This window comes from Demequina zhanjiangensis, from assembly GCF_030418315.1.
GTDB classification, from domain to species: Bacteria; Actinomycetota; Actinomycetes; order Actinomycetales; family Demequinaceae; genus Demequina; species Demequina zhanjiangensis.
In genome coordinates, this window is record NZ_JAUHPV010000012.1 from 1 (window position 1) to 55298 (window position 55298).

General features: G+C 69.9%; 56 protein-coding genes (1 of these 56 running past the window's edge). 20 read left to right on the top strand and 36 right to left on the bottom strand.

The window, feature by feature from the left end; genetic code table 11:
• Positions 1 to 400: 400 nt before the first annotated feature.
• From QQX04_RS14080 to QQX04_RS14105, 6 genes are all read right to left on the bottom strand, one after another.
• Entirely contained in the window at positions 401 to 1711 is a 1311-nt protein-coding gene (locus QQX04_RS14080; protein ID WP_301130287.1) for an aminotransferase family protein, read from the bottom strand.
• 114 nt (positions 1712 to 1825) lie between these two features.
• Positions 1826 to 2944, bottom strand: a complete 1119-nt coding sequence (gene proB, locus QQX04_RS14085; protein ID WP_301130289.1) for a glutamate 5-kinase — start codon at positions 2942 to 2944, stop codon at positions 1826 to 1828.
• 76 nt (positions 2945 to 3020) lie between these two features.
• Positions 3021 to 4553, bottom strand: a complete 1533-nt coding sequence (gene obgE / locus QQX04_RS14090; RefSeq protein ID WP_301130291.1) for a GTPase ObgE — start codon at positions 4551 to 4553, stop codon at positions 3021 to 3023.
• Positions 4554 to 4703: 150 nt separating this feature from the next.
• Positions 4704 to 4958, bottom strand: a complete 255-nt coding sequence (gene rpmA, locus QQX04_RS14095) for a 50S ribosomal protein L27 (RefSeq protein WP_301130292.1) — start codon at positions 4956 to 4958, stop codon at positions 4704 to 4706.
• A gap of 15 nt (positions 4959 to 4973) precedes the next feature.
• Positions 4974 to 5282 (bottom strand): 50S ribosomal protein L21, encoded by a 309-nt coding sequence (rplU, locus tag QQX04_RS14100; protein WP_084073647.1) that lies wholly within the window; start codon positions 5280 to 5282, stop codon positions 4974 to 4976.
• A 189-nt stretch (positions 5283 to 5471) separates the two neighbouring features.
• Positions 5472 to 7871, bottom strand: coding sequence for an Rne/Rng family ribonuclease (locus QQX04_RS14105; RefSeq protein ID WP_301130294.1), 2400 nt, complete (start codon positions 7869 to 7871; stop codon positions 5472 to 5474).
• A gap of 510 nt (positions 7872 to 8381) precedes the next feature.
• On the opposite strand from QQX04_RS14105, the gene QQX04_RS14110 reads away from it, so the two are divergent.
• The 5 genes from QQX04_RS14110 to QQX04_RS14130 are packed head-to-tail and all read left to right on the top strand — an operon-like array spanning position 8382 to position 15869.
• The gene (locus tag QQX04_RS14110; RefSeq protein ID WP_301130296.1) at positions 8382 to 9851 is read left to right on the top strand and encodes a cytochrome ubiquinol oxidase subunit I; all 1470 of its coding nucleotides are present in this window, start codon (positions 8382 to 8384) and stop codon (positions 9849 to 9851) included.
• A gap of 12 nt (positions 9852 to 9863) precedes the next feature.
• Entirely contained in the window at positions 9864 to 10895 is a 1032-nt protein-coding gene (gene cydB, locus QQX04_RS14115) for a cytochrome d ubiquinol oxidase subunit II (protein WP_301130298.1), read from the top strand.
• A gap of 9 nt (positions 10896 to 10904) precedes the next feature.
• Positions 10905 to 12533 (top strand): ABC transporter ATP-binding protein/permease, encoded by a 1629-nt coding sequence (locus QQX04_RS14120; protein ID WP_301130300.1) that lies wholly within the window; start codon positions 10905 to 10907, stop codon positions 12531 to 12533.
• On the top strand, positions 12530 to 14272 hold the full coding sequence (cydC, locus tag QQX04_RS14125) for a thiol reductant ABC exporter subunit CydC (protein ID WP_301130302.1): 1743 nt from the start codon (positions 12530 to 12532) through the stop codon (positions 14270 to 14272). The genes QQX04_RS14120 and cydC overlap by 4 nt, the downstream gene beginning before the upstream one ends.
• On the top strand, positions 14265 to 15869 hold the full coding sequence (locus QQX04_RS14130) for a GAF domain-containing sensor histidine kinase (protein WP_301130304.1): 1605 nt from the start codon (positions 14265 to 14267) through the stop codon (positions 15867 to 15869). Before cydC ends, QQX04_RS14130 begins: the two co-directional genes overlap by 8 nt.
• Here QQX04_RS14130 and QQX04_RS14135 read toward each other — a convergent pair.
• The 7 genes from QQX04_RS14135 to rsmD all read right to left on the bottom strand — a co-directional run bounded on the left by QQX04_RS14135 (position 15866) and on the right by rsmD (position 20234).
• Positions 15866 to 16483, bottom strand: coding sequence for a response regulator (locus QQX04_RS14135; RefSeq protein ID WP_301130305.1), 618 nt, complete (start codon positions 16481 to 16483; stop codon positions 15866 to 15868). The genes QQX04_RS14130 and QQX04_RS14135 overlap by 4 nt on opposite strands.
• Before the next feature lie 15 nt (positions 16484 to 16498).
• Positions 16499 to 17449: a bifunctional DNA-formamidopyrimidine glycosylase/DNA-(apurinic or apyrimidinic site) lyase gene (gene mutM / locus QQX04_RS14140; protein WP_301130307.1), complete on the bottom strand. Its 951-nt coding sequence runs from the start codon at positions 17447 to 17449 to the stop codon at positions 16499 to 16501.
• 33 nt (positions 17450 to 17482) lie between these two features.
• Positions 17483 to 18214 carry a ribonuclease III gene (gene rnc / locus QQX04_RS14145; protein WP_301130308.1) on the bottom strand — a complete coding sequence of 244 codons (732 nt, stop codon included), beginning with the start codon at positions 18212 to 18214 and terminating at the stop codon, positions 17483 to 17485.
• Positions 18215 to 18247: 33 nt separating this feature from the next.
• Positions 18248 to 18442 carry a 50S ribosomal protein L32 gene (rpmF, locus tag QQX04_RS14150; protein WP_301130310.1) on the bottom strand — a complete coding sequence of 65 codons (195 nt, stop codon included), beginning with the start codon at positions 18440 to 18442 and terminating at the stop codon, positions 18248 to 18250.
• Positions 18443 to 18444: 2 nt separating this feature from the next.
• On the bottom strand, positions 18445 to 19017 hold the full coding sequence (locus tag QQX04_RS14155) for a YceD family protein (RefSeq protein WP_301130312.1): 573 nt from the start codon (positions 19015 to 19017) through the stop codon (positions 18445 to 18447).
• 150 nt (positions 19018 to 19167) lie between these two features.
• Positions 19168 to 19650, bottom strand: a complete 483-nt coding sequence (gene coaD, locus QQX04_RS14160) for a pantetheine-phosphate adenylyltransferase (RefSeq protein WP_301130313.1) — start codon at positions 19648 to 19650, stop codon at positions 19168 to 19170.
• Complete coding sequence (rsmD, locus tag QQX04_RS14165; RefSeq protein WP_301130315.1) at positions 19647 to 20234, bottom strand: 16S rRNA (guanine(966)-N(2))-methyltransferase RsmD; 588 nt, start codon at positions 20232 to 20234, stop codon at positions 19647 to 19649. The genes coaD and rsmD overlap by 4 nt, the downstream gene beginning before the upstream one ends.
• A 61-nt stretch (positions 20235 to 20295) precedes the next feature.
• Here rsmD and QQX04_RS14170 point away from each other — a divergent pair, with 61 nt between their 5' ends.
• Together QQX04_RS14170 and QQX04_RS14175 are read left to right on the top strand one after the other, a co-directional pair.
• Positions 20296 to 20856 carry a cellulose binding domain-containing protein gene (locus QQX04_RS14170; protein ID WP_301130316.1) on the top strand — a complete coding sequence of 187 codons (561 nt, stop codon included), beginning with the start codon at positions 20296 to 20298 and terminating at the stop codon, positions 20854 to 20856.
• A 121-nt stretch (positions 20857 to 20977) separates the two neighbouring features.
• Entirely contained in the window at positions 20978 to 21796 is an 819-nt protein-coding gene (locus QQX04_RS14175) for a hypothetical protein (protein WP_301130318.1), read from the top strand.
• Positions 21797 to 21802: 6 nt separating this feature from the next.
• Here the strand turns inward: QQX04_RS14175 and QQX04_RS14180 are convergent, their stop codons facing one another.
• Positions 21803 to 24127, bottom strand: coding sequence for an ATP-dependent DNA helicase RecG (locus QQX04_RS14180; RefSeq protein ID WP_301130320.1), 2325 nt, complete (start codon positions 24125 to 24127; stop codon positions 21803 to 21805).
• A complete protein-coding gene (locus tag QQX04_RS14185) occupies positions 24124 to 25644 on the bottom strand; it encodes a DAK2 domain-containing protein (RefSeq protein WP_301130322.1) in 1521 nt (506 codons plus the stop codon). The genes QQX04_RS14180 and QQX04_RS14185 overlap by 4 nt, the downstream gene beginning before the upstream one ends.
• A 237-nt stretch (positions 25645 to 25881) precedes the next feature.
• Here QQX04_RS14185 and rpmB point away from each other — a divergent pair, with 237 nt between their 5' ends.
• Positions 25882 to 26073, top strand: coding sequence for a 50S ribosomal protein L28 (gene rpmB / locus QQX04_RS14190; RefSeq protein ID WP_084073692.1), 192 nt, complete (start codon positions 25882 to 25884; stop codon positions 26071 to 26073).
• A 99-nt stretch (positions 26074 to 26172) separates the two neighbouring features.
• Here rpmB and QQX04_RS14195 read toward each other — a convergent pair whose 3' ends face one another.
• Positions 26173 to 26871 (bottom strand): TetR/AcrR family transcriptional regulator, encoded by a 699-nt coding sequence (locus QQX04_RS14195; protein WP_301130324.1) that lies wholly within the window; start codon positions 26869 to 26871, stop codon positions 26173 to 26175.
• A 161-nt stretch (positions 26872 to 27032) separates the two neighbouring features.
• On the opposite strand from QQX04_RS14195, the gene QQX04_RS14200 reads away from it, so the two are divergent.
• The 7 genes from QQX04_RS14200 (at position 27033) to QQX04_RS14230 (ending at position 35205) form a co-directional block, all read left to right on the top strand.
• The gene (locus QQX04_RS14200; RefSeq protein ID WP_301130326.1) at positions 27033 to 27479 is read left to right on the top strand and encodes a DUF3237 family protein; all 447 of its coding nucleotides are present in this window, start codon (positions 27033 to 27035) and stop codon (positions 27477 to 27479) included.
• Positions 27480 to 27525: 46 nt separating this feature from the next.
• Positions 27526 to 29112, top strand: coding sequence for an ABC transporter substrate-binding protein (locus tag QQX04_RS14205; RefSeq protein WP_301130328.1), 1587 nt, complete (start codon positions 27526 to 27528; stop codon positions 29110 to 29112).
• A gap of 24 nt (positions 29113 to 29136) precedes the next feature.
• On the top strand, positions 29137 to 30552 hold the full coding sequence (locus tag QQX04_RS14210) for an amidase (protein WP_301130329.1): 1416 nt from the start codon (positions 29137 to 29139) through the stop codon (positions 30550 to 30552).
• Positions 30553 to 30556: 4 nt separating this feature from the next.
• Positions 30557 to 31558 (top strand): ABC transporter permease, encoded by a 1002-nt coding sequence (locus tag QQX04_RS14215; RefSeq protein WP_301130331.1) that lies wholly within the window; start codon positions 30557 to 30559, stop codon positions 31556 to 31558.
• Positions 31551 to 33221 (top strand): dipeptide/oligopeptide/nickel ABC transporter permease/ATP-binding protein, encoded by a 1671-nt coding sequence (locus QQX04_RS14220; protein WP_301130333.1) that lies wholly within the window; start codon positions 31551 to 31553, stop codon positions 33219 to 33221. Before QQX04_RS14215 ends, QQX04_RS14220 begins: the two co-directional genes overlap by 8 nt.
• The gene (locus QQX04_RS14225) at positions 33218 to 34015 is read left to right on the top strand and encodes an ABC transporter ATP-binding protein (RefSeq protein ID WP_301130335.1); all 798 of its coding nucleotides are present in this window, start codon (positions 33218 to 33220) and stop codon (positions 34013 to 34015) included. The genes QQX04_RS14220 and QQX04_RS14225 overlap by 4 nt, the downstream gene beginning before the upstream one ends.
• Before the next feature lie 83 nt (positions 34016 to 34098).
• A complete protein-coding gene (locus QQX04_RS14230) occupies positions 34099 to 35205 on the top strand; it encodes a zinc-binding dehydrogenase (RefSeq protein WP_301130337.1) in 1107 nt (368 codons plus the stop codon).
• Positions 35206 to 35254: 49 nt separating this feature from the next.
• Here QQX04_RS14230 and QQX04_RS14235 read toward each other — a convergent pair whose 3' ends face one another.
• The 6 genes from QQX04_RS14235 to QQX04_RS14260 all read right to left on the bottom strand — a co-directional run bounded on the left by QQX04_RS14235 (position 35255) and on the right by QQX04_RS14260 (position 39879).
• On the bottom strand, positions 35255 to 36196 hold the full coding sequence (locus QQX04_RS14235; RefSeq protein WP_301130338.1) for a thiamine-phosphate kinase: 942 nt from the start codon (positions 36194 to 36196) through the stop codon (positions 35255 to 35257).
• A gap of 57 nt (positions 36197 to 36253) precedes the next feature.
• On the bottom strand, positions 36254 to 37243 hold the full coding sequence (locus QQX04_RS14240) for an NAD(P)-dependent alcohol dehydrogenase (protein ID WP_301130340.1): 990 nt from the start codon (positions 37241 to 37243) through the stop codon (positions 36254 to 36256).
• A 1-nt stretch (position 37244) separates the two neighbouring features.
• Complete coding sequence (locus QQX04_RS14245) at positions 37245 to 37502, bottom strand: helix-turn-helix transcriptional regulator (RefSeq protein WP_301130342.1); 258 nt, start codon at positions 37500 to 37502, stop codon at positions 37245 to 37247.
• Positions 37502 to 37924, bottom strand: coding sequence for a hypothetical protein (locus tag QQX04_RS14250; protein WP_301130344.1), 423 nt, complete (start codon positions 37922 to 37924; stop codon positions 37502 to 37504). Before QQX04_RS14250 ends, QQX04_RS14245 begins: the two co-directional genes overlap by 1 nt.
• Before the next feature lie 91 nt (positions 37925 to 38015).
• Complete coding sequence (locus QQX04_RS14255) at positions 38016 to 39392, bottom strand: MATE family efflux transporter (protein ID WP_301130346.1); 1377 nt, start codon at positions 39390 to 39392, stop codon at positions 38016 to 38018.
• On the bottom strand, positions 39376 to 39879 hold the full coding sequence (locus QQX04_RS14260; RefSeq protein ID WP_301130348.1) for a hypothetical protein: 504 nt from the start codon (positions 39877 to 39879) through the stop codon (positions 39376 to 39378). The genes QQX04_RS14255 and QQX04_RS14260 overlap by 17 nt, the downstream gene beginning before the upstream one ends.
• Before the next feature lie 47 nt (positions 39880 to 39926).
• Here QQX04_RS14260 and QQX04_RS14265 point away from each other — a divergent pair, with 47 nt between their 5' ends.
• A complete protein-coding gene (locus QQX04_RS14265; RefSeq protein ID WP_301130349.1) occupies positions 39927 to 40394 on the top strand; it encodes a DUF3515 family protein in 468 nt (155 codons plus the stop codon).
• A 44-nt stretch (positions 40395 to 40438) separates the two neighbouring features.
• Here QQX04_RS14265 and QQX04_RS14270 read toward each other — a convergent pair whose 3' ends face one another.
• The 5 genes from QQX04_RS14270 to murA all read right to left on the bottom strand — a co-directional run bounded on the left by QQX04_RS14270 (position 40439) and on the right by murA (position 45360).
• A complete protein-coding gene (locus QQX04_RS14270; RefSeq protein ID WP_301130351.1) occupies positions 40439 to 41107 on the bottom strand; it encodes an SDR family NAD(P)-dependent oxidoreductase in 669 nt (222 codons plus the stop codon).
• Between the two features lie 97 nt (positions 41108 to 41204).
• Complete coding sequence (locus QQX04_RS14275) at positions 41205 to 42293, bottom strand: D-alanine--D-alanine ligase family protein (protein WP_301130353.1); 1089 nt, start codon at positions 42291 to 42293, stop codon at positions 41205 to 41207.
• 31 nt (positions 42294 to 42324) lie between these two features.
• Entirely contained in the window at positions 42325 to 43326 is a 1002-nt protein-coding gene (locus tag QQX04_RS14280) for an NAD(P)H-dependent glycerol-3-phosphate dehydrogenase (protein ID WP_301130355.1), read from the bottom strand.
• Positions 43323 to 44048 (bottom strand): lysophospholipid acyltransferase family protein, encoded by a 726-nt coding sequence (locus QQX04_RS14285; protein WP_301130357.1) that lies wholly within the window; start codon positions 44046 to 44048, stop codon positions 43323 to 43325. The genes QQX04_RS14280 and QQX04_RS14285 overlap by 4 nt, the downstream gene beginning before the upstream one ends.
• A gap of 1 nt (position 44049) precedes the next feature.
• A complete protein-coding gene (gene murA / locus QQX04_RS14290) occupies positions 44050 to 45360 on the bottom strand; it encodes a UDP-N-acetylglucosamine 1-carboxyvinyltransferase (protein ID WP_301130359.1) in 1311 nt (436 codons plus the stop codon).
• A 125-nt stretch (positions 45361 to 45485) separates the two neighbouring features.
• Here murA and QQX04_RS14295 point away from each other — a divergent pair, with 125 nt between their 5' ends.
• Positions 45486 to 46394 (top strand): PfkB family carbohydrate kinase, encoded by a 909-nt coding sequence (locus QQX04_RS14295; protein WP_301130360.1) that lies wholly within the window; start codon positions 45486 to 45488, stop codon positions 46392 to 46394.
• A gap of 15 nt (positions 46395 to 46409) precedes the next feature.
• Here QQX04_RS14295 and QQX04_RS14300 read toward each other — a convergent pair whose 3' ends face one another.
• The 5 genes from QQX04_RS14300 to leuC form a co-directional block, all read right to left on the bottom strand.
• Entirely contained in the window at positions 46410 to 47087 is a 678-nt protein-coding gene (locus tag QQX04_RS14300) for a nucleoside/nucleotide kinase family protein (protein WP_301130362.1), read from the bottom strand.
• Positions 47084 to 47917: a CPBP family intramembrane glutamic endopeptidase gene (locus QQX04_RS14305; RefSeq protein ID WP_301130364.1), complete on the bottom strand. Its 834-nt coding sequence runs from the start codon at positions 47915 to 47917 to the stop codon at positions 47084 to 47086. The genes QQX04_RS14300 and QQX04_RS14305 overlap by 4 nt, the downstream gene beginning before the upstream one ends.
• Before the next feature lie 5 nt (positions 47918 to 47922).
• Positions 47923 to 48522: a TetR/AcrR family transcriptional regulator gene (locus tag QQX04_RS14310; RefSeq protein ID WP_301130366.1), complete on the bottom strand. Its 600-nt coding sequence runs from the start codon at positions 48520 to 48522 to the stop codon at positions 47923 to 47925.
• Between the two features lie 126 nt (positions 48523 to 48648).
• Positions 48649 to 49287, bottom strand: coding sequence for a 3-isopropylmalate dehydratase small subunit (leuD, locus tag QQX04_RS14315; RefSeq protein ID WP_301130368.1), 639 nt, complete (start codon positions 49285 to 49287; stop codon positions 48649 to 48651).
• Positions 49288 to 49298: 11 nt separating this feature from the next.
• Positions 49299 to 50723 (bottom strand): 3-isopropylmalate dehydratase large subunit, encoded by a 1425-nt coding sequence (gene leuC / locus QQX04_RS14320; RefSeq protein ID WP_301130370.1) that lies wholly within the window; start codon positions 50721 to 50723, stop codon positions 49299 to 49301.
• 59 nt (positions 50724 to 50782) lie between these two features.
• Between leuC and QQX04_RS14325 the strand changes: the two genes are divergently transcribed.
• A complete protein-coding gene (locus QQX04_RS14325) occupies positions 50783 to 51502 on the top strand; it encodes an IclR family transcriptional regulator (protein WP_301130371.1) in 720 nt (239 codons plus the stop codon).
• Between the two features lie 21 nt (positions 51503 to 51523).
• Here QQX04_RS14325 and QQX04_RS14330 read toward each other — a convergent pair whose 3' ends face one another.
• The 4 genes from QQX04_RS14330 to QQX04_RS14345 form a co-directional block, all read right to left on the bottom strand.
• Entirely contained in the window at positions 51524 to 51901 is a 378-nt protein-coding gene (locus QQX04_RS14330) for a hypothetical protein (RefSeq protein WP_301130373.1), read from the bottom strand.
• On the bottom strand, positions 51898 to 52281 hold the full coding sequence (locus QQX04_RS14335; protein ID WP_301130375.1) for a roadblock/LC7 domain-containing protein: 384 nt from the start codon (positions 52279 to 52281) through the stop codon (positions 51898 to 51900). Before QQX04_RS14335 ends, QQX04_RS14330 begins: the two co-directional genes overlap by 4 nt.
• A 48-nt stretch (positions 52282 to 52329) precedes the next feature.
• Positions 52330 to 52854, bottom strand: a complete 525-nt coding sequence (locus QQX04_RS14340) for a GTP-binding protein (protein ID WP_301130377.1) — start codon at positions 52852 to 52854, stop codon at positions 52330 to 52332.
• A 61-nt stretch (positions 52855 to 52915) separates the two neighbouring features.
• Entirely contained in the window at positions 52916 to 53281 is a 366-nt protein-coding gene (locus QQX04_RS14345) for a hypothetical protein (RefSeq protein ID WP_301130378.1), read from the bottom strand.
• Between the two features lie 343 nt (positions 53282 to 53624).
• Between QQX04_RS14345 and add the strand changes: the two genes are divergently transcribed.
• Together add and QQX04_RS14355 are read left to right on the top strand one after the other, a co-directional pair.
• Positions 53625 to 54689, top strand: a complete 1065-nt coding sequence (add, locus tag QQX04_RS14350; protein ID WP_301130380.1) for an adenosine deaminase — start codon at positions 53625 to 53627, stop codon at positions 54687 to 54689.
• Between the two features lie 95 nt (positions 54690 to 54784).
• Positions 54785 to 55298, top strand: the 5' portion of a protein-coding gene (locus QQX04_RS14355) for a hypothetical protein (protein ID WP_301130382.1). 8 nt of this gene lie beyond the right edge of the window; only the first 514 of its 522 coding nucleotides appear in the window; its start codon is at positions 54785 to 54787; its stop codon lies beyond the right edge, outside the window.

A 55298-nucleotide genomic window follows, 5' to 3' on the forward strand; every position in this document is an offset into this window, starting at 1 on the left:
CTTCTTCAGGAAGTCAAATCCGCGTTTCCGCGGCTTCCTGATTGGAGGGTGGTCACCGCTCCCGTGATTCTTGCGAATCTCGTTTGGGGCAACCCTTCAATCTTAGCCATTCTCACCGGCTTGTCAACTCGCCTTTCGGCGTGTCTCCGGTTCGAGTGGAGGAACTCCATCGTACATCGTTCGGATCGTCTCAGCGACCGCATCGGACGACTTCGTTCCGGGGGAAAACACTACAGGAGCCATTCAGGTGCTCATGACCAATCGCGCCAGATTTCTCGCGCGTCTCAACGAAGTGCCTGGTAGATCCGCCGAAATTTGTCGGCTGCGCCGCGCGTGGCCCGTGAGCCACCGCTCGGCCCGGACTCAGACGTGACACTGCGCGTCAGTGAAGCCCCTGCTCTCAGGCGGGTGCCGGCTGCGGCTCCTCACGCGCACCCGCCAGCTCGATCAGCGCGGACCCGAGCATCTGCACCAGCTGGGCTATCTCCACGGAGGTGATCGTCAGCGGCGGGGACACGATCACGGCGTCGACGAACCCACCGGTCGCGGGATACAGGATCAATCCGTGCTTCATGCAGATGCTCGCGAACTCCCGCACCGCGTCACCCTGCGCACGCCCCTCAGCATCGAGCTCGAGCGCGAGGAGCATGCCACGGCCCCGCACCTCGAGGATCAGAGGGTGCTCGCGCGCGAGCGCCTCCAGCGCGTCACGGACCATGACGGCGGCTTCCCGCCCACGCTCGATCACGTTCTCCTCCGCGAGCACCTCAAGCACCGCCAGCGCGGTCGCTGCGGTCAGAGGGTTGCCCGCGTAGGTGTGGCCGCCGAGCACCACTCCCGTCCCCTCAGCGATCGCCGTCAACACCTTCTGCGAGACAAGGGTCGCCGCCACGGGCGCATATCCCGAACCGAGGCCCTTCCCCATCGCCACGATGTCGGGCGCGACGCTCTCCTGCTCGCATGCGAGGACCGTCCCCGTGCGGCCCATCCCACTCAGCACCTCGTCGGCGATGAAGAGCGCCCCCGCCTCTCGGCAGAGCTCTGTCAGGCCCGCGAGGTAGCCGGCCGGATGAGTGCTCGCCCCGAGCGTCGCGCCGCCGACGGGTTCGATCAGCACCGCGGCGAGCCGGTCCTCCTGCGCTGCGATGACAGCACGCGCCTCGTCGAGCATCGCCTGGGCGTACTCCTCCTCCGTCCGGTCGCCGTGGTCCCGGAGCGCGTCACCTGTGGGGAGCGCGGGAATCTCGAGCGCGATCCCCGACACCGCAGCGCGGCGGGCGTGCCCCGAGGCCGACAAGGCGCCGAGCGTGTTGCCGTGATAGCCCTTTCTCGCCGAGAGGAAGACGGTCCGTTCAGACTCGCCTCGCTCTTGGTGGTACTGGAGCGCGAACTGCATCGCGGCCTCGACGGCCTCAGATCCCGAGCCCACGAGCCACGCCCCCGCAAATCCGGTCAGCTCACACAGGCGAGCCGCGACCTCCTCCGCGGCGGCGTTCGTGAACGCGCCCCGATGGGCGTAGGTCACCCGCGCGGCCTGCGCTGCGATCGCGCGCACGACGTGAGGATGACTGTGGCCGATCGCCGACACGACGGCGCCGCTGCACCCGTCGAGGTAGCGGTTACCCTCGGCGTCCCAGAGCCAGACCCCCTCCGCGCGCACCACCTCAGGAGGCTGTGCCGCGAGGACGTTCTGGATCAACGGGCGTGTCATGGTGCTCTCCGCCGAGTGGAAGGGTGCGTACGGGTGGATGACCCGTGTCTACTCCCCCGAGGTTTCCCCGCGGTCGACACGATGTGTCGGGCCGATGAACACCCTGAGCGGCGGCTACAGCACCACGAGGTGATCGATATGGATCAGCTCGCGCGCATAGTGGTCGCCGAGCTGCTCACCGAGGGCGTCAGTGCTGAGGCCCTTCATGCGCTCAGCCTCCTCGGCGGAGAACCCTGCGAAACCGCGGGCGACGAGTGCGCCGTCGAGGGCGAGCAGGTCGACGGGCTCGCCCGCCTCGAACTGACCCCGCACCTCGACCACGCCTGCGGCGAGAAGAGACGCGCGTCGGCTCGTCACCGCCCTCACCGCGCCGTCGTCCAGGACGATCCCGCCCCGTGTGCGTGCCGCGTGCGCAAGCCATTGAAGCCGCGTCGTATCCCTCTTGCCCGTCGGGAGGAACAGCGTCCCGACGTCCTCCCCGACGATCGCGCGACCGGCGTCGGCCGCGCTGGCCAGGACCACGTTCACTCCGGACGTGGTGGCGATGGACGCGGCCTCGACCTTCGTGATCATGCCGCCCGTGCCCACCGACGACCCTCGCCGCGAGATGTCGATCCCGCCCAGGTCGTCGGGCCCGTGCACCACCGCGATCCGATGGGCGCCCGGCGATCCTGGCGCGGCCGTGTAGAGAGCGTCGACGTCTGTGAGGAGGACGAGCGCGTCCGCAGCGATCGCCGTCGCCACCAACGACGCGAGACGGTCGTTGTCTCCGAACCTGATCTCGTCGGTGGCGACCGTGTCGTTCTCGTTGATGATCGGCACCACGCCCAGCGACAGCAGCGATTCGAGGGCCCTGCGCGCATTGCCGTAGTGAGCGCGCCGCACCATGTCATCCGACGTCAGGAGCACCTGACCCACGTCCAGGCCATGACGCGCGAACGCCTGCGTGTAGGCGTGGATCAGCTTGCCTTGACCGACGCTCGCAGCAGCCTGCTGGAGATCGAGGTTCGTGGGACGAGCGGTGAGACCGAGCGGGCCGATGCCGGCGGCGATGGAACCCGACGTCACCAGCAGGACGTCACGACCGGCGAGGCGCTCCCGTGCCAGGACATCCACAAGCTCTCCGAGTCGGCCCTCGTCGAGGTGACCATGCGCGCCCGTCAGCGAGGAGGACCCCACCTTCACGACGATGCGCCGGGCATGAGCCACCGCGTGGCGCGCGTGCTCGGTCACTTGCCCTCCCGTTCGCTACCGGCGCGCCGACCGCGCCAGCGCCGACACGATGATGGCGTCGGCTGGCTCAATGGTGTCAGATCTCCCCGTCGTCCTTGGACGGGTCGGTCCAGTGGCCCGCGTCGCGCTCGGTCCACAGCTGCTCGCGGGCGGCGCTCTTCGCGTCCATCCGCTCCTTGTGCTCCCGACGCTTCTCCGCGCGCGTCGCGCGGTGCGCGCGGTCGTGCTCCTCGAGCCTGAGGTCCGATCCGCGCGAGCCGAGCAGCTCCGCACCGGAGGCCATCGTCGGCTCCCAGTCGAACACGACGCCACCTTCGCGTGCGCCGATCACGACCTCGCTGCCAGGCACCGCTCCTGCCTTGAAGAGCCCTTCCTCGACGCCAGCGCGGGCAAGACGGTCCGCGAGATAGCCGACGGCCTCGTCGTTCGCGAAGTTCGTCTGACGCACCCAGCGCTCGACCTTGGAGCCCCGCACCTGGAAGTAGTCCTCCGCACCATCGCGCACGTGCGTGATCGTGAAGCCCGAGTCGTCCACCGACTTGGGACGCAGCACCACCGGCGCCTTCTCGATCTCAGGCATCTTGGCGCGCTCCTCCGCCACCATCGCGGCAAGGGCGTAGCCGAGCTCCTTCAGCCCCTCGTGGCTCACCGCGCTCACCTCGAAGATCGGCATGCCGAGCGCCTCGAGGTCCGGGCGCACCATCTCCGCCAACTCGCGGCCGTCGGGGATGTCGATCTTGTTGAGGATGATCACCTGCGGGCGCTCGGCGAGCGGCACGCCGCTGATCGCGTCGTCGGTCGAGTACGCCCGCAGCTCACCGGAGATGACCTCGAGGTCCTTCACCGGGTCGCGGTCGCTCTCGAGCGTGGCGGTGTCCAGCACGTGGGCGATCACCGAGCAGCGCTCGATGTGCCGAAGGAAGTCGTGGCCCAGGCCCTTGCCCTCGGAGGCGCCCTCGATCAGGCCGGGCACGTCCGCCATCGTGAAGCGCTTACCGCCGGCCTCCACGACGCCGAGGTTGGGCACCAGCGTCGTGAACGGGTAGTCGGCGATCTTCGGTCGCACGCGGCTCATCGCGGCGATCAGAGAGGACTTGCCGGCGCTCGGATACCCGACGAGCGCCACGTCGGCGATCGACTTGAGCTCGAGGACGACCGACGCCTCCTCACCGGGCTCTCCCAGAAGCGCGAAGCCAGGCGCCTTGCGCTTGGTGGTTGCGAGGGCAGCGTTGCCGAGTCCTCCGCGTCCGCCCTCCGCGATGACGATCTCGGCACCCTCGCCGACCAGGTCGGTCAGGACCTCGCCGTCGCCAGACTTGACGATCGTCCCGTTCGGCACGCCGAGGATGAGGTCCTGCGCGTTGGCGCCGTGCCTCATGTCGCCTGCACCCTGCTTGCCGTTCTCCGCGGTGCGGTGAGGCGCGTGGTGGTAGTCCAGCAGCGTCGTGACCTGCGGGTCCACCCGCAGGATGACCGAACCGCCGCGGCCGCCGTTGCCGCCGTCGGGCCCGCCGAGCGGCTTGAACTTCTCACGATGAACCGATGCGACGCCGTGGCCGCCCTTGCCTGCAGTCACGTGCAGGGTCACCCTGTCGACGAAGCTCGCCATGGTGGTTCCCTTCCGTCGGGGCCGGAATCGGCCTGGTGGGCAGCGCGATCGAGCGCGCGCCGCGTCATCGGCTCCTTCTGAGCCTAGAGACACGTCAGGGGCGCTGCCTGTCGGCGCGCCCCTGACGAGAGAAAGACTGTGGTGCGGCTGTTACTCGCCCGCCACGACGTCGACGACCTTACGGCCACGACGCTGGTTGAACGCCACCGAACCGGCGGACAGGGCGAACAGGGTGTCGTCCTTGCCGCGGCCCACGTTCTCACCGGGGTGGAAGTGGGTGCCGCGCTGACGCACGATGATCTCGCCCGCGTTGACGGCCTGACCGCCGAAGCGCTTCACGCCGAGGTACTGCGCGTTCGAATCGCGACCGTTGCGCGAGGAGCTCGCGCCCTTCTTGTGTGCCATGAGTGTCTCCTCGCCTTACTTGATGCCCGTGACCTTCAGGCGCGTGAGCTCCTGACGGTGGCCGATGCGCTTGCGGTAGCCGGTCTTGTTCTTGTACTTGAGGATGTCGATCTTCTCGCCGCGCTCGTTGCGGACGACCTCGGCGGTCACCTTGACCTTGCCGAGCGCCTTGGCGTCCGACGTGACCTTGTCACCGTCGACGAGCAGCACGGGGGCGAGCTCGACGGTCGAGCCAGCCTCAGCCTTGAGACGGTCAACGACGATGACGTCGCCCTCGGAGACCTTCTCCTGGCGGCCACCGGCCTTCACAATCGCGTACACCATGATGTGTCTTTCCTCTTGAAACTCGTGGTCGTGGATCTTTTGGGACCCTGTCCTGCCGCAGCCGCTCCCCAGAGGGCGCAGGCAGGGCTTTGAGGCGCTGTCGCGCCGACGGTCTAGATTACCCGCTGCCGGTACCGCCGGTCAAACCGGCTCGCCCGGGCCGATCAGCGTCGGCCCGAGGCGGCCGGATCAGCCGGCGTTCGGCTCCTCGTCGGGACCCGGCGTGGAGCCCTCCTCAGGAGTCACGCCTTCAGTGGAAGCCTGGTCGACCGCAGGCTCGACCTCGACGATCTCGGCGCCGGGCAGCTCGATGTCGATGACCGGGACCTCGCCCGCATCCTCGTGGTGCTCGCCCTCGTGGTGCGCCTTCTCCGCAGCCGCTGCGATCGACGCGAGCGTGGCCTTCACCTGCGCGCGCGCATCCTCGCGGTCGTCGAGCGCGTGGGTCTCACCCTTGGGCGGCTCGGCGTGGGAATGCTCCTCCTGCTTCTGAGCGGCGTTGCCCTTGCCGTTGCCGTTACCGCTGCCGGAGCGGTTGCGGCCTCCACGCGAGCGACGTGCCTCGGGCTGCTTCTCGCTCGCCTCCGCCACGGGCTCGCCGTGGACGAGGAAGCCGCGGCCCTTGCAGTGGTCGCACGTCTCGGAGAACGCCTCAACGAGGCCCTGCCCGACGCGCTTGCGCGTCATCTGGACGAGTCCGAGCGAGGTGACCTCAGCCACCTGATGCTTGGTGCGGTCGCGGCCCAGGCATTCGATGAGGCGCCGCAGCACGCGGTCACGGTTGGCCTCGAGGAGCATGTCCACGAAGTCGATGACGATGATGCCGCCGATATCGCGCAGCCTCAGCTGGCGGACGATCTCCTCGGCCGCCTCGAGGTTGTTGAGCGTCATCGTCTCCTCGAGCGTGCCGCCCTTGCCGACGAACTTGCCCGTGTTGACGTCGATGACCGTCATGGCCTCGGTGCGGTCGATCACGAGGGATCCACCCGACGGCAGCCACACCTTGCGGTCCATGCCCTTCGCGAGCTGCTCGTCGATGCGGGAGTCCGCGAAGACGTCGCCCTCGGAGGTGTACTTGTGCAGGCGCTCCATGAGGTCGGGCGCGACCTGCTGGACGTACATGGACAGCGAGTTCCACGTGTCGTCGCCCTGGATGGTGAGCGAGTCGAAGTCCTCGTTGAAGATGTCACGCACCACGCGGATGGCCATGTCGGGCTCACCGCGCAGCAGCTTGGGGGCCTTGCCGGAGCCGGCCTCGTCCTGAATGGTCTGCCACTGGCGCTTGAGCCGCTCGACGTCGGCGCGCAGCTCCTCCTCCGAGGCTCCCTCAGCCGCGGTGCGCACGATCACGCCGGCGTCGGAGGGGATGACCTCGCGCAGCAGCTTCTTGAGGCGCGCGCGCTCGGTGTCGGGAAGCTTCCTGGAGATGCCGGTGACGCCGCCCGCGGGGACGTACACGAGGAAGCGGCCCGCGAGGGAGATCTGCGAGGTGACGCGTGCACCCTTGTGCCCGATCGGGTCCTTGGTGACCTGCACCATGACCTGGTCGCCCGGCTTGAGCGCGAGCTCGATCCTCTTGGCCTTGCCCTCAAGTCCGGCGGCATCCCAGTTGACCTCGCCCGCGTAGAGGACGGCATTGCGTCCGCGGCCGATGTCGACGAACGCCGCCTCCATGCCGGGCAGCACGTTCTGCACGCGGCCCAGGTAGACGTTGCCCGCCATGGACTGCTGCGCCTGGTGGGAGACGTAGTGCTCGACGAGGATGTCGTCCTCGAGCACGGCGATCTGCACGCGGTGGTCCTTCTCGCGCACCACCATCGAGCGCTTCACCGACTCGCGGCGGGCGAGGAACTCGGCCTCGGAGATGACGGGGCGACGACGCGAGCCGTCACGGTTGTCACGGCGCCGCTGACGCTTGGCCTGCAGGCGCGTCGATCCCTGGAGCTGGTCCTCGTTCGACGACGAGCCGCTCGAGCCGGAGCCGGATCGCGATCCGCGGCTGCGCCGGCGACGGCGACGGGAGCCACCGCCCTCTCCGCCATCGGAGCCTTCGGTGGACTCGTCGTCTGACGACGACTCGTCGCTGGACGCCTGCTCGGCGGGCGCGTCGTCCTCGGAGCCCTGCTCGTCGCTCTCGTTTCCGGCCTCGCCCTCGGGGCGCTTCTTGCCCCGGCCACGTCCGCCACGGCGGCGGCGACGACGGTTGCCGCCGCCCTCGCCCTGCTCGCCATCGCCGGAGGGCTCTCCGTTGGCGCCCGACTCGTCCGAGGACGCGCCGTCCTGCGGCTCGGCCTTGGCGTCGGCGGCCTTGTCGGCTGCCTCGGACTTCTTCGCGTCGCCGGAGTCGGCGGGCTCCGCCTTCGGCTTCTTCTTCTTGGCGCCCGACGACTTCTTCTTCTTCGGCTTGTCCGCCGGCGCGTCGGAGTCCTTCTTCTGAGGTGACTCGGACTTCGGCGCCTCAGGCGCGGCGTCGGCAGGCTTCGACTCGACCTGCGGCGGCCCGGCGGGCGCGGAGGCGCGTCGCGGTTTGGGGGGCTCAGGAGCCTGGAAGACCAGTGCTGCTGCCGGTGTGGTGTTCTCCTCGCTCAATGCGGGTACCTCAAGTTCAGGCCGGCCACACCCGGCCGCGAACTGGTCGTCGGTCGCGGTTCACGTCTGTGACCGCGGAAGTCTGTCGGTCGCGGCTTACAGCGGCGCCTTACGTGCGCCGCGCCCCCGATGTCGCCGCTTGCGGCTGTAGCCGTGCGGGATCCTGTCAGGACCGGCGGCAACGCAGTCGCTGCGTCTGTCGCGCGGTTTGCATCCGGTGTGGGCGGATGCTGACCTGTTCACCATTGTGTCATAGAAGGTGACCGATTCACAGGAGCCCCGCCCGTCACGCACGCCGAGGCCTCGGCGACGCGCCCGAAGGTCACGTGCGGATCGACCGCTCAGGCTCATCTCGACGCGCCTGCACGGACGCCTCTGTACGTCGAAGGGTTCCCGGGATGCGACACTGAAATTCCTGGATCGACGCCCTCCGCCGGGACCTTTGTCCCGACCCGGGACGATGGTCCCCCAGGTAGTTTTCTGACGTATCTACCAAAGGAGGTCCCCGGCATGGAGGCGCTCGAGCTTGCCCGCTGGCAGTTTGGCATCACCACCGTCTACCACTTCGTGCTCGTCCCGCTCACCATCGGCCTGTCGATCCTCGTCGCGATCATGCAGACCGCGTGGGTGCGCACGGGCAAGGAGAAGTGGCTGAGGCTCACGAAGTTCTACGGCAAGCTGCTGCTCATCAACTTCGCGCTCGGAGTCGCGACCGGAATCGTGCAGGAGTTCCAGTTCGGCATGAACTGGTCCAACTACTCGCGATTCGTCGGCGACATCTTCGGCGCACCGCTCGCGATGGAGGCGCTGCTCGCGTTCTTCCTCGAGTCCACGTTCCTGGGACTGTGGATCTTCGGATGGGACAAGCTCCCCAAGAAGCTTCATCTGCTCACGTTGTGGCTCTTCGCGATCGGCTCCACCCTCTCGGCGTACTTCATCATCGCCGCGAACTCGTGGATGCAGCACCCCGTGGGCGCCGACTACAACCCGGAGACCGGCCGCGCCGAGATGAACTCGATCCTCGAGGTCCTCACGAACAACACGACGCTCGCCGCCTTCCCGCACGTGATCGCGACGGCGTTCCTCGTCTCGGGCACCTTCGTCGCCGGCATCGCCGTCTACTGGATGGTCAAGAGGCACCGCGAGGACGCGAACCACGGCGACCTGCCGATGTACCGCACCGCAGCCCGGTTCGGAGCCGTCACGATGCTGCTCGCCGGCGTCGCGGTCATCATCACCGGAGACGTCCAGGGCAAGCTCCTGGCCGAGCAGCAGCCGATCAAGATGGCGGCCGCGGAAGGCCTCATGGCGACCGAGACCGGGGCCTCCTTCTCGCTCTTCGCGCTCGGAAACCTCGCCGGGGACGACCCGGACTCCGTGACGCACTTCATCGAGATCCCGGGACTCACGTCCTTCCTGTTCACCGGTGACTGGGACGGCGAGGTCCGAGGCATCAACGACCTCCAGAGCGAGTACGCCGAGCGCTACGGCGCGACCGACGCCGCAGGTGAGGAGATCGAGTACCGACCGAACCTCCTGGTCACCTACTGGTCGTTCCGCCTCATGATCGGGCTCGCGGCGTTCTCCGCAGCGCTCGCGCTCACCATCCTGTGGTTCACGCGCAAGGGCGGCATCACCACCAAGCCATGGATGAAGGCTCTCGCGCTCATCTCGCTGCCGATGCCTTACCTTGCCGCGAGCTTCGGCTGGATCTTCACCGAGATGGGACGTCAGCCGTTCGTCGTCGCCCCCAACCCGGACGGCGTCGACATGGTGATGCTCCTCACGCAGGCGGGCTACTCCCCCAGCGTCTCCGCAGGAGAGGTCGCCTTCTCGCTCGTCGTGTTCACCGTGGTCTACGCGATCCTCGGCGTGTTCTGGTTCAAGCTCATCCAGCGGTACGCCGTCGAAGGCGCGCCGCAGGTCGAGGAGCCCACGATCGACGAGGACGGCTCCCGTCCCCTGTCCTTCGCGTACTAAGGAGTCCCTGACATGGATCTCGCACTGATCTGGTTCGTCCTCATCGCGGTCCTGTGGACCGGATACCTCGTCCTCGAAGGCTTCGACTTCGGCGTCGGCATGCTCATGGGCCTGCTCGCGAAGGACAACAAGGAGCGCCGCGTCGCGCTCAACACCATCGGCCCCGTCTGGGACGGCAACGAGGTCTGGCTGCTCACCGCCGGTGGCGCCACCTTCGCGGCCTTCCCCGAGTGGTACGCCACGCTCTTCTCAGGGTTCTACCTGCCGCTGCTGCTCATCCTCCTGGCGCTCATCGTGCGCGCCGTCGCGATCGAGTACCGCGGCAAGATCAACGACCCGAAGTGGCGCCAGCGCTGGGACTGGGCGATCATCGGCTCGGCATGGATCCCCTCGATCCTGTGGGGCGTCGCGTTCGCCAACCTGGTGCGCGGTGTGCCGATCGAGGAGGTCGACGGCAGGCTCGAGTACGTCGGCAACTTCTTCGACCTGCTCAGCCCGTTCGCCCTCCTGGGCGGTCTGGTGACGCTGGCCCTGTTCCTGTCGCACGGCGCGATCTTCCTCGCGCTCAAGACCTCGGGCGACTTCTCGAAGCGCGCAGGTGACTTCGCGAAGAAGATCTCGGTGGTGGCGCTCGCGCTCGCTGCGGTCTGGGCCATCTGGACGCAGCTCGCCTACTCGGTCGCATGGACCTGGGCGGCCGTCCTGGTCGCCGCACTGGGCCTCGCCGCGGTGGCGTGGTTCACCCGTACCGAGAGCTTCGGCAAGGCGTTCGTCGCCAACGCGGTCGTGATCGTCGGCGCCGTCGTGCTGATCTTCGGCTCGATGTACCCCGACGTGATGCCCTCGTCGATCGACCCGCAGTTCTCGCTCACGGTCGACAACGCGTCGTCCACGGACTACACGCTCACCGTCATGACATGGGTCGCCGTGATCATGACGCCGATCGTGCTCGCCTACCAGGCGTGGTCCTACTGGGTGTTCCGCCGTCGCATCAGCACGGACAACATCCCGGAGCACAACGAGCTGACCTTCTTCAAGAAGTAGCCTCTCTGGATGAAACCCATCGATCCGCGCCTGGTCGTGCGGATCGGCCCGGCCCGCCGCTACATCCTCGTAACGGCGGGCCTGGGCCTTCTCACGGCCCTGCTCGTCGCCGTCCAGGCACTCCTGATCGCCCGCATGCTGGCTCCCGTGCTGGCGCCGACGCCGCTCACCGGCGACGGGCTGGGATGGCTCGGCACGCTCGTCCCCACCTCCGCACGTGAACTGTCGTCCGGCCTGCCTCTGCTCGCCGGAGTGATCGCGCTGCGCACCCTCACCTCCTGGCTGCAGGAGCGGCTCGCGCACCGCGCTGGCGCCCAGGTCATCTCCGAGCTGCGTTCGCAGGTGGTCGCCCACGCTGCGGCGATGGGTCCGCGATGGATCGCCTCCGGCCGTGGCGCCGACGTGGTGACCGTCGTGAGCCGCGGTCTCGACGACCTGCTGCCCTACTTCGTGCGCTACCTGCCCCAGCTCGCGCTGGCCTCGACCCTCACCCCGATCCTCATCGTGCTGGTGCTGGGCCTCGACTGGCTCTCCGCGCTGATCGTCACACTGACGCTGCCTCTGGTGCCGATCTTCATGATCCTCGTGGGCCTGGTCACCCGTGAGCGTTCGGAGAAGCACCTCAAGGCGATGCAGACGCTGGGAGCCCGCACTCTCGACCTCATCGCAGGCGTCCCCACCCTCAAGGCCCTCGGACGTGAGCGCGGCCCCGCCGCGCGAGTGCGAGAGCTCGGTGAGGCGCACCGCAAGGCGACCATGGGGTCGTTGCGGGTCGCCTTCCTGTCAGGGATGGTGCTCGAGCTGCTGACGACGCTCGCTGTCGCGATCGTCGCGGTCACGATGGGCTTCCGACTGGTCGAGGGCGGAATCGGCATCGAGACCGCGCTGGCAGTGCTGATCCTCGCGCCCGAGGTGTACCTGCCCGTACGCAACGTCGGCACCCACTTCCACGCGTCCGCAGACGGCCTGGCCGCCGCCGACGCGGCCTTCGAGATCCTCGACGAGCCTCTGCCTGCCATGGGCGGCGACGCTCCCGCGCCCGATGCCGCACGAGGCGCGATCGTCGTCACCGGCGTCGGCATCGCGACGCCCGACGGCGTGCGCGAGGCCCCCTCCGGCGCCGACGTGCGCTGCTCGCCTGGAACCCTCACAGCGATCGTCGGAGCCAACGGCTCGGGCAAGTCGACGCTCCTGCTCGCTCTCGCAGGGCTGCTCCCGCCCACCGCGGGACGCATCTCCCTCGAGACCGGCAGTGCGGCTGACGACGCGCCAGAACGTGACGCCGAGGTCGTCGCCCAGGACGGCGCCCTGCTCGTCGATGCCGACGGTTGGGCCAAGCAGATCGCCTGGGTCCCCCAGCGGCCCGACCTCGGGCCCGCCGGGCGCACGCTCTCGCTCGGGCAGCGCCAACGGGTGGCTCTCGACCGGGCCTTCGAGTCCGGACGGCCCGTGCTGCTCCTGGACGAGCCCACCGCGCACCTCGACCCTGACTCCCGCGACCAGATCGTCGAGAGGATGCGCGCGCTCGCCGCGTCCGGCGCCACCGTCGTCGTCGCCACCCACGAACCCGACGTCGTGCACGCGGCGGACGAGGTCCTGACCGTGGAGTCGCGCGAGATCACGGAGGTGTCGGCATGAGCGTCACCGCCGAGACGACACGTCGGGAGGCGCCCACGCCAGGGGCCTCCGCAGCGCTCCGTGATGCGCTCCGCAGCACCGGGATCCGCACGTGGCCGGTCATCCGCGCCGTTCTCGCGGGAACCATGGCGCTCGGCTCCGCCGTCGGCCTCTCCGCCGTCGCCGCCTGGCTGATCGCGAAGGCCGCGGAGATGCCTTCCCCGGCCGATCTCGCCCTCGCTGCGGTGATCGTGAGGTTCTTCGGCATCTCACGCGGACTCTTCCGCTACCTGGAGCGCCTCGCGAGCCACGACACCGCGCTGCGCGGCATGGTCGAGCTGCGCGAACGCACCTACGAACGACTCGCCGCGGCCGGGGCCGGACGAGTCCTCACCCTGAGCCGCGGCGACATCGTCGCGAGGATCGGCACCGACCTCGACTCGGTGGGGGACGCCGTCGTCCGTGCGATCGTGCCCACCGGCGTCGCCGTCACGGTGAGCCTGATCTCCGTCGGCATCGTGACAGCGATCATCCCCGTGGCCGGGCTCGTGCTCGCGGGCTGTCTTGCACTCGCCGGCTTCGGTACGGCCGCTCTCACCGCGCGCCAGGCCCGCATCGCCGCCGAGGCGGGGGTGAAGGCTCACGCAGAGGTGGCCGCGACCTCGCTCGCCGCCATCGAGTCGGCCTCCGAGCACAGGATCTGGGGCACCACTTCCGAGTCGCTCGCGCGGGTGGAGCACGCGAACCGGGATGCTGAGGCCGCGCTTGAGGCCGAGGCCCGGCCCGCCTCCGCGGCCGCGGCGCTGCTCACCGTCAGCCAAGGGCTCGCCATCATCGGCGGAGTGTGGCTGGCCGTCGTCGCCATCGACTCGGGGCAGGTCTCCGGCCCCTGGGGAACTGTCGTCGCACTTCTCCCCCTTGCCGCTTTCGAGGCCGTAGGCGCCGTGCCCGCGGCCGTGCAGCAGCTGTACCGCTCGCGCGCTGCCGCGCGCCGCATCCAGGAGCTGACCACGCCGCTCGCGGGCACCGCCTTCGCGGCGACGACCGGCGCGTCGAAGCCCGCTGACAACACGCCTGCAGACGACGCGGATGCAGCCCCGCACGTCGAGAACCGGACGGACCCGCGAGTGGGGACGTTGACCCTCGACCGGCTCTCGGTCGCGTGGCCAGGCATGACCCCCACCAGGCCCATCAGCGCCGAGCTGCACCCGGGTGAGACGCTCGCGATCGTCGGGCCGTCGGGCATCGGCAAGTCGACGCTGCTGCTCGCGATCGCGGGTGCGATCCCACCCCACGAGGGCAGCGCACTGCTCGACGGCGCAGCGGTCACCCCCGCCGACACGGGCCACCGCATCGCGCTCACCGCAGAGGACGCTCACGTCTTCGAGACGACCGTGCTGGAGAACCTCAGGGTCGCACGCGGAGACGTCACGGCCGACGAGGCCGCCGAGGCGCTCGCCGCTGTGGGGCTCGACCGCTGGATCGCGGCGCTCCCAGACGGCCTCGACACGATGATCGGCTCAGGCGGGCACACGGTCTCCGGTGGTGAACGCCGGCGGCTCCTGCTCGCACGCACCATGCTCCACCCCGCTCCCGTGCTCCTCATCGACGAGCCGGCGGAGCACCTGGACAAGGACGGCCAGGACGCGCTGCGCGCGGTGGTCACCAGACTGAAGGCGGAGGGCCGTATCGTGGTGCTCGTCACGCATCACGAGTCCCCGCTTGGATACGCGGAGAGGCGGGTTGACCTGCGTGGGTGAGGAGAGACTGCCGGTGTCCGACGTGCTGACCGATGCCATCGTAGGGATGAACCGGCTGGACCTGAACGAGGTGCTCGACAGCTTCCTCGCCGCCGCGACGGTGCACACCGGCGCGCGCATGGCCGCCATCAACATCCTCGACGCCGACGGGATCTCCGTCGAGTTCCACTACAACGGAGTGCCCAAGGGCGTGATGGCCCACATCGGGCGCGCGCCGAACGCCGTCGGCACCCTGGCCACGATCCCGCTCGACGGCTGCCTCGTCATCGACGAGCTCACCGAGCACCCCGCCTTCCAGGGCCTGCCGCCGGGCCACCCGCCCATGGGGTCCTTCCTCGGCGCCGCCCTCGTCGTCCGCGGCGAGCTCTTCGGATACCTGTACCTCGCGAGCAAGGAGGGCGGGTTCACTGCGCGGGACCAGCAGATCGTGCTGGCGCTCGCCGCGGCCGCCGCGTCGGCGATCGACAACGCCCAGCTCTACGAGGCGGCGCTCGCCCGCGAGAAGTGGCTCACCGCGTCCCAGGACATCACCACGCAGCTGCTCGCCGACCCCGGCGACGAGGAGGCATTCGAGCGGATCGTTCAGGCCGCGACCGAGCTCGCCGGCGCCACCTCGGCAGCGCTCGTCCTTCCCGGAGTGGGCGAGGAATGGGTCATGGAGTTCACGCTCGGCAACAGGGCCGACGAGCTGCTCGGCCAGGTGCTGCCGGCGGACGGCCACGCGCTGACCATCATCCGGTCAGGTGAGGGCGTCGTCGCCGCCGAGCCCCCGGGCGGGACGGTGCTGCCCGCCGTGCGCGCCTTCGGGCCCACGCTGTACGCTCCCCTGCACTCCGAGGGGAAGACGTCAGGGCTCCTCATGCTGTGGCGGGAACCAGGTATGGCGGCCTTCGACCAGAACAACCTCGAGACTGCGCAGCGCTTCGCGAGCCAGGCGGCGATGGCCCTGTCCTTCGCCGAGCTCGCGCACGTCAAGAACGTGTCTCACATGCTCGAGGAGCGCGAACGGATCGCCGACGACCTCCACGACTTCGTGTCGCAGGAGCTGTTCGCCACCGCGATCCAGCTCGAGACCATCGCCTCGAACGTGCCCGCCGAGTTCAGGCCACGACTGCTGTCGACGCTGGACCACGTGAAGCGTGCGCAGCGCGAGGTGCGCTCAGTGATGGGCACCCTCGCCGGCGAGCGCACCTCAGAGCCGCTGTCCGAGCGACTGCGCCGCGAGTTCGTGCTCGCCCAGGACTCTCTTGGCTTCACGCCTCGCGTGGTGGTCAGCTGGGAGGACGTCGCCACCGCGACCGCGGCAGATCCGACGCTCTCGGACGACGCCGTCGCCGTGGTCCGTGAACTGCTCTCCAACGTGGCGCGCCATGCGGAGGCGACGGCCGTGACAGTGTCGATCGCGGCGCCCCCCGGCCGGTTCATCATCACCATCACGGACGACGGCGTGGGGCCCGCTGGAGCGACCAAGCGCCACTCCGGCACCTCGAACCTGGCGAACAGGGCGATCCGCCGTCAGGGCACGTTCACCCTCTCCCCCGTGCGTCCCGCGGCTGCGCGTCCTGGGACCGCCGCGGAATGGAACGTGGAGGCTTAGCCGCGGAAGGACTGCGCGCGACGCGCCGTCGCCCAGGCGACGACCTGTGTACGACGCTGCAGACCCATCTTGGCGAGCACGCTCGTCACGTGGTTCTTCACGGTCTTCTCGGCGATGCCGAGCTCCGTGGCGATCTCGCGGTTCGCGAGCCCCTGGCCCACGAGGGTCAGCACGCGACGCTCCATGGGCGTGAGGCGCGACAGCATGTCGTCCTCGTGCACGTCGATGTGCTGGCCGTGCTCGCGGCCGGTAGCCGCGTCCTTCACCGCCTGGAGCACCTCGGCGCTGCTCGCGGTCTTCGCAAGGAACACGTCGGCGCCCGCAGAGCGCGCAGCCGCCTTCGCGTCGTCGTCGTCATAGCTGGTGAGAACCACGACGCGCGTGTCCGGCAGCTTCTCACGCACGTGCTGGATCACGTCCAGTCCGGTGCCGTCGGGAAGACGGAGGTCGGACAGGATGACCTGCGGGCGGACGGCGTCGGCACGGCGGGTGGCCTGCGCGACGGACGACGCCTCGGCGACGACGGTGATGCCGTCAGCGCGGTCGAGGATGTCGCAGATGCCGCGGCGCACGACCTCATGGTCGTCGAGGACGAGGACTGTGATGTCGGACATGCCTCGATGGTAGCGCTAGACAGCGTCGATCCTGGGTTTCCTCACCCAGCGTCGTTGACACGTCGCGCACCAGTGCGTGGAGCGCCCGCCGATGACCGCCCGATGCAGGGGCCGCCCACACCTGTCGCACGGCTCCCCCGCCCTGCCGTAGGCGTGCAGTGACCTGTCGAAGTACCCAGACTCGCCGTTGACGTTCACGTACAGCGCGTCGAAGCTCGTGCCGCCCTGCGCGAGCGCGTCGCCCATCACCGCCCGCACGGCGTCGAGCAGGGCACGCGCTTGTGGGGCCGTCACCGCGTGGGCGGGGCGTTCCGGGTGCAAGCGCGCGAGCCACAGCGCCTCGTCGGCGTAGATGTTGCCGATGCCGCTCACTGCTGTCTGATCCAGGAGCACCTGCTTGACCCCGCGCGATCCGCGACGCCACGCGCGCGCCGTCGCCTGCGGGTCCAGCTCGGGGTCGAGCGCGTCGCGGCCGATGTGCGCGACCGAGACCGGGAGCAGCGGATGCACCGTGCCCTGTCCCGCGACTCGTCCGTCGACTGTCGCGACGAACGGCTCCGCGTGGAGGTAGCCGAACGTGCGCTGATCCAGGAAATCGAGGGTGAGCTGAGCCCCGTCGGCTCGCTCGAGCGAGAGTCGGGCACGGCAGTGGCGGTGCGGCTCGGGCGCGTCGGTCCACGCGCCGTCGTGCACTCTGAACTGGCCCGACATGCCCAGGTGGGCGCTCAGGGATGTCACAGGACGGCCGGGATCCGCGAGGTCCGCGAGCGTCAGCCAGAGGAACTTGCCGCGCCGGGCGGCCTCCGTGACCTGGAGGCCGAGCGTCTCGGCGGCGAACTCGGAGGCCCCGCCAGGCAGAAGCCTCACGCAGCTGTCGCGGCGGATATCCACGGCACGGATGGCCGTGTGAAGGATCAGGGACTCGAGACCGGTGCGGACGGTCTCCACCTCGGGCAGCTCAGGCATGCGAGCGCACGTTCATTGCGAACGCGATCCGGATCAGGCTTGGGACGCGGCAGCGGTGCCGACCTCGGCGGGCGCGTCCTCAAGAGACGCATAGGCGGCCGCGGCGGCCTCCTGCTCGGCGTGCTTCTTCGCAGTGCCGGTGCCCTGTCCGCGTACCTGACCGTCGACCACGGCGCGGGCGGTGAACACGCGGGCGTGGTCCGGGCCCTCGCCCTCCACGTCGTAGACAGGGGCCGGAAGCCCGAGCTCAGCGCAACGCTCCTGGAGCGAGGTCTTCCAATCCAGGGCGGCACCCGAGCGGGCCGCGGCGGCGAGCGACGGGCCGACGAGGCGCATGACGACGTCACGGGACGTCTCGATCCCGTGGGTCAGATAGACCGCGCCGAGGATCGCCTCGAAGGCGTCGCACAGGATCGAGTCCTTGTTGGACCCGCCCGTCGCGGTCTCGCCCTTGCCGAGCAGGATGCACGGACCGAGCTCGATCTGACGCGCGACGACGGCCAGCGACTTCTGCGAGACGCAGGCGGCGCGCATCTTGGCGAGCTCACCCTCGGGCAGATCAGGGTGCGCGTGATAGAGGTGGTCGGTCACGACGATGCCGAGCACCGAGTCCCCGAGGAACTCGAGCCGCTCGTTCGTCGGCAGACCACCCGCTTCGTACGCGAAGGAGCGGTGGGTGAGGGCGAGCACCAGCAGATCGGGGTCGATGGACACACCGATCCGCCGGACCAGGGCGTCTGCCGCCTGCTGGCCCGGGATGCTCACCGCTTCACCTCGCAGCGCGTAGTGGTACGCGCCTTATGCCTCGTGCTCGGTGCGCAGCGCCTCGGCGTACTGGCGGCCGTTGTAGGCGCCGCACGAGGGGCACGCGGTGTGGGGCAGCTTCTGGCCCTTGCACGACGGGCATGCGACGGTGGCGGCAGCAGTGGTCTTCCACTGGGCCCGGCGTGCACGCGTGTTGCTGCGCGACATCTTGCGCTTGGGAACAGCCACGGCTAACTCTCTTTCTTCTGGGACGGCTCGTCGACGGTCAACGTCTGCAGAGCCGACCACCTGGGATCGATCTTCTCATGAGTGTGACCCGGGTCGTCCGCGAGCCGTGCACCACACTGGTCGCACAGCCCCGGGCAGTCCGGGTCGCACAGCGGGGTGAACGGCAGCTGTTCAGCCACCGCGTCCCGCACGACTTCCTCGAGCTCGAGGGTCTCCCCGTCGAACTCGTAGACGTCCTCCGGCTCGTCCTCCTCGTCCTCGCGCTCCACGCCGGGGAGCTCGAAGAGTCCCTGGATCGGGGCGACGACATCAAGCCGCACCTCGTCCAAGCACCTTCCGCACTCGCCCACCGCTTCAGCGGAGACGGTTCCGGAGACCCAGATTCCATCCTGGACGGACTCGAGGCTCAGCTCGAGCCTCACGTCCGCACCTTCCGGCACGCCGATCATGTCGGTGCCGAGGACCGCGGGGGCTGGGAACTCCTCCGACACGAGACGCTGCGTCCCGGGTCGACCGACGATCTCCCGCGCGGGGAGGTCGTACGGAGAGGCCGGATGGCGCTTGGTGTGCGACACGAGCGCCTCCCGATCGGTTCCAGTCCTCATGGACCTCGGCCACACCAGACGGCGGGCCAGCGCACGATTCTACGCGAAAGATCGCCCACCGCTCAACCCGGGCGTCCAGACCCGCGGTGCGCGGTCCTCACCGGGTCACATCCGGCCCGTTCACCGAGGCTTGCCGAGCGCCTCGAGCACCGCCGTCTCGACCCCGGGCGGGACGTACGCGGTGATGTCACCACCATGCCTTGCCACGTCCCTCACCAGGGACGATGCGATGTGGCTGAGGGCGTTGTCCCCCGTGAGGAACACCGTCTCGATGCCCGTGATGGACCGGTTCATCAGGGCCATCGGCCGCTCGACGTCGTAGTCGGCACCACCACGGAGGCCTTTGACGATCGCCGTGGCGCCCACGCTCTCGCAGAAGTCGACCAACAGCCCCTGGGTCGAGGCGACCTCGATCCCGTCCAGGTGGGCCGTCGCCTCAGCGGCGAGCCGCACCCTCGTCTCCACGTCGAGCAGCGGCGCCTTGCTCGAGTTATGCGCGACCGCGATCACGACCTTCTCGAACACGGTCCTGGCACGCACGGCGACGTCGACGTGACCGAGCGTGATCGGGTCGAAGCTGCCGGGGAACACCGCGATCGTCATGCGTCCACGCTACCGTCGGCCGGGCCGTCGAGATCGACGACCCGTTCCCCGTAGTGCACCGTCGTCTCCCCATAGGCCTTGGACGCGACAGCCTCGATCCCCGACGGCCAGGGGGCCTCGCCTGCACGCGTCGACCATTCGAGGACGACGGTCGCCTCAGGCGAGAGCCTGGGCGCGAGGGCCTTGAGCACCGCAGCGAGATCGTCGCGAGCGATGTCGTAGGGCGGGTCGAGAAGCGCGAGGTCCCACGTGCCTTCCGTGCGTCCGAGGAAGGGAAGCGCCTTCTCCTTCACCGACGTGGCACGGCCCTTCAGCCTCAGGTCGGCGATGTTCGCCTGGATGACGCGCACGGCGGGAGCGGCCGCTTCCACGAGAGTGGCCGCGGAGGCGCCGCGGCTCAGCGCCTCGAAGGCGAGCGCGCCTGAGCCTGCGAACAGGTCGAGCACGCGGGCCCCGTGCAGGTCGCCCGCATGGTCGAGCCGCGAGAACACGGCCTCGCGCACCCGGTCCGTCGTGGGACGGGTCCCCTTGGTCGGCACGGAGATCCTCCGGCCTCCGAGCTCGCCGGCGATGATGCGGGTCATGCGTCCACGCTACCCGGTGGGGCACCACGCATCCGTCCCGGTATTCGTCTACGTTCGTCGGATGAGCATGCTGCACGAAGGGGGCCTCGTGGAACGGACGACTCGCACGCGCACGGTGGCATGGGCGGCGGGATCGCTCGTGGTCGGAGCGCTGTTGGGCTCGGGTGTCACGTGGGCGGTGATCTCGGGACAGGGCGACTCCTCGACCGAGGCGGTGGGGCAGGCTTCCCCGACGCCTTCCTCCACCGTCGTCGAGTCAGCCCCGGCAGACGAGCACGCTGACGCGACGCCCACCGCACCCATCCCCGAGGACGCCACCGATGGCTGCACCGCCGTCGTCACCAGCCATGAGAGCTGGGAGGGCGGATTCAAGGTCGAGGTGGAGCTCACGGCAGGCTCGGAGGACCTCGAAGGGTGGACGGCGTCGGTGCAGGTGGGTCCCGACGCCCAGGTCGGCTCTTCCTGGCGCACGCGTCCGATCTCTGTCGACGAGGGCGTCGCGACATTCGGACCTGAGGAGTACAACACGTCGGTCGATGCGGGCGCGAAGATCGACTTCGGCTTCGACGGGTCGGGAGATCTCACGGAGGACGTGCGGGCGAGCTGCTTCACCGAGCAGTAGCGCCTCATCCACGCGTGGTCCCGGCTCTCCGAGGTGCTCGCGGGAACACGAGAGCCTTGCCAGGCGCTGTCCTTCGGGATGCCCGCCGCGCGCTCCTTCGTGGCGGCAGGAAGGACGAGGCATGAGCCACGAGGCGAAGGACGACGAGGCTGCTGACGAGGTCACCGAGGCGCTGCCGACCACGCGCGAGCTGCCGGTCACGCAGCCGCTCCCCGCCGAGCTGCGCTCCGAGTCAGACCGGCACGTGCAGGCAGAGACCACTCAGGTGATCCCGGTCGAGCCGACAACGGACGCTCCGAACGACGCTCCGCCACCCTCGATCCCGCCTCGCGGCACGGGGCCTACGGCCACTGCTCCGAAGGCCTCCCCCACTCCTGCACCCCACGACGCCCGACCGGGGCGACCCGCACCGCTGCTGATCGGCGCCCTGGCCGTGATCGCAGTCCTGGCCGTGGCAGGGCTCACGCTCGGCGCGACCACGCTTCTCGGAGACCGGGGGCAGGTGGCCGCCGCAGCGCCGTCGGAGTCCCCGACGCCCTCAGTAAGCGCAACCACCTCAGGGATGCCGGCCTCCCCCACCCCGAGTGAGACCTCCACCGACACGGGGCTGGCCGACACCGTGGGCGTTGATGGCTCGCCTGGGAGCGACGGTGCCTGCACCGCCGAGGTGCGCAAGGAGAAGGCGAAGGACGGCGAGTTCAAGTTCGACGTGAGGGTGAAGGCACGCGCCGGCGGCGTGGAGACGTGGGAGGTTCGCGTCGACATCGGCGATGCCGCGGCGACCGAGGTGAAGGATGCGATCCTCGTGGGCCAGAAGGGTGGCGTCGTCACCCTGGCAAGCGCCGACGGCGCCGAGCCGATCGCGTCGGGCAAGCACACGGATCTCAAGGTCGAAGGCACGGGTGAGCCGAGCGGGCTCGCGATCGCCTGCGACTCCTGAGGCGGCTCAGCCCCGCTCGAGGAACTGCTCGCGATCCTCACCCAGGAACTCGTCGATCGCCAGCCCTAGGGCGGGGTGCGCGGTGAGCCGAGGGTCGGCGGCGACGAGCGCCTTCGCGTCCTCGCGTGCCTGAGCGATCACCTTGGCGTCGCGCACCACCCTGAGAAGCCTCAGCGAGTTGCGCCCGCCCGACTGCGCGGAGCCGAGCACGTCGCCCTCGCGGCGCAGCTCGACGTCCTTGTCCGCGAGCGCGAAGCCGTCCGTCGTGCCGGCGACCGCGGTGAGCCGCTCCTCGGCGACGCTGCCCTCGTCGGCGCTCGTCACCAGCAGGCAGACGCCCGGCAGCCCGCCTCTGCCGATGCGGCCCCGGAGCTGGTGCAGCTGCGAGATACCGAAGTGCTGGGCATCGAGCACGACCATCGCGGAGGCCTCGGGGACGTCGACGCCCACCTCGATCACGGTCGTCGAGACCAGCACGGGGGTCCTGCCTGACGAGAAGGCCGACATCGCTGCGTCCTTGTCCTCCGCGGACATGCGTCCGTGCAGCAGACCGACACCGACGCCCTCGAGCTCGGGTCGCGCGGCCAGCATGCGGGCGACCTGCGTCGCCGCGGCGAGGGGCGCGCGCTGCGTGGACTTCGCGGCGGCAGCGTCGCCGTCGAGCGGGAGCATGCCGTCGTCGGCCAGGTCGTCCGCGCCCGCCTCGGGCGAGTCCGGGTCCGCGGCGTCGGCCGAGTCGTCCTCATCGATGCGGGGGCAGACGACGTAGGCGCGCCGGCCCGCGGAGACCTCCTCGGCGACGCGCGCCCACACGCGATCGAGCCAGGCGCGGTTGCCCGCGGGGACGACGTGCGTGACAACCTCGGCGCGGCCGGCCGGCCTCTCGTCGAGCACCGTGGTCTCCAGGTCGCCGAAGACCGTCATCGCGACCGTGCGTGGGATGGGCGTCGCCGTCATCACGAGGGTGTGGGGCGGGTGCTCCCCTCGGGTGCGCAGCGCGTCCCGCTGCTCCACACCGAAGCGATGCTGTTCATCGACCACCACGAGGCCCAGGTCAGCGAACTGGACGGTCTCGCTCAAGAGCGCATGCGTGCCGACCACGATGCCGGCCGCGCCCGAGGCGGCGTCCGCGAGCGCCTGCCGCCGCGCCGCCGCCCCCTGGGAGCCGGTCAGCAGGGCGATCCTGGTGCCGCGCGCGTCGCCGCCGAGCGTGCCCGCCTCGGCGAGGGCACCGAGCATGGCGCGCAGCGTCCGAAGGTGCTGCGCGGCGAGTACCTCAGTGGGCGCGAGCAGGGCGGCCTGGCCACCGGAGTCGACCACCTGGAGCATCGCCCGCAGCGCCACGAGGGTCTTGCCGGAGCCGACGTCGCCTTGAAGGAGGCGGAGCATGGGGGTGTCCGCGCTCAGGTCCGCGCCGATCTGCTCGCCTGCGCGGACCTGGGCTCCCGTGAGGGGCCACGGCAGCTCGGAGTCGAAGGCGTCGAGGGCTCCGCCGGAACGTCCGGGGCGAGGCACCGTGCGGTGAGCATCGTGTGCGGCGCGTCGGCGGGCGAGCGCGGACTGCAGGACGAGCGCCTCCTCGAAGACGAGACGCTTTCGCCCGGCCCTCCAGTCCTCGTCCGTCTCGGGGACGTGCACTCCCCTCCACGCGTCGAGCAGCCCGACGTGACCGTGGCGCTCAAGGATCTCCTGCGGGACGGGGTCCGTGACGTCCTCGGGGGCCAGAGGGTCCAGGACGGTGCGGACGGCGCGCCCGATGCGCCACGTGGGCACTCCTGCCGCCGAGGGGTAGATCGGGATCGGACGGGAGGCCTCGAGGACCGCCTCGTCCTCGTCGGCCGCGTCCACGCCGACGATCAGGTAGTCGGGATGGGTCAGCTGGCGCTCGCCGCGATACTCACCGACCGTGCCTGTGAACAGGCCGGTGCGGCCCGCGCGCAGCTTGTCCTCGTGCATCCGCAGGACGCCCATGCGCTTGGCGAAGAACGTGAGTCGGAGCGAGTCCTGGCCGTCGGTGACGACCGCCTCGAGCATCGCTCCACCGCGGTTGCGCATGGGACGCGTCGTCGCGGACCGGACCTGCGCCATCACAGTGACGTGCTCGCCGACGCGCAGGTCGCGGATCGGCGTCATCTCACCAGGGCTTCCGTAGCGGCGAGGATAGTGCCTCAGCAGGTCGCCGACGGTGGCGAGACCCAGCTTGCCCAGCGACTGGGCGGTGCGAGTTCCCAACACCTTCGACAGCGGCTCGGTGAGCCTTCCGCCCGAGTGAGGTCCGGGCACGGCCGGGCCCGCGTCGACGGCGTCGGCTCCGCCCTGCGCGGGGCTCATGCGTCGAGCGACGACTCGACGCCGATGAGGATGCCCGGCTCACCGTGCCCGCCGTCCAGCACCTGCACGTCCGCGAGCGGGGCGACCTTGGCGAGCGACGCCCGCACGGTGTCAGCCACCATCTCGGGTACGCCGCGCGCGAGGATCAGGGTGACAAGGTCGGTGTCGGCGCCGATCATCCTGTCCACGTCGTCGTCGAGCGCATCGACCGAGGAGGACTCGGTGGCGGTACGGGCGACCGCATCGGCCATCAGCTCCGCAAGGTCCTCTCCCGGCGTCGCGAGCGCGGCGGCCGCCACAGCTGCGACGACCTGCGCCTCGTGGCCCGCCTCGAGCACCGTCATGCGCCAGTGGCGACGTCGCGCGGCAAGGTCCTTCGCCGCGAGCCGCAGCGCCGGGTTCCCTGCCACGACCACCGCGGAAGAACCCGAGGCGTCCTTCACCGCCCGCCGCAGCTCACGCTTCTTCAGCCGTTCCGGATCGGGGACGACGAGCACGACAGCACCCGCGTCCGTCAGCGGCTCCGCGAGCCCCGGGCACGAGGTCAGCGCGACCACGCCGGTCGCCGCCCTGTCGCCCGCGTGGCTCATGAGAAGGCTGCGCACCACGATCTGTCGCGCGTCCACCGACTGTGCGATCCGCACCGCACGCTCCGGCAGGTCGGTGTGCACGTGCGCCTGGGCGAGTCCGTGGCCGAACGACACGGTGACGGAGTCTCCGATCGCCTCGAGCTCCATGCGCAGCGCGCCGACTGCATCCGCGTCGGGCGGCGTCGCGACGAACATCACCTCGTAGGCGCCGCCGCCGGGCACGCCATGGCCCTCCGAGGCAGGCGTGTGGATCACGGTGCGACCCTCGCGCAGCTCCCACTCGACCTCGTCAAGCGCCTCGAGCGCACCTTTGCCCGCAAGGGTCTCGGCGAGCATCTCGAGCTGGAGCACCAGCCCTGCGGCGCCCGCGTCCACCACTCCTGCCTCGCGCGCGCTCGGGAGCTGATCGTGGGTCAGCGCGAGCGCGGCACGCGCCGACACGACGGCAGAGACGGCGACCGCCTCGCGTCCCGCCTTGGCCTGGACGGCCTCCCTCGCGCCCTTCGCGGCTGCACGCGCGACGGTGAGGATCGTGCCCTCGACGGGAGAGCTGACCGCCCGGTACGCGGACTCCGCAGCAAGCTCCAGCGCGTCCGCGATCGCCGCGGGCTTGGCCTTGTTCAGGCCGCCTCGCTCGTCGATCGCGGTCAGGAAACCAGAGAGGTACTGCGAGACGATGACGCCCGAGTTCCCGCGCGCGCCGAGCAGCGCACCGCGGGCGAAGGCGGCGACCACCTCACGGTGCGACGCGTCGTCCGGGAGCTTCGCGACGGCACGGTTGCCTTCCTGAAGCGTGAGGTAGATGTTCGTGCCCGTGTCCGAGTCCGCGACGGGGAACACGTTGATCGCGTCGAGGCTCTCGCGTGCGCGCTTCACCGCGTCGACGCCGGCGGTGAGCCAGCGACGCAGCTCTGCGGCCTCGCTCATCCGTGCACCTCTCTGCTCACAGTTGCCGCACGCGGTAGACGCTCAGCCCCGCGTGATCCGCTTCTTATCGTGGCACGAGCGTGAGACGATGGGGCGCAAGGACGAGCCCTCTCGGGGCGACGTTTGGCGCATCGCGCCCTCGTCCTATATCCTTGTGCGGTTGCCCGAGCACCTTCGGGCTCTCAATCGTGGCACTGTCGGAGTTCGCCGGCGTGCAAGAACTGTAGGAGAACTATCGTGGCTGCCAACTGCGACGTCTGCGGCAAGGGCCCCTCGTTCGGGCACTCCATCTCGCACTCGCACCGCCGCACCAAGCGTCGCTGGAACCCCAACATCCAGCGCGTCCGTGCCGTGGTCGCCGGGACCCCCAAGCGCCTGAACGTGTGCACCTCGTGCCTCAAGGCCGGCAAGGTCACCCGCAACGTCTAAACGTCTCAGCGGTCCGCCGCTGAACTGAACGGGCACCCCCATCAGGGGGTGCCCGTTTTCTGTTGTCCCCAGCCGGTCCTCGCGCCTACGCGAACCGCGTCATTCAGACAGTGAGTCGGACGCGACTCCCTGCGCCTGCGCGATGGTCGCGAGCCCTGCGATGTACGTGTCGATGATCGCCTCGAAAACCGCGTCGTAGTCGACGACGCGCAGCTCCTGCATCAGTCGCTGCACGTGCGGGTGATGCATGACATCGCCCACCTCGTACGCCTGCACCCATCCTTCTGCACTTGGCTGATCGGTGAGCCCTGACAGTCGTGCCGCATGGCTGGAGGCTGTCCCGAGCACCGTGTTCGCGAAGGCCTGGTAGTGCAGGACCGCCTCTGCTCCTTCGAAGCCCGCCTGGTGCACGGCCTCGAGCACGGCGTCCACGGCCCGAAGCTCGTTGACGCCTCCGGTCACGATGGTCATGGCGAGAGAGGACGCTGCGGGGTGGGAGGTGGCGGTCCGCCATGCCCGCCAGCCCAGGTCACGCAGGTCGGCGCGCCACTCGCCGCTCGGCTCGTAGCCTGCGAGCGAGAGTCCGTCGAGGTGGTCGGCGATGGCGACGAGCAGATCGTGCCTGCTCGCGAAGTGGCGGTACACCGCGGTCGGCGAGGCCTTCAGCTCGGCGCCGAGCGCGTTGAAGGTCAGCGCGGCCACCCCGTCCCTGTCGAGCAACGCCATGGCGGCCCCGAGGATCTCCTCCGCGGAGAGCGATCCGCGTTTGCGGCGCGCGTGCCGGGCCGTCGACGTCATGCGTTCCTCCTGATCATCTGTTGCTCACCCCATCTTGGCCCACGGTAGGCCGGTCACCTGTTTCTGCCGTGTAGAACCTTTGTTACAAGTTAGTGAATACCGTTGACTATGGCGTTCACTATTGCAGACTGGCTCTCCAAGACCCCCGTCAGAGGAGCCACATGCCAGTCCCGGACGCACCCACGCTCACCTACCGCTTCACGATCGTCGCCGAGGTCGGCGAGTACCTGAAGCTCCATCAGGACGCGGCACGCATGCTCGAGCTAATCCCCATCACGGGCGGAACCATCTCCGGCGACCTGACCGGCTCCGTCGTCCCCGGCGGTGGCGACTGGTGCTCCACCCTCGCAGACGGCTCGTACGAGGTCGAGGCCCGCTACGTCTTCCAGACGGACGACGGTGCACTCGTCGACGTCGTCAACACGGGAATCCTTCGCCACCTCGGGGACCAGAAAGGACCTCCGAGCGAGATGGGCTACTTCCTCACCACCCCGACCTTCAGGACCGTCGCGCCTGACCTCCAGTGGCTCACGCGCTCGCTCTTCCTCGGGAAGGCGCGAACCGCCCCCGGCGCCACCACGATCGACATCTTCGAAGTCTCACCCTGACCCACACCCACCGACACCACCCGCCCCACCACAAGGAGACACACCGATGACAGCCCGACCACGCGCCGTAGCCCTGCTCGGGGCAGCGCTCGCACTCACCCTCGCCGCCTGTGCACCCACCGAGGCCTCCTCGGACGGCACCCCCGACGCCGCCGGCACCAGCGGCACGACCGTCGACACCGACACGATCCGAGTCACCGTCGACGTGCCTGCCACCTTCGACCCCGGCGCCGCTCAGTCGCTGCCCGACTTCGTGCTCGCCCGCATGTCCTACGACACGCTCGTCCGACGTGACGACTCGGGCCTGGTCCCCGGACTCGCCGCCTCGTGGGAGTCCGACCACTCGTCCGCGACCTTCACGCTGCGAGACGGCCTCACCTGCGCTGACGGCACCCCGCTCACCGCGAGCGTCGTCAAGGACTCGCTCGACTACATGGCCTCCTCCCCCGCAGCGATCGTGAACGCAGGGCAGGTCTTCGGCACCAACGTCCCCGCGATCGTCGCGGACGACGACGCGGGAACCGTCAGCATCACGCTCGACAGCCCGTGGCCCGACATGGTCACGGGCCTCGCGATGGCGGCAGCCGGCATCGTCTGCCCGACCGGTCTCGCCGACCCCGAGGGCCTCGCGACCGGAGCCGTCGATGGCGCCCAGTCCGGCCCGTACCTCCTCGAGTCCGCCGAGCCCGGCGTCCGCTACGTCTACAGCCTGCGCGACGACTACGACGCCTGGCCCGAGTGGACGTCCGACGTGGCCGGCGCACCCGCCGAGACCCTTGAGTTCGTGATCTCCCTCGACTCGTCCGCGACCGCCAACCTGGTGCTCAGCGACGAGCTCGACATGGGCCACATCCAGCCACCCACCATCGAGCGGTTCGACAGCGAGCCTGACTTCGACATCAACACGTTCCCGTTCTCAGACACCTACGTGATCTTCAACGAGCGCGACTCGAGCCCCTTCGCCGACCAGGCGGCACGCGCCGCGGTCGCCCAGGCGATCGACCGGGACGCCTTCAACCAGGTCACCACCCTCGGTCTCGGCGAGGTCACCCCCGGCCTCACGACCCTCGCCGCACAGTGCCCTGCACCCTCGGAGGACGCGGTCATCGCCTACGACGCCGCAGCCGCCTCGGAGGTCCTCTCCGGCATGACGATCAGGATGATCGGCCCGAACATCGTCGGCGACAACGGCTCCGGCAACGAGTACATCGCGGAAGCGCTGCGCGCCGCAGGAGCCACGGTCGAGCTCAACAACACCGACGTCGGCACCTGGATCTCCACGCTGTACACCGACTGGACCAGCTGGGACATGACGATCTACGCCGACCTCAACTTCCTCGGAAGCCACACGAGCGCCGTCGACACGTTCCTCGGAGCCCCGTTCGAGGAGGGCGGCACGAACCTCGGCGCCGTGAGCAACCCCGACGCCGAGGACGCGTTCGCGGCGTTCCTCAACGCACCCACGGATGAGGAGTCGTGCGCCGCGCTCAACAGCTCGGTCGAGGCGCTCGTGTCGAACGCCGACACGATCCCGCTCGTGAACTCGCCCTTCACGTACGTCGAGCGCCCCGGATTCACGGTCTACAACCTCGGGTCCGCTCTGGACGACCCGATCTACCGGATCGACAACTGACCTGACCCCTCGGTGGGCGCCCCTGTGAACCCCACCACCTCGGTCATCGACCTGGCAGCGGCACTGCAGCGCCGCGAGGTCTCGGCAGTCGAGACCGCCCGCCTCTACCTCGATCGCATCGACGCCCTCAATCCGGGCGTGAACGCGATCGTCTGGATGGACCGCGAGGACGTCCTCCAGCGCGCGGAGGCCGCGGACGCGCGCCTCGCAGCAGGCACCGCCCGCCCCTTCGAGGGCGTGCCGATGCCCATCAAGGACCTGATGCCGGTCGCCGGCCAGCCCTGCACCATGGCCTCGCTCGGCGTCTCGGACGCGCCCGCGCAGAAGAGCGACCTGCTCGTCACCCTCCTCGAGGACGCAGGATTCGTCCTGTTCGGTCGCACCAACTCCCCCGAGTTCGGCTCCCTCACCGTCAGCGAGAACGAGCGGTGGGGCACCACTCGCAACCCCTGGAACCTCGCCTACACCTCGGGAGGGTCCTCCGGCGGCGCCTCCGCCGCGGTCGCAGCAGGCCTGGCGCCGATCGCCCAGGCGGGAGATGGAGGCGGCTCGATCCGCGTGCCCTCCGCCGCCACGGGACTCGTGGGCCTCAAGGCGAGCCGAGGCCGAGTCCCCACCGACGTCCGCGGCTGGGAGCACGGCGTGAGCGAGGGCTTCATCACCCGAACGGTCGCCGACACGGCCGCGGTCATGGACGCCGTCTGCATCCCCGACCTCCACGGCTGGTACACGGCACCGCCGCAGAAGACACCGTTCCTCGAAGCCGCCCGGAGCACGGTGGCGCCCCTGCGCGTCGGCCTCCTGCTCACGCCACCCACCGGCGTCGAGGTGGACGACGACTGCATCCAGGCCGCCATGCTGATGGCCCGCACCCTCGAGGAGGCCGGGCACACCGTGGTGCCCGTGGACCCCTTCATGTTCAACTCGGCCACGATCCTGGGATTCACCGACAAGGTGCTGAGCGCCGCCGTGTGGGCCGAGGACATCGAGGACCCGTCCAGGCTCGCGCCCTACATCCGCCGCAAGTACGAACGTGCTCAGCAGATCCACGCCGGCGAGTACGTCCGCCTGACCCTGGAGCTGCAGGCGGAGAGCCGTCAGGTCGTGTCCCAATGGGGTAAGGACTTCGACGTGCTCCTCACCCCGACGACGGCCTGCGTGACCCCGCCGACCGGGGTCGTCACCGACGATGCCAACGACCCGGACAACCCGAGCCTCACCGAGGTGCGCACAGTGTCGTTCACGGCATTCGCGAACATCGCGGGGCTTCCCGCCATCAGCCTGCCCGTCACCACCGACAGCCGAGGCATGCCGGTCGGCGCGCAGCTCGTCGGCGGCCCCTACGACGAGGCGACGCTCCTGAGCCTCGCTGCCGACGCCGAACGCAGGCTCGAGTGGCACACCCGCATCGCGCCGATCGCGCTCACGGCAGGAGTCTGACGCGATGACCACCGTGGAGACCGGACTCCGAGGCGTGGGCACACGCCTCGGACGAAGCGCCTGGGGAGGGTTCGCGCTCCGGCGCGGAGGAGGGCTGCTGCTCTCCATCGCCGTGCTGGTGCTGCTCACCTTCCTGATCGTGCCTCTCATCCCTGGGGACCCTGCCGCAGCGATCCTCGGTGCCGACGCGACGCCGGAGGCCATCGCCGCCATGCGGGAGCGCCTCGGCCTCGACGAGCCGCTCCCAGCGCAGTTCGTCGACTACCTCCGCGGGCTCGTCACCGGAGACCTGGGCACGAGCTTCCACTACGGCATCCCCGTGACCGAGACCATCGCCACGAAGCTCGGCTACACGACCACGATCGCGTTCGGCGCGATCATCGTGGTGCTCGCCGTGGCAATCCCGCTCGGCATGGCCGTCGGCGTGCTGACTCGCGGAGGCCGTCGGCCCGGATTGGCGACCACTTTCGGCGCCGTCGCGGGCTTCCTCGCGTCGTTCCCCTCGTACGTCGCCGCCACGGTGCTGATCATCGTCTTCGCGATCCAGCTGGGCTGGCTGCCCGCCGGCGGCGCCTCGTCCACCCAGGCATACATCCTCCCGATCGCCGCGCTCGCGCTGGGGCCCACGTTCGCGGTGGCACGTGTCGTCCGTCAGGAGACCTACAACGTCATGCAGCAGGACTTCATGCGCACCGCACGCGGCCGCCGCATCTCAGCGGCGCGGCTTCACCTCCGGCACGCGCTGCCGAACCTCCTCGCCAGCACCCTCACCCTCGCAGGCATCATCCTTGCCAGCCTCCTCGGAGGGGCGATCATCATCGAGACAGTCTTCAACCTCCCGGGACTCGGCACCGAGGTGGTCAGCGCGATCATCTACCGCGACTACCCGGTGATCCAAGGGATCGTCCTCACGATCGGCCTCATCGCGATCGCCATCAACCTCGCGATCGACGTGATCCTCGGGATCATCGACCCCCGCACCATCACGGCGGTGAGCCATGACTGACCTCCGTCGCAGGCTCAACGCACCCCTCGTCGCGGGACTGGCGATCATGGCGGCCCTCGCGGTCGTCGCGATCGTGGCGCCGTTCACGCTGCGAGAGGCGGCGGACACTCTCGGAGGCGCCCCGAGGAGCGCTCCCTCGGCCGAGCACTGGCTCGGCACCGACAGCCTCGGAAGGGACGTGCTCGCCCGCTCGCTGGTCGCCACGAGGCTCACCCTGCTGATGGCGCTCGGCGCCACGGCCCTGTCCGCAATCCCGGGGATCCTCATCGGCGCGTCAGTCTGGTTCGGCCCCCGCACGCTCCGCAATCTCGTGCTGCGGCTGATCGACTCGACGGTCGCCTTCCCCTCGCTCGTGCTCGCGCTCGTCATCGCCGCGATCCTGGGTCCCGCCACCTCGAGCGCCGTGATCGCCATCGGCGTGGCGGGCATCCCCGCCTTCGCCCGCATCACGTCCAACATGACGGCCAGCGTGATCCACTCGGACTACATCACGACCGCGCGACTTCTTGGAGTGCCTCGGTGGCGGAACTTCACGCGCCACCTGATGCCGAACATCGGAGGACCGCTGCTCGTGCTCGGTGCATCCAGCTTCGCGCTCGCGCTCCTCGAGATCTCGAGCCTCTCGTTCGTCGGCCTGGGTGTGCAGTCTCCCGACTACGACTGGGGGCGCCTGCTCAGCGAGGCGCTGCCGTCGATCTACTCGATGCCCATGATCGCCATCGCCCCCTCCGCGATGCTGATCATCGCGGGCGTCGGCGCGATGCTCACGGGAGACGGCCTCGCGCGCCACCTGGACCCGTGGTCCAGCGCCCCTGCACGCGCTCCCCGCACCGGGACCGTGACCACGACGGCGCCACGCACCTCCGACCTGGTCCAGATCGACGACCTGCGGGTCACCGCCGCGAATGGCACCCCGCTCGTCCACGGCCTCTCGATGCGCATCGGGGCTGGGGAGATCGTCGGCCTCGTCGGCGAATCGGGATCCGGCAAGTCCATGACTGCGATGTCGCTCGCCCGGCTCCAGCCCGACTCCGTCACGGTGGAGGCCGCCACGCTGCGCGTAGGCGACCTCGACATGCGCAAGGGCGGACGCAGGACCGCCATGGCCACCGACATCGGGCTGATCTTCCAGGACCCCACCCGGTCGCTCAACCCTGCCCTGCGCCTGGGCGGCCAGCTCACCGAGGTGCTGACGGTGCACATGAGCATGCTCCGCCGGGCGGCTCGACGCACCCTGGTCGACGGCTTCGAGCGCGTGAGAATCCGCGATGCGGAGCACCGCCTCTCGCAGCATCCGCACGAGCTGTCCGGCGGAATGCTGCAGCGCACCATGATCGCCTCGGCGCTCGCCACCAACCCGCGCCTCATCATCGCCGACGAGCCCACCACCGCGCTCGACGTCACGGTGCAGGCGGAGGTGCTGCGCCAGCTGAAGAGGATCAACCAGGACGACGCCACGGCGATCCTCTTCATCTCCCACGACCTCGGAGTCGTCGAGGCGCTCTGCGACAGGGTGCTCGTGATGCACCAGGGAAGCATCGTCGAGGAGCTCACCTCCGAGCAGCTCGCCGCACGCGACGTCAGCCATCCCTACACGCAGCGTCTGCTCGATGCCACTCCCTCGCTCTCGCTCACCGACGCCCGTCAGGAGGACCCCGCATGAGCATCGACGCCCTGCTCACCGTCCGCGATCTTCACGTGACTCTCGGGCACGGCGCCCGGGCCGCCACCGTGCTGACCGACGTGTCGCTCGACATCCCCAAGGGCGCGATCGTGGGGCTCGTGGGCGAGTCCGGCTCCGGCAAGTCGACGCTCGCGAAGACCATCATGGGCATCCACCGCGCGCAGGCGGGGGCGATCGAGTTCCAGGGAGAGACGATCGCCGGACCCGGTTCGCGCCCCCGCCGGTCAGCGAACCGGGCGATCCAGCTCGTCCCCCAGGACCCGTACTCCTCGCTCGACCCGCGCAGGACGGTCGGCCAGACCCTCGCGGAGGCGATCGACCCGCGACGGGCGCGCCTCGCGGCGCACCGTGACGCCGTCGTGGCCGCACTCGAGGCCGTCGCCCTCGATGACACCGCCGTGGACCGCTACCCGCACGAGTTCTCAGGCGGTCAGCGCCAGCGGATCGCGATCGCGCGCGCTCTGATCACCGAACCCGAGCTCATCGTGGCCGACGAGATCACGTCGGCGCTCGACGTCTCCACCCAGGCGGAGATCATCGACCTGCTGATCAGGCTCCGCGAGGACAAGGGCCTCACGATGCTCTTCATCACCCACAACCTCGCGCTCGTCGAGCGCCTGTGCGACCAGGTCGCCGTGCTCCTTCACGGCCGTGTCGCAGAGTCCGGCCCCGCGTCCCAGGTGCTTGCGAGTCCCGCCTCCGACTACACCCGGCAGCTCGTCGCATCCGTCCCCGGCGGCCCGGGGTTCACGCTCGAGAGCCCGGCCCCGTAGCCACGTCCCGTGGCGCTCGACCTCCGCAACGCCGAGACTCCTCGGCACTCCCACACTCCACTCCCACGATCAAAGGAAGCACTGTGAAGGCGATCACGTTCGACGGCACCACCACTGGCCCGCTGCTCGAGGAGGTGACGCTTGAAGCGCCCCGCGCGGGCGAGGTTCGCGTGACGGTCGCGGCGGCGGGGGTGTGCCACTCCGACCTCCACGTGCAGCGCGGCGAGTGGGAGGTGCCGATGCCGCTCGTCATGGGGCACGAGGGCTCCGGTGTCGTCTCCGCTGTCGGGGAAGGCGTCACCTCGCTGGAGGTCGGCGACCACGTGGTCCTGTCGTGGGTGCCGTCGTGCGGCGAGTGCACCAGCTGCCGCCGCGGGCGCGAGTCGAGCTGCCTCGCCGCCGCCAACACGGTCGCCGCACAGGGAGTGCTGTTCGATGGCACCAGCCGGCTGAGCCGCGATGGCCAGCCCGTCCACCACTACCTGGGCGTCTCCTCGTTCGCTGACGAGGTCGTCGTGCCGGAGACCGGCGCGATCAAGGTGCGAAAGGACGCACCTCTGGACACGATCGCGATCGTGGGGTGCGCCGTCGCCACCGGCGTCGGCGCCGTGAGGAACACCGCGGACGTCGAGGAGGGATCGACGGTCGCCGTCATCGGGTGCGGCGGCGTCGGTCAGAACGTGGTGCAGGGAGCCAGGCTGGCGGGCGCGGCCAGGATCGTCGCGATCGACCTCGCTGACGACAAGCTCTCGCTCGCACGCCGGCTCGGCGCGACCGACACCATCAACAGCACCGGCATCGACGCCGTCGCGGCCCTCAAGGAGGTCCTGCCGGAGGGTGCCGACTATGTGTTCGACGCGATCGGTCGGGTCTCCACCACCGAGGACGCGATCGCGATGCTCGCGCTCGGCGGCGCTGCAGTGATCGTGGGGCTTCCTCCCGTGGGCTCGCAGGCGCGCTTCGACCCGCTGAGCCTCGCGGAGGCGGACCAGCGGATCCTCGGGTCGAACTACGGCTCTGTTCGAGCGCATCGCGACATCCCTGCGCTCGTCGACGAGTACATGGCCGGCGAGCTCGAGCTTGACGTGCTCATCACGGCGCGACGGCCACTGTCCGAGGGCGCCGCCGCACTCCAGGAGCTCGCGGAGGGGCGCGCGGTACGCACTCTGCTGGTGCCAAGCCTCGGTTGACGTCGATGCCCTGCACGGGTCACCCCTGGCCAGAGCCCGGCAGCGCCGCCTACCGGCTGAAGTGGTCCCAGCCCACCGCGTCGGGCACCTGGCCGTCGACGCGGACCCCGGCGAAGGCGTCGGTCGCCTCGCCGATGACCTCCCAACCGGGCGGGACCGACGATACGGACGGGAAGACGGCGAGCAGCGCGTGGTCCTCTCCCCCGGTGAGCGCGAACCGCAGCGCGTCGACGCCGAGCGCGGCGGCGGCAGAGGTCGCGGCCGGGTGCACGGGCACCGCCGCCGAGTCGAGGGCGATCCCCACCTCGGACGCCCGGGCGATCCGTCCCGCGTCGCGCAGCAGGCCGTCGGAGATGTCCATCATCGCGGCCGCACCGCGCAGGGCTGCCTCGAGGCCGGCGCCGACGATCGGGCGCGGGCGCTTGAACAGCTGGCTCGCCTCGGGCACGGCGTCCACGCCAGCGTCGAGAAGCGCGAAGCCCGCAGCGGCCGCGCCGAGCGGCGCCGACACGGCGACGACCATGCCTGGATGCGCGTCGGCCCTGGTGACGACCTCGGTGCCGTGAGTCTCGCCGAGCACCGTCACCGAGACGACGATCTGGTCGGCCCCTGACAGGTCTCCCCCGACGACGCCCACACCGTGGGGCTCGCAGGCCTCGCGCAGGCCGTCGGCGAAGTCGAGCACCCAGTCCACGTCCAGGTCGGACGGCGCGCACAGGGTGATCTGCAGCGATGTGGGGACGGCACCCATCGCATCGATGTCGGCGAGGTTCTGCATGGCGGCACGCCACCCGACATCGGCCCCCGTGGACCACTCCCGACGGAAGTGCCTGCCCTCCACGAGGACGTCAGAGGACACGACAAGGTGGCCGTCGACCGCCACGACGGCGGCGTCGTCTCCGGGGCCGAGGATCTCGGCGTCGGTCTCGGGAAGCCTGGGGGCGAAGAGCGCGATGAGCGCGTCCTCGCCGATCTCGCCGATGGTCGTCATGGCGTCAAGCCTAGGGGCGTCGTCGCGCGGCCCTGGACGCGCGCGGACGACGGGCGCTCAGGCGATCTCGATGACCACCTTGCCTGCGGCGTGGGTGCTCTCGAGAAGCTCAAGGGCATCACGATGCGCCTCCAGAGGGAAGACGGAGTCGAGGTGCGGCCGCACCTTGCCCTCGTCGATCCATGCGGCGATACGTGCCAGGTCGGACCCGAGCGCCTTCGCGGTGAGCCGCACCAGACGTCGCCTCACGAACGGCGCGGTGACCTGCGCCCTGAGCATCCCGCCGAGCGGCCCGAGCAGCCGTCCCCCTCCGAGGCCTCCGAGCGGTAGATAGGCGCCGTCGGGGTCGAGCAGTGGTGCGAGCGTGCGCAGCGTGGACGTGGACACCAGGTCGAGGATCACATCGAACTGCTCGCCGCAGTCCTCGACGCTCTCCCGGGTGTAGTCGATGACGCGGTCGGCGCCCAGCTCGGAGACCCAGCCGGCGTTCCGACCCGAGCACACCGCGACCACCCGCGAGGCGCCGAGAACGCGTGCCAGCTGGAGCCCCATGTGGCCCACGCCGCCAGAGGCGCCGATGACGAGCACCCGGCCGCCCTGCGGCACCCCCGCCGCCTCGAGCCCCTGCAGTGACGTGAGCGCGCCCATGGGCACCGCCGCGGCCTCGGTGAAGCTCAGGGTGTGAGGCTTGAGCGCCAGGTTCCTAGGCCTCGCAAGGGTGTACTCCGCACAGGCGCCGAACCCGATCTCGCCGTAGACGGCGTCGCCGACGGAGAGCTCCGTGACGCCCGGGCCCACCGCGTCGACCACGCCCGCGACGTCGGCGCCCAGCACCTTCTCACCCGGCGACCGCCAGCCTGCGAAGGTCCGCACCAGCGCCGGGTCAGCGCGGTAGAGGTGCCAGTCGTACGGGTTGAGCGATGCCGCGCGGTTGCGCAGCCGCACCTGCCCCTCGCCCGGCTCGGGGAGGGGAAGGTCGGCAAGGCTCATGATCTCGGGGCCGCCGTAGCGGTCGTAGCGGACTGCCTTCATCGTGGTGGCGCTCATGTCATTCCCCCTGATGGCGGGCCGACGCCCCCGCGGCATCGGCATCCTCGGTGTAGTTGAACACGGAATCGAGCGGCACGCCGAAGACCCGCGCGATCTGGAACGCCATCTCGAGCGAGGGCGAGTATCGTCCCTGCTCGATCGCGATGACGGTCTGGCGCGTCACCCCGATGCGCGCAGCGAGCTCCGCCTGGGTCATCTCGCCCGCCTGGAAGCGCATGGCCTTGATGTGGTTCGTGACCCGCGTCGAGCGACCCATCAGAGGCCCTCGCGGTAGGCCGCGAGCGCCACGCTCGCGGTGATGACGGTGCCGAGGAAGGTCCCGACGAACAGCACATGTGCCGCCCAGAAGGTGTCGGCGTCCAGCGCGAGCAGGATCATGGTGGCCAGCACCGCGAGCCCGGTAGGCCCCGCTCCCGCGAGCTCGGCGTGCATGGCGATCTCACGGTCTCGCGCGTCGGTGACGACCTCGCCGCGGGCGCGCCACCGCAGCACCCCGAAGGTCGCGGCGTAGGCGACGCCTCCTGCGATCACCGCGACGAGCAGCGGTCCTTGCCACGCGACCTCGGTGAAGGGCAGCCCGTCGGTGCCCGCGCGGATCAGCACGACCACCCAGTACGCGGCGAAGGAGAGCAGGCCGAGGGCGAGGCCGATGCTCGTCTGCTTGTGCTCGAAGGTCATGCTCACTCCCAATGTCAAAGATTGTTGACATCGCAAAGGTAAAGCAGACCCGACACCGTGTCAAGAATCCTTGACATCGAGCCGACACTCGCTAGGCCGCGACAGGCTCCTCATGCTCGAGCCACCCACCACGCACCGTCGTCCGCCAGTAGGCGATCCCCAGGAACACGCCGCGCGCCACATTGAAGAGCAGGAACGCGCGCCAGAGGTCGTGGCCGCGGTCATCCCCCACCCACAGCACCCCCGCCGCAAGCACAGGGAAGAACACCGCCACCGCGCACAGCAGCATCGTCACCATCATCGCCCGCGTGTGCCCCGACCCGAGGAAGACGCCGTCGAAGAGGTACGCGAGCGAGCTGAACAGCGGCAGCGCGATCACCCACGGGAAGTACTCGCTCGCCGCCGCCGCGACATCCGGCAGATCGGTCATGATCGCGATCAGCGGATCCCGGGCCACCAGGTACAGCAGCGTGAACACCGCGCCGATCGACACCGCAGGCAACGCGGCCGCGAGGTTGGCGCGATGGAACTCCCGCAGGTCACGCCTGCCGATCTCGCGTGCCGCCATCGCCTCCGCGGCATGCGCGTACCCGTCCTGCGCATACGAGGCGAGGAGCATGAACTGCATGAGGACCGACGTGGCCGCGAGGACGTCCTCACCGATCCGCCCGGCGTACGCGGTGACGAACGTCAGGACCACATAGAGGATCGCCGTGCGGCCGAACAACCAACCATTGAGGCTCAGCACGCGCCCCCAGCCCGAGCGCAGGCCCTTGCCTTTCCAGCGCCTGACCGCCGCACGCACAGGGTCCGGAGCGAAGCGCCACCACAGCGCGGCCGCCACCAGCACACCCACCCACTCGGCGATCGCCGACGCGATGGCCGCCCCCTGCGACCCCCAGCCGAACCCGGCCACGAAGGTCACATCCAGGACGATGTTGAGGACGTTCACGGTCGCGACGATCGCCAGCGGGCGCCGCGTGTCCCCCGACCCGACGAACCATCCGTTCGCCACGAGCGTCAGCAGCGTCGCCGGGGCCGCGAGCAGGCGAATCAGCACATACGACGACGCGAACTCCCGCACCTCCCCCGCCGGTGCCAGCACGCCCATCAGGAGCGGCACCACCACCCACTGGACGACGACGATCGCGCCGCCCAGCGCCAGCGCGAGCAGCACCGACCGCTGCAGATGCACGGCGGCCTCAGACGTCCGCCCCCCGCCGAGCGCGCGCCCCACAAGAGACGTGGTGCCCGACCTCAGGAAGTTCAGCAGCCAACCGACAGCGCTGACCACGGTGCCACCGATCGCGACGGCCCCCAGATGAGTCGCATCGGAGAAGTGACCGAGCATCGCGGTGTCCACCAGGCCGACGAGCGGCACCGTGATGCTCGCGACGATCGCCGGCCAGGCCAGCGAGAAGGCACGACGATGCGGGAGGCCCCGCAGCAGGTCAGCCCTCGACGACAACGTGCACGCCGTGGCTGCGCGAGAACGACATCAGTCCGTCGAGGCGCTGGGCGTCGACGTCCGAGTCATGCAGGAAGCGCACCTCGGCGTCGCCCTGAGTCAACGAGTACAGCACTGCGCCCTGCTTCGTGTGCCCCACCTCGGCGAGTGTCAGCACACCGGGACCGAAGGACGCCCACTTCTGACGCGCCATCGGCGAGACGAGACCACCCAGCTCGAGGCGGTCGTCGACCACTCGGCCTTCCAGCACAGAAAGATCGGCCTTGGCGAGACGTCGCCCCTGGTATCCGAGCCAGGCGTTGAGGACGGTGCCGGGAAGCAGCACGATCGCGACCAGGGCGATCAGCAGCGGCTGGCCCTGCAGCACGAAGCCGAACGCGACAAGCGCGGAGATGCCCAGGACGACGGCGACGGCCCAATGGCGGTACCACTCGCTGAACGGCTCGACCCACGCCGGCGGCGCCAGCAGCTTCTCGGTGTGCGGCATGTTCCTCCTCGTCAGACCACCAGCCTATCGACGCCTAGGCTGGCCTCATGCCTCGTACGCCGCTGCTGCTGGGACTCGCAGCCCTGATCGCCCCGGCGCTCGCCGGGTGCGCCTCGCCGTACGCCGTGGATCCGGCCCCCTATGCCGGCGACCCGGACTGCGCGCGCGTCATGCTCGCGGCGCCCGACGAGCTCGGAGGGCTCGAGAAGCGCACCACCACGTCACAGGCGACCGCCGCGTGGGGTGGGGATGAGGCGGTGATCGTGGCCCGCTGCGGCGTCGAGCCTCCCGGACCCACCACGGACGAATGCCTCGCGGTCGAATCGACGGCGGGCAGCCAGGACTGGATCCTCACCGAGACGGACGACGCGTGGGTTGCCACGGCGTTCGGCCGCTCGCCTGCGCTCGAGGTCACGGTGCCGAAGATCCGTGCGGACGAGGCGATCGGCGACCTCCTCGCGCAGCTGTCCGGCCCCGCGTCCCTGGCGCCGGCCAACGGGCTCGAGTGCCTCTGACGCAGACTCCGGCTCGCGCGCGGGCCTCAGTCGCGGGGTGAGAGCTACTCGCGGCCCTCGTCGAGGGGGACGAGCATCGTCCTGAACGCTCCACGAGAGGCGTGGATCTGCCAGATCCTCTCCGCCACCTCGTCGATCGTGTATCGCAGCTTGGGGATGGCTCCAGGGATCACGAGCTGATGGACGCCGATCCCTTCCGACGCGAGCGCTTCGTGCAGCATCTCGCCGTAGGCGCTCTCCGCGGGGAACGCGACCGAGGTGCCGGCGAAGTCGGCGCGCGACTGCACGGACGTGCCGCCGTTGATCAGCAGGATCGTGCCGCGCCCCTCCGCACGCATGGACGGAAGCACGGTGCGGGCCGCATGGATGAGGCCCAGGGCCGAGAAGCTGAAGGCCTGCTCGGCGAGCTCCGGCGTCAGATCGAGCACGGGCTTGAGGAACGTGCGGAACGGCAACGGGCTGTACTGCAGGACCTCGACCGGCCCGAGCTCTGCCGCGGCTGCCGCGAGCGCGCCCGTCAGCTGGGCCGGCTGAAGCACGTCTGCGGCGTAGCCGCGCGCGGCGATGCCCTGGCTGCGCAGCTCCATGGCGATGCCGTCCAGCTTCTCCTGGTCCCTGGAGATCAGCGCGACCGAGAAGCCCTCGCGACCGAATCGACGCGCGACGGCGGCGCCGAGGTTCGGACCTGCGCCGATGATGGCGATCGTGGGCATGAGGGCTCCTTCGGTGTCGTCGATGACTTCACCCTCGACACTATCGCCCCAGGTGCGCGGCAGCGCGGGGGCGCGACGTGTGCCGCAGCAGCGTGGGTCAGCGCAGCCCGAGCGGCCTGGTGAGCGCTTCCCGGATCAGCGCCTCCACGAGCTCGGGGTACGCGACCCCGGCGGCCGCCCACATGCGCGGATACATGCTCGTGGGCGTGAAGCCCGGCATCGTGTTGATCTCGTTGACGATCACGGTGCCGTCCTCGCCCACGAAGCAGTCGACTCGCGCCAAGCCCTCGGCTCCGACCGCGGCGAACGCACGGCGGGCGTAGTCGGCGACTCGCGCGGCGACCTCCTCATCGAGCGCCGTGGGGCACAGGAGCTGCACATGCGCCTCGTCCAGATACTTCGCCTCGAAGTCGTAGAACGCATGGTCTCCGCCGGTGACGATCTCACCCTGCGGCGAGGTGCGCACGCCGTCGGCGGTGGCGAGCACGGCGGTCTCGATCTCGCGTCCCACGATCCCGGCCTCGACGAGCACCTTGGGGTCGTGCTTCACCGCGTCGGCGACGGCGGCCTCGAGCTGGTCCCACGACGAGACCTTGGAGATGCCCATCGAGGAGCCCGCACGGGCCGGCTTGACGAACACAGGAAGCCCCAGCGGCTCGAGCTCGGGCATCCGCGCGGCGACGGGCTCGCCCGGCCGCAGGACGATGCCGGGAGCCACTGGCAGGCCCGCATCGACGAACGCGGCCTTCATGAACTGCTTGTCCATGCCGACCGCCGAGGCGAGCACCCCGGAGCCGACGTAGCGCACGTCGACCAGCTCGAGCGCGCCCTGGATGGTGCCGTCCTCGCCGTACGGGCCGTGGAGCAGGGGGAAGACAGCGTCGACCGTGCCGAGCGAGGACACGGTGCCGTCGGCCTCGAGCCGCCATTCCGAGTCACCGCGCTGACGCGGCGGGAGGACCGTGGGGCCCTCGTCGGCGACAGCAGGCATGGAGCCGTCTGCGATGCCCCAGTCGGACGGGTCGGTGGACGCGAGAGTCCAGCGCCCCTCGCGCGTGATGCCGATGGCGAGGACGTCGTAGCGGTCGCGGTCGATCGCTCCGAGCACTCCCCCTGCAGTCACGCACGATACGCCGTGCTCGGACGAGCGGCCGCCGAACAGCACGGCCACGGTCGGCTTCGTCATCGCGTCCCTTCGATCGTGGTCACGCTCGACCCTACTGCCCCTCTGCCTTGCGCGGACGCGACACGAGCGCCTGAAGGACGCCCTCCTTGGGCGCGCCCTCGTGGATCATCGCCACGACGGCATCGCAGATCGGCACGTCGACGCCCTGGTCACGCGCGAGCTCCTGGATCGACAGCGAGGTCTTGACGCCCTCGGCGGTGCCCCCGGTCGAGGCGATGGCCTCGTCGAGGCTCGCTCCACGACCGATAGCGGACCCGAGCGTGTGGTTGCGTGACAGCGGCGAGGCGCAGGTGGCGATGAGGTCGCCCATGCCCGCGAGGCCCGAGAACGTCTCGGGGAGCGCACCGAGCGAGAGCCCCAGGCGAGTGATCTCCGCGAGTCCGCGGGTGATGACGGTGGCAGTGGTGTTGTGGCCGAAGCCCATCCCGTCGGCGATGCCGACGGAGACCGCGATCACGTTCTTGTAGGCGCCGGAGAGCTCGACCCCGACCACGTCCGAGTTCGTGTACGGGCGGAAGTAGGCCGATGCGGTGGACGCGGCGACGAACTCGGTCGCCGCAGGATTCACGCCGGCGATCACGGTCGCGGTCGGCTGCTTGGAGGCGATCTCCTTGGCCAGGTTGGGGCCCGAGACGACCGTCATCCGCTCGTCGCCGACTCCCCACGCCTCGCCGAGCACCTGCGACATGCGCTCATGCGTGCCCAGCTCGATGCCCTTCATGAGCGAGGCGACCACGGCGCCGGAGGGCACCAGCGGGGTCATCTCCGCGACGATCCCCCGCACGTGCTGCGCGGGCAGCGCGACAGCGACGATGTCGGCATCCGCGAGCGCCTCGGCGGCATCGGTCGTCGCGTGAAGGCCATCGGGCAGCTCGAGTCCTGAGAGTGCGCGGTCGTTCCGCCTCTCATCGCGCACCTGAGCGATCGCGGTGGCGTCACGCCCCCAGAGCGTGACGTCGGTGCCGGCGTCGGCGAGGACTGCGGCGAAGGTGGTGCCCCATGCGCCTGCACCGAGCACGGCGGCGCGCGTCATGACCCTCCCCCGATGACCCGCTCTCCTCGACGCATGTCCCAGCGGCCCTCGGGCGCCTTCTCCCCGCGGATGTCCTCGAGCATGTGTGTGAGCGTGTCGATGATCCTGTTCGTCGCGATGCGGAGGGTCTCCGCGTCCCTGGCGCCCTCCTTGAGGTCGCTGAAGTCGAGCGGCGGCCCCGCGACCACGGTGATCTTCTTGGGCGGGATCGGCTTGGGGACCTTGCCGTACGGCGCGAGCAGCTTGTGCGCACCCCACTGTGCGACGGGCACGATCGGCACCCCTGCGTCGAGCGCCATGCGGGCGGCACCGGTGCGCGCGACCATGGGCCAGAGCTCGGGGTCGCGTGTGAGCGTGCCCTCAGGGAACATCGCGATGCAGTCGCCGCGGCGAAGCACCTCGATCCCCTTGTCCACCGCGTCCTTGGCCTTGGTGGTGCCTCGGTACACGGGGATCTGGTCGACGCCGTAGAGCATCTTCCCCAGCACCGGCGCCTCGAACAGCGATGACTTCGCGAGGAACCTGGGCGGATGGCCGTTCAGGTACAGGTAGTGCGCAAGCGTGATCGGGTCGGCGTAGCTCGCATGGTTGGAGACGGCGATGAAGCCGGAGTCCTTGGGCAGGTTCTCCGCGCCGTGCCAGTCCTTGCGGGTGACGGGCCCGAAGATGGAGCGCAGGAAGATCGCGGCGGCCTTGTAGCCGCGGGTCTCTGGGGTGGCCACGTCACTCCACGCTCGCGCCGAGCGCGGCAAGCTTGTCGCGGAAGCTCTCGTAGCCGCGGTCGATGATCCCGATACCGTGCACGGTGGAGGTGCCCTCGGCGGCGAGCGCCGCGATGAGGTGAGAGAAGCCGCCGCGCAGGTCGGGGACCTCGATCTCGGCAGCCTTGAGGGGCGTGGGCCCGGAGATCACGGCCGAGTGGGTGAAGTTGCGCTGGCCGAACCGGCACTTCTTGTCGCCCAGGCACTCGCGGTAGAGCTGGACCTGCGCGCCCATCTTCTCGAGCGCGTCGGTGAAGCCGAAGCGGTTCTCGTAGACCGTCTCGTGGACGATGCTGAGGCCGGTGGCCTGGGTGAGGGCGACGACGAGCGGCTGCTGCCAGTCGGTCATGAAGCCGGGGTGCACGTCGGTCTGGATGGCGATGGGCTTGAGGTCGCCGCCGGGGTGGCGGAAGCGGATTCCCTCTGGTGTGACGGTGAACTCGCCGCCGACCTTGCGGAACACGTTGAGGAACATGCCCATGTGACGCTGCTGGGCGCCGCGGACCATGATGTCGCCCCCGGTGGCGAGCGCCGCGCAGGCCCACGAGCCGACCTCGATGCGGTCGCCGAGCGCCACGTGGTCGTAGCCGAACATCTCCGGCACGCCCTCGATCGTGACCGAGCGGTCGGTGTCCACCGAGATGATCGCGCCCATCTTCTGGAGCGTGTCGATCAGGTCCTTGATCTCGGGCTCCACGGCCATGTTGTGCAGCGTGGTGATGCCCTCGGCCATGACAGCGGTGAGGAGCAGCTGCTCGGTGGCGCCGACCGACGGGTAGGACAGCTCGTGGTGGATGCCCTTGAGCCCGTTGGGCGCGCTGAGGTGGAGCCCGTCGCCGGCCTCGGTGACCACGGCGCCGAACTTGCGGAGGATCTCCAGGTGGAAGTCGATGGGGCGGTCCCCGATGCGGCAGCCGCCGAGGTCCGGGATCACCGCCTCGCCGAGGCGGTGGAGCAGCGGACCGCACAGCAGGATCGGGATCCGGGACGAGCCCGCGTGGGTGGCGATCTGCATGGCGTCCGCGGGCTGCAGCTGGGACGTGTCCATGGTGAGGACGCCCGCGTCCACGTCGTAGTCGACGTCGACGCCGTGCAGGCGGAGCAGCGAGGAGACGACCTTGACGTCGCGGATGTCAGGGACGTTCCTGAGGGTGGAGGTGCTGGTGCCGAGCAGTGCGGCGACCATGGCCTTGGAGACGAAGTTCTTGGCGCCGCGGACGGTGATCTCGCCCTCGAGCGGCCGTCCGCCGGTGACGCGGATGGAATCGGTCATGGTCCTATGGTGCCGCATGGTTGGCCGCTCGCCCGCCTTCTTGGGGATCAGTGATGCTGTGGGCGAACGTCTGCCAGGTGGTTCGCCATGGCGGAGCGACCGCTCGCAGTCCTACAGTGGGCGACGTGACCAGGCCGCCGCGAGTGCTGACCACAGGGCTGACGACGCTCGACATCGTCCAGCTCGTGGAGCGCCTGCCGTTGCCCAACGAGAAGGTTGGGGCGCTCGACTTCGTGATCGCCGCGGGTGGCCCTGCGGCGAACGCCGCCGTCGCCGCGTCTCGGTGCGGGTCGGCCACGACGCTCGTGACCGCTCTCCCCGTGCATCCGCTCACCGCGCAGGTCACGGGAGATCTGCAGGCGTGCGGGGTGGACGTGCTCATCGCGGACGACTCGGGCGACGGGCCTCCTGCGACGGCGGCGATCATGGTCACGCGTTCCACCGGCGACCGTGCGGTGGTCTCTCCGACCGGCGGCGCGATGGCCGCTCGCCAGACGCCTTCCGACCTGGACGTCGGCGTGATCCTCCACGGTGCCGACGCGCTGCTGATCGACGGATATCACCGCCACCTCGCGATCCCCCTGGCGGAGGCGGCACGCGCGTCCGGCATCCCGGTCGTGCTCGACGCGGGGTCGTGGAAGCCGTACTCGCCCGAGGTGCTGGCCCACGTGGACGTCGCCGTGGTGTCCGACGACTTCGCTCCTCCGGGCACGGAGGGCGAAGCGGAGGCGGTGATGGCGTCACTCGAGTCCTTCGGAGTGGAGCGGACCGTCATCACGAGGGGCGGGTCCTCGGTGCTCTACCGCACCCCGGTGTCGGCCGGCGAGGTCGAGGTCCCTGCGGTGGACGTCGCCGACACGCTGGGCGCGGGCGACTTCTTCCACGGCGCCTTCACGCACAGGATCGCCGAGCTGGGGCTCGAGGACGAGCGGATCTACGACGACATCGCGTGGGCGGCCACCGTGGCGGGAGCGTCGCTCGGATCGTTCGGCACGCGCGCCTGGCTTGACACGCCGCTGCCGCACGAGCGCTGATCCAGGACGACGCTGTCAGGCCCTGTCGTTCCCGGGCGTGAGGATCCGGTCCGCGAGGCGGGAAGAGTCGTGGGCGAGCCAGTAGTTCTCCGCATCGACCGCGTCGACCCAGGCGCGCGCCGCCCCGGGCTCGCGCCCTGTGGCGACGCGTCGGCGCACCAACCGCTCGCGGCATACGTCCCACGGCACGTCGAGGAACCACACCGAGTCGAGACGCTCCCGCACCTTGAGCCACGGTGACGAGTCGAGGCACAGCCAGTTGCCTTCGACCACGACGATGCGGGTCTCCGACGGCACGCTGATGCGTCCGGGCACGGGCTCGTGGAGGGCGCGGTCGTAGTCGGGCACGGCCACCGGGCCGCGGCGTGGGGCGCGCAGCGCGTCGAGCACCCCGGCCAGCCCCGCAGGGTCGAACGTCTCGGGAGCCCCTTTCCTGTCGGCGAGGCCTCGTCGGACGAGCTCCGCCTGGCGCAGGTGGAAGCCGTCCATCGGAACCAGTGCGGGCGCGAGATCGCGACGCCTGGTGCGGAGCGCACCCACGAGTGCAGACGCAAGCGTCGACTTCCCGGAGCCGGGACCGCCGGCGATCCCGACGGTCCTCGTGCCGGGCGTGCTTCCCAGGTCCTCGATGAGCTGTGCCGCGAGCGCGCCGGCGAGGTCGGCGGTGGCGGGCGGGATGGAGGACGCTGTCATGGTGCGGTCACGAAGATGTCGAACAGCTCGGGGTGGTGCCCGTGGACGAGCACGGCGAACACGACGGCGTCGAACAGCAGGTGCACGGTGACGACGTAGCCGAGCGACCGGACCCGCGAGAACAGCCAGCCCTGGACGAGCGCGAACGGGATGGTGAGCGCCGGCCCCCACTCGCGATAGCCGAGCTCCCACAGGAAGGACACGAACACGATCGCCTGCAGGACGTTCGCGACGGGCACTGAGAAGTGCCGCGTCAGCAGTCCGAAGACGACGCAGATGAAGAACAGCTCGTCCCAGAGTCCGACGGCGTTGACCCCGACGAACAGACGGGCGATGTCCGAGCCGCCCTCGAGCGGCGGCCAGTTGAGGTAGACGCCGGAGCTGAGGAAGTACCAGGGAAGCAGCAGGTAGCCGATGACGACGACGGCGGCGAGGTACGCCCACATGGCGGGGGTCCAGCGTCGTCCCGTGCGCACAGGGAAGTGCACCGCATCGTCCCGGTAGAGCCACTTGGAGACCGCCCACGGCACGAGCACCGCGAGCGACTGCACGACCGCGAACCTCGTCATGCCGGCGTTCGACAGGTCGGCCTTGAGGGAGATGACGGAGATGATCGCCTGACCTGCGGCGATCAGCGCGAGGTCACGACCGAGCGCGCGGTCGACGAGGAGCCCGAGCACGACGCCGAGCACCAGGGGCACGTAGCCGAGCGGACGCACGTGGACGGCGAAGAGCAGCACCGCCGCCGAGGAGACGAGCGCGGCCGCCGCCAGACGCGCCGCTTGGGTCCCCGTGCTGATCGGGGACGCGACTGACTGCGGGGAGGACATGGCGGCTACTCCATCCTGGCGCGCACGAGAGGCATGAAGACCTCGTCGACGATCCAGGCGAGCCGAAGCGCGCCCGGCGCCTGCCGGGTCATCAGCACCTCGGCGCTGAAGAGGTCGAGGGGAAGGGCGAGCAGCCAAGGATCGATCGGCCCATCGGGGGCCTCTCCCCTGTCGACGGCACGGAACCAGGCGTCCTCCATGCGGGCCGCCGACTCGGACAGGAAGAGCTCGCGCAGGCGCGCGGGCGGGGTCACGTGGGTGATGCCGTCGCCGGAGGCCGAGGCGTAGAGCAGCGCGACGAAGCGGTCCAGGTTCAGGGAGGCCTCACCGAGGAGCACGAGGACGTCGTTGCGGAGCGTCCCGGTGTCCATGGGCTCGCCTGCCTCGCGCTGCGCCTGATGTGCGACGGTCGCTGCAAGCAGGGTGGCACGGCTGTCCCAACGTCGGGCCAGCACAGTGCGGCTGGTGTGCGCGCGCCGTGCCACGGCGTCGAGGGTGAAGGCGGGGTATCCACCCTCGGAGAGCACCTCCCAGGCGGCGTCAAGGATCGCGTCCTCGAGCACGGCGCCGCGGCGCCGACGCTTGACCTCGGGTGCAGGATTCACAGGTGCATCTTATCGAGCCGGGTTCCGCACACCCCGATGCCACGCAGAGGCCCGGGCAAGGACGAAGCGCGAGGGCGCGGACCGTCTCCGATCCACGCCCTCGCGCCCGCACCTCTGCTCAGACGATCAGTCGACCGGGCGTGCCGCGACGATCTCCTCCTTGGGGAGGGTCTTCGCGGGCAGCGTCTTCGGACGCCAGGCGTCACGCGTGCCCTCGAACTCCGTGATCGCTGCCTCATCGCGGAGGGTCAGGCCGATGTCGTCCAGGCCCTCCATGAGGCGCCAGCGCACGTAGTCGTCGATCTCGAACGGCACGGTGAGCTCGCCGCACGTCACGGTGCGGTCCTCGAGGGAGACGGTGATCTCCTTGCCCGGCTCGGCTTCGAGCAGCTTCCACAGGAGCTCGATGTTCTCCTGGCTGACGATGCCCGTGACGAGGCCCTGCTTGCCCGAGTTGCCGCGGAAGATGTCGGCGAAGCGCGAGGCGAGGACCACCTTGAAGCCGTAGTCCTTGAGCGCCCACACCGCGTGCTCACGCGACGAGCCGGTGCCGAAGTCCGGGCCCGCGACCAGCACGGAACCGGCCTTGTACTCGGGCTGGTTGAGGATGAACGACTCGTCGCCGCGCCAGGCGGCGAAGAGAGCGTCCTCGAAGCCGGTGCGCGTGATGCGCTTGAGGTACACCGCCGGGATGATCTGGTCGGTGTCGACGTTGGAGCGACGCAGCGGGACGCCGACGCCGGTGTGCGTGGTGAACTTCTCCATGGCTGGTCTCCTTACGCGAGCGCCGCGGGGGCGTCCTCGAGGTCGTCGGGGCTGGACAGGGTGCCGCGGACCGCGGTGGCGGCGGCGACGAGCGGGGACACGAGGTGGGTGCGACCGCCCTTGCCCTGGCGGCCCTCGAAGTTGCGGTTCGAGGTGGAGGCGGAACGCTCCTGCGGCTTGAGCTGGTCAGGGTTCATGCCCAGGCACATCGAGCAGCCGGCGTTGCGCCACTCCCCGCCGAAGTCGAGGAAGACCTTGTCGAGGCCCTCGCGCTCCGCCTGCAGGCGGACGCGCGCGGAGCCGGGGACCACGAGCAGGCGGATGTTGTCCGCCTTCTTGCGTCCCTGAAGGATCGCTGCGGCGGCGCGGAGGTCCTCGATGCGGCCGTTGGTGCACGAGCCGAGGAACACCGTGTCGATCTCGATGTCGCGCAGCGGTGTGCCGGGCGTGAGGCCCATGTACTCGAGGGCGTTGACCGCGGCCTCGCGGTCGGACTCCTCGGCGAAGTCCTCGGGGCTCGGCACGTCGGCCGAGAGCGGCAGGCCCTGGCCGGGGTTGGTGCCCCAGGTGATGAACGGCTCGAGCTCGTCAGCGTTCAGGTCCACCTCGGTGTCGAACACCGCGTCGTCGTCCGTCTTGAGCGTCTTCCAGTACTCGACGGCGGCATCCCAGTCCTCGCCCTCGGGAGCGTGGGGGCGGCCCTTCACGTACTCGAAGGTCGTCTCGTCGGGAGCGATGATGCCGGCGCGGGCGCCCGCCTCGATCGACATGTTGCAGATCGTCATCCGGCCCTCCATGGAGAGGTTGCGGATGGCCTCGCCGCGGTACTCGAGCACGTAGCCCTGGCCGCCGCCGGTGCCGATCTTGGCGATGATCGCGAGGATGATGTCCTTGGCTGTCGCGCCCTTGGGCAGCGTGCCGTTGACGTTGATCGCCATCGTCTTGAACGGCTTGAGCGGCAGCGTCTGCGTGGCGAGCACGTGCTCCACCTCGGAGGTGCCGATGCCGAACGCGAGCGCACCGAAGGCGCCGTGCGTGGAGGTGTGCGAGTCACCGCAGACCACCGTCATGCCGGGCATGGTGAGGCCCAGCTGGGGGCCGACGACGTGCACGATGCCCTGGTCGGCGTCACCCAGCGAGTGGATGCGGATGCCGAACTCCTTGGCGTTCTCGCGCAGCTTGTCCACCTGGGTGCGGCTGGTCTTGTCCGCGATCGGCAGGTCGATGTCGAGCGTGGGCGTGTTGTGGTCCTCGGTCGCGATCGTGAGGTCCGGGCGTCGGACCTGACGGCCGGCCAGGCGCAGGCCCTCGAAGGCCTGGGGGCTGGTGACCTCGTGGCACATGTGAAGGTCGATGTAGATGAGGTCGGGGGCGCCGCCCTCGCCCTTCTTCACCAGGTGGTCGCTCCACAGCTTCTCGGCAAGGGTGGTGCCCATGCGTTCCTCCTCTGGATCAGGCCTAGACATCTCACAATTTGAGACGCTAGTATCGCTCTATGGACAATCATAGCGGCGTCGGCGTGATTGACAAGGCGGCGGCTCTGCTCGCCGCCCTGGAGGAGGGCCCCGCCACCCTCGGACAGATCGTCGCGGACACTCACCTCGCGCGGCCGACCGCCCACCGGCTCCTGCTCGCGCTCGAGCACCACCGCCTCGTGGGGCGCGACCCCTCCGGCGCCTTCATCCTCGGCCCCCGGTTCGCACAGCTCGCCGCCGCCGTCGGCGAGGATCGCCTCGTCTCCGCCGCTCAGCCCGTCCTCACCGTCCTGCGCGACCGCACCGGCGAGTCCTCGCAGCTCTACCGACCCCACGGCGACCAGCGCATCTGCATCGCCGCGGCCGACCGCCCCATGGGACTGCGCGACTCCATCCCCGTCGGCACCACCATGACCATGTCCGCCGGATCCGCGGCACAGGTCCTCACCGCATGGGAGGACGCCGCGCGCATCCACAGGACGCTCTCGCACGCCCGCTACACCGCGAGCGACCTCTCGGTGGTCCGCGAACGCGGCTACGCCGAATCCTCGGGAGAGCGCGAGCCGGGCGTCAGCTCCGTCTCCGCGCCCGTGTGGGGCACCGCAGGGACCGTCATCGCCGCCGTCTCGATCTCCGGACCAGCGGAACGCCTCACCTCGCACCCCGCCGCGATGCACGCCACCGCTGTCGTCGAGGCCGCGCAGCAGCTCAGCGAGGTGCTGCGCCGCACCGCGGCCTGACGCCTCCAGACCTGACGCGCTTCAGACGAGACCTGGCTCCGCGGCCCGCTCCTCCATGCGGCGCGCAACAGTGCGCACCTGCCGATAGACGTCGTGACCCGACGACTCCAGGTCCACGACCACGATCATCAGCAGCTGAGTGCCCACGGGACGCACGATCAGCTGCACGTCCTCGCCGTAGACGATCACGCCCTGCGGCGATCCGAGATCGAACACCTCTGCTGACAGCCCCGCAGCCCCCATCAGCGCCGCCACGCAGGCGGCACCCGCCGCGCGCTCCTCAAGAACAGCGTCGTCGTAGTGCGCGATGCCGTCCTGCAGCGAGAAGACGACCCTGCGGACGCCCGTCGCCTGGCGCAGCAGTGCCGCAGCCTCGGCGCACTCCTCGCGGGGGATCACGAGACCGCCATCGCTGGGCCCGCGAGGCGCCTGAGGACTGCGATCTCCGACTGAGCAGCACTCGCGAGCGCTACGGTGTCGACTCCCGCCTCCGCGACGATCGCCAGCAGATGCTGGTGATCGACGGGAACCACGAACAGGCTGCCCTGCGCGCCCATCGTGAAGGTGAACTGCACCTCATCGAGGTCCAGCGACGCTGACGACGTATCGGCGAGCCCCAGCACCGCGGCCGTGAGCGCAGCGGCGCCGTCCCGCTGCTCGAGAGGCACGTCGTCGTACAGCGCGATGCCGTCAGTGCGGGCGATCACCACCCGCCGGATCCCGTCCACCTGCTTGCGCAGGCGGGCCGCGGCGAGCAGGCCGTGCTTGGCGACGATCATGACGACGAAGGTCCTTTCGGAGTGAGGAGAGGGGGCGACGGGGTGCGTCTAGCGCGCGAGCGCGACGCTCCCGAGAAGGTGGCGCAGCACCCTCTCGCAGTCGGCGGGGTCTCGCGGATCGCACTGCACGAGCGCGGCTTCGTCGATCCCGACGAAGGCCGCCACCTCGGCGGGCGACTGCGCTGACTGATCCCATCGGTTCGCGGCCACGACGAACGGCACGTCGGGCGCGAAGCCCTGGAACTGGCGGACGATCGACCGGAGCTGAGCGAGGGCCTGGAGCCTGCTCGCGTCGACGAGCAGCACATACGCGCTCATGCCCGTGGACAGCACCGGCCACATGAAGCTGAAACGCTCCTGGCCGGGGGTTCCGAAGAGGGTGACGACGGTGTCGTCGTCGAGGCGCGCGGTGCCGTGGTCCATCGCGACCGTCGTGCGCTGCTTGAGGGCCGACGTCGCGTCCGTGACCTCACGCTCGGCTCCCACCGAGTCGGCGGTGACAGTCTGGACGAAGGTGGTCTTGCCGGCACCGAACGGTCCGCCGACGACCACCTTGATGACCTCTGCAGGCATGCTTCCCTCCCCAGGCAAGCCGACGGCGGGGCAGCCTGAGAGCCGCCCCGCCGCACGGATGCTAGATCTCGATTGCCTTCTCGATGTTCTCGAGCTGGCGGCGCGCCATCGCCAGGTTCGCCTTGTCCTTCTCAAGCGCGAGGTACAGGAACAGGCCCTGGCCGGTCGCCGCGGTGAGCGGATGGATGATGTGGAACTGATCCTTGAGGATGATCATGATGTCCTCGATCGGCCCCTGGATGCCGGTCGAGTCCATGACGCGCAGCTTGGCGCGCAGCACCTCGGTGTTTCCAGCACCCGCGACCTCGAGGTCGATGCCCGACCCTGCGGTTGCGAGCGTCATCCCGGTCTCGATGTCGACCATCGCGGTCGCCTTCGCGCCGTCGATCTTGAGCGCGGCCTGCACGGCCTCGTTCGGCGTAGCCATCCTGTGTGGATCTCCTGGTTCTGAGGCCATCAGCCCCTCAGCGGTTGACGCGAGAGAGCGTGACCAGCACAGGCGCGGGCGCGCGGGACGCACCTCGCTCGAACCTGTCCATCGATCCCTCAGCGATCGAGCGCGATGGAGGCACTCGATGCCTTTGACGATACCCCGGACGGTAAGTGCAAGCATCGCTCCTCCGTGTGAGGTATTCCACATCACCAACATTGGAAAGGAGCGTTCCGGGACAACCGCGACCACAACTCAGCACGACGTGTCGAAACACCGGCCTCGCGCGACTCACCACCGAAACATCGATGCGGTTCAATGCCCCGCGGAAGGAGCTCCGATGCGCATCGATGACTACCTCAGGCTCGTCCCCAAGACTGAGCTTCACTGCCACTTCGTCTCGACGATGTCGGCCGCCAGACTGATCCAGCTCGCCGACCGCTACGGCGTGGCGCTCCCCACGACGGACCCGGAGGCGCTGTTCGCGTACGACGATCTCGCGGACTTCCTCGTCGCCTTCCGCGCAGCGACCGACGTGCTCAGGAGCGCCGACGATCTGGCCCAGGTCGCGTACGACGGCGTACGAGCCGACGTCGCCGCGGGATCCCTCCGCTACCGCGAGTACTACGTGAACCCCCAGTACTTCGCCCCCAAGGGCCTCGGCTATCGCGACCTCATGGACCCGATCATCGACGGTCTGCGTGCCGCCGAGAGCGATCTGGGGGTCGGCTTCAGGATCGTCGTCGCGATCAACCGTCAGGAGTCGGCGGCCTCCGCCTTCGAGCTCGTGGAGACCGTGCTCGACAACCCGCTGCCGGAAGTGGTCGGCATCGGCCAGGACGACCTGACGCCTGAGCTCACCGAGGACCCGGGACGCTTCGCCGACGCCTACGCGCTCGCCCGCTCCCACGGGCTCCGCGCCACCGCTCACGTAGGCGAGAGGCCCGTCGACAGCCCTGCGAACGTCCGCGTCGCCATGGACGTGCTCAAGGTCGACAGGATCGACCACGGCTACAGGATCGTGGACGACGCCGAGCTCACGGCCCGCGCACGCGACTCCCACATCCACTTCGCCACGACCCCCTGGTCCACGACCATCTGCTCCGGCTGGACGATCGACCCGCAGCACCGGATCAGGCGGATGATCGACGAGGGGCTCTCCGTCAGCTTCTCCTCCGACGACGCGGTCTTCTTCCGCACCTCAGTGGCGCGCGAGTTCACCGAGGCGCTTCCCCTGATGGGACTCGGTGTGGACGACGCGCGACGCATCGCCCTCGCAGGCATCGACGGCGCATTCTGCGACGACGACACCAAGGCGACGCTCAGGGCACGATTCGCCGCCGAGATGCTTGCTCTCGACACTGCGCTCGCTGAAGGCTCCTCGACGCTCGGGTCGGCTGCGTAGGCGCCACGCCGCCGAGGTCCGCACCACCGCGAGATCGCGGCCCTGCCAGGACCTTGGACCGACGAAAGGACCCCTCGGACGCGCGACGCTTAAGCATGGCTATCTGGGTCGTCTACGAGTCGCTGTGGGGCAACACCGCCGCAGTCGCCCATGCCATCGCCGAGGGCATCGGAGACGAGGCGAAAGCCGTCTCGACCGCCAGCGCAGACCCCGCCGAGGCCGTCGGCCTGCGCGCGCTCATCGCCGGCGCACCCGTGCACGGGATGACCCTTCCCACGACGCAGTCGATCGCGACCGCCACCGCCCACAAGGTCAACGACGATCATGCCGAGCCTCGCACCGACGAGCCGCTCATGAGGGACTGGCTGGACGGCCTGCCCGAGCTCAGGATCCCTGCGACGGCCTTCGATACTCGAGTCCGCGGGCCGCTCGGCCGCGGGGCCGCGACCGCGATCATCCGTGCGGAGGCATCGCGAGGCTGCACGTTGCTCGCGCAGCCCAAGGGCTTCCGCGTGGACTTCCGCAACGCCGGACCCGAGCAGGCCGACCTCCTGAAGGAGGGCGAGCTGTCCAAGGCACGCGCGTGGGGTGCGGAGCTGGGCGCGCTGC

What these genes read in the sequence shown, in the direction of transcription:
- QQX04_RS14080 (WP_301130287.1), bottom strand. Translation starts at nt 1,711, where the DNA reads ATGACACGCCCGTTGATCCAGAACGTCCTCGCGGCACAGCCTCCTGAG.
- obgE (WP_301130291.1), bottom strand. Translation starts at nt 4,553, where the DNA reads ATGGCGAGCTTCGTCGACAGGGTGACCCTGCACGTGACTGCAGGCAAG.
- rpmA (WP_301130292.1), bottom strand. Translation starts at nt 4,958, where the DNA reads ATGGCACACAAGAAGGGCGCGAGCTCCTCGCGCAACGGTCGCGATTCG.
- rplU (WP_084073647.1), bottom strand. Translation starts at nt 5,282, where the DNA reads ATGGTGTACGCGATTGTGAAGGCCGGTGGCCGCCAGGAGAAGGTCTCC.
- QQX04_RS14110 (WP_301130296.1), top strand. Translation starts at nt 8,382, where the DNA reads ATGGAGGCGCTCGAGCTTGCCCGCTGGCAGTTTGGCATCACCACCGTC.
- cydB (WP_301130298.1), top strand. Translation starts at nt 9,864, where the DNA reads ATGGATCTCGCACTGATCTGGTTCGTCCTCATCGCGGTCCTGTGGACC.
- QQX04_RS14120 (WP_301130300.1), top strand. Translation starts at nt 10,905, where the DNA reads ATGAAACCCATCGATCCGCGCCTGGTCGTGCGGATCGGCCCGGCCCGC.
- cydC (WP_301130302.1), top strand. Translation starts at nt 12,530, where the DNA reads ATGAGCGTCACCGCCGAGACGACACGTCGGGAGGCGCCCACGCCAGGG.
- QQX04_RS14135 (WP_301130305.1), bottom strand. Translation starts at nt 16,483, where the DNA reads ATGTCCGACATCACAGTCCTCGTCCTCGACGACCATGAGGTCGTGCGC.
- mutM (WP_301130307.1), bottom strand. Translation starts at nt 17,449, where the DNA reads ATGCCTGAGCTGCCCGAGGTGGAGACCGTCCGCACCGGTCTCGAGTCC.
- coaD (WP_301130313.1), bottom strand. Translation starts at nt 19,650, where the DNA reads ATGACGATCGCGGTGTTCCCCGGCAGCTTCGACCCGATCACGCTCGGT.
- rsmD (WP_301130315.1), bottom strand. Translation starts at nt 20,234, where the DNA reads ATGACCCGCATCATCGCCGGCGAGCTCGGAGGCCGGAGGATCTCCGTG.
- QQX04_RS14170 (WP_301130316.1), top strand. Translation starts at nt 20,296, where the DNA reads ATGAGCATGCTGCACGAAGGGGGCCTCGTGGAACGGACGACTCGCACG.
- QQX04_RS14175 (WP_301130318.1), top strand. Translation starts at nt 20,978, where the DNA reads ATGAGCCACGAGGCGAAGGACGACGAGGCTGCTGACGAGGTCACCGAG.
- QQX04_RS14180 (WP_301130320.1), bottom strand. Translation starts at nt 24,127, where the DNA reads ATGAGCCCCGCGCAGGGCGGAGCCGACGCCGTCGACGCGGGCCCGGCC.
- QQX04_RS14185 (WP_301130322.1), bottom strand. Translation starts at nt 25,644, where the DNA reads ATGAGCGAGGCCGCAGAGCTGCGTCGCTGGCTCACCGCCGGCGTCGAC.
- QQX04_RS14195 (WP_301130324.1), bottom strand. Translation starts at nt 26,871, where the DNA reads ATGACGTCGACGGCCCGGCACGCGCGCCGCAAACGCGGATCGCTCTCC.
- QQX04_RS14200 (WP_301130326.1), top strand. Translation starts at nt 27,033, where the DNA reads ATGCCAGTCCCGGACGCACCCACGCTCACCTACCGCTTCACGATCGTC.
- QQX04_RS14205 (WP_301130328.1), top strand. Translation starts at nt 27,526, where the DNA reads ATGACAGCCCGACCACGCGCCGTAGCCCTGCTCGGGGCAGCGCTCGCA.
- QQX04_RS14215 (WP_301130331.1), top strand. Translation starts at nt 30,557, where the DNA reads ATGACCACCGTGGAGACCGGACTCCGAGGCGTGGGCACACGCCTCGGA.
- QQX04_RS14220 (WP_301130333.1), top strand. Translation starts at nt 31,551, where the DNA reads ATGACTGACCTCCGTCGCAGGCTCAACGCACCCCTCGTCGCGGGACTG.
- QQX04_RS14225 (WP_301130335.1), top strand. Translation starts at nt 33,218, where the DNA reads ATGAGCATCGACGCCCTGCTCACCGTCCGCGATCTTCACGTGACTCTC.
- QQX04_RS14235 (WP_301130338.1), bottom strand. Translation starts at nt 36,196, where the DNA reads ATGACGACCATCGGCGAGATCGGCGAGGACGCGCTCATCGCGCTCTTC.
- QQX04_RS14240 (WP_301130340.1), bottom strand. Translation starts at nt 37,243, where the DNA reads ATGAGCGCCACCACGATGAAGGCAGTCCGCTACGACCGCTACGGCGGC.
- QQX04_RS14245 (WP_301130342.1), bottom strand. Translation starts at nt 37,502, where the DNA reads ATGGGTCGCTCGACGCGGGTCACGAACCACATCAAGGCCATGCGCTTC.
- QQX04_RS14250 (WP_301130344.1), bottom strand. Translation starts at nt 37,924, where the DNA reads ATGACCTTCGAGCACAAGCAGACGAGCATCGGCCTCGCCCTCGGCCTG.
- QQX04_RS14260 (WP_301130348.1), bottom strand. Translation starts at nt 39,879, where the DNA reads ATGCCGCACACCGAGAAGCTGCTGGCGCCGCCGGCGTGGGTCGAGCCG.
- QQX04_RS14265 (WP_301130349.1), top strand. Translation starts at nt 39,927, where the DNA reads ATGCCTCGTACGCCGCTGCTGCTGGGACTCGCAGCCCTGATCGCCCCG.
- QQX04_RS14270 (WP_301130351.1), bottom strand. Translation starts at nt 41,107, where the DNA reads ATGCCCACGATCGCCATCATCGGCGCAGGTCCGAACCTCGGCGCCGCC.
- QQX04_RS14275 (WP_301130353.1), bottom strand. Translation starts at nt 42,293, where the DNA reads ATGACGAAGCCGACCGTGGCCGTGCTGTTCGGCGGCCGCTCGTCCGAG.
- QQX04_RS14280 (WP_301130355.1), bottom strand. Translation starts at nt 43,326, where the DNA reads ATGACGCGCGCCGCCGTGCTCGGTGCAGGCGCATGGGGCACCACCTTC.
- murA (WP_301130359.1), bottom strand. Translation starts at nt 45,360, where the DNA reads ATGACCGATTCCATCCGCGTCACCGGCGGACGGCCGCTCGAGGGCGAG.
- QQX04_RS14300 (WP_301130362.1), bottom strand. Translation starts at nt 47,087, where the DNA reads ATGACAGCGTCCTCCATCCCGCCCGCCACCGCCGACCTCGCCGGCGCG.
- QQX04_RS14305 (WP_301130364.1), bottom strand. Translation starts at nt 47,917, where the DNA reads ATGTCCTCCCCGCAGTCAGTCGCGTCCCCGATCAGCACGGGGACCCAA.
- leuD (WP_301130368.1), bottom strand. Translation starts at nt 49,287, where the DNA reads ATGGAGAAGTTCACCACGCACACCGGCGTCGGCGTCCCGCTGCGTCGC.
- leuC (WP_301130370.1), bottom strand. Translation starts at nt 50,723, where the DNA reads ATGGGCACCACCCTTGCCGAGAAGCTGTGGAGCGACCACCTGGTGAAG.
- QQX04_RS14325 (WP_301130371.1), top strand. Translation starts at nt 50,783, where the DNA reads ATGGACAATCATAGCGGCGTCGGCGTGATTGACAAGGCGGCGGCTCTG.
- QQX04_RS14335 (WP_301130375.1), bottom strand. Translation starts at nt 52,281, where the DNA reads ATGATCGTCGCCAAGCACGGCCTGCTCGCCGCGGCCCGCCTGCGCAAG.
- QQX04_RS14340 (WP_301130377.1), bottom strand. Translation starts at nt 52,854, where the DNA reads ATGCCTGCAGAGGTCATCAAGGTGGTCGTCGGCGGACCGTTCGGTGCC.
- QQX04_RS14345 (WP_301130378.1), bottom strand. Translation starts at nt 53,281, where the DNA reads ATGGCTACGCCGAACGAGGCCGTGCAGGCCGCGCTCAAGATCGACGGC.
- add (WP_301130380.1), top strand. Translation starts at nt 53,625, where the DNA reads ATGCGCATCGATGACTACCTCAGGCTCGTCCCCAAGACTGAGCTTCAC.